The 57,671-nt window shown below is 35.1% G+C and carries 47 protein-coding genes, 1 tRNA gene, 2 rRNA genes and 1 other RNA gene (1 of these 51 running past the window's edge); 38 read left to right on the forward strand and 13 right to left on the reverse strand.

Features of this window, described 5'->3' with window-relative positions; genetic code table 11:
- The 6 genes from AD60_RS09370 to AD60_RS09395 all read left to right on the forward strand — a co-directional run.
- Positions 1-1,799 (forward strand): 23S ribosomal RNA (locus AD60_RS09370); the annotation flags it as partial.
- Between the two features lie 27 nt (positions 1,800-1,826).
- Positions 1,827-1,939, forward strand: a 5S ribosomal RNA gene (gene rrf / locus AD60_RS09375).
- Positions 1,940-2,084: 145 nt separating this feature from the next.
- Positions 2,085-3,764 carry a phospho-sugar mutase gene (locus AD60_RS09380; protein ID WP_103927608.1) on the forward strand — a complete coding sequence of 560 codons (1,680 nt, stop codon included), beginning with the start codon at positions 2,085-2,087 and terminating at the stop codon, positions 3,762-3,764.
- 27 nt (positions 3,765-3,791) lie between these two features.
- Positions 3,792-4,370 carry a hypothetical protein gene (locus AD60_RS09385; RefSeq protein ID WP_103927609.1) on the forward strand — a complete coding sequence of 193 codons (579 nt, stop codon included), beginning with the start codon at positions 3,792-3,794 and terminating at the stop codon, positions 4,368-4,370.
- Positions 4,371-4,381: 11 nt separating this feature from the next.
- Positions 4,382-5,119, forward strand: coding sequence for a tRNA pseudouridine(38-40) synthase TruA (gene truA / locus AD60_RS09390; protein WP_103927610.1), 738 nt, complete (start codon positions 4,382-4,384; stop codon positions 5,117-5,119).
- 77 nt (positions 5,120-5,196) lie between these two features.
- Positions 5,197-6,240: a hypothetical protein gene (locus tag AD60_RS09395; protein WP_146048840.1), complete on the forward strand. Its 1,044-nt coding sequence runs from the start codon at positions 5,197-5,199 to the stop codon at positions 6,238-6,240.
- A 7-nt stretch (positions 6,241-6,247) separates the two neighbouring features.
- Here the strand turns inward: AD60_RS09395 and AD60_RS09400 are convergent, their stop codons facing one another.
- The 9 genes from AD60_RS09400 to AD60_RS09435 all read right to left on the reverse strand — a co-directional run bounded on the left by AD60_RS09400 (position 6,248) and on the right by AD60_RS09435 (position 15,757).
- Positions 6,248-6,976 carry an ATP-binding cassette domain-containing protein gene (locus tag AD60_RS09400; RefSeq protein ID WP_103927612.1) on the reverse strand — a complete coding sequence of 243 codons (729 nt, stop codon included), beginning with the start codon at positions 6,974-6,976 and terminating at the stop codon, positions 6,248-6,250.
- 1 nt (position 6,977) lies between these two features.
- Positions 6,978-7,154, reverse strand: coding sequence for a hypothetical protein (locus tag AD60_RS10225; protein WP_158248424.1), 177 nt, complete (start codon positions 7,152-7,154; stop codon positions 6,978-6,980).
- Positions 7,155-7,334: 180 nt separating this feature from the next.
- On the reverse strand, positions 7,335-8,531 hold the full coding sequence (gene hydF / locus AD60_RS09405; protein WP_103927613.1) for a [FeFe] hydrogenase H-cluster maturation GTPase HydF: 1,197 nt from the start codon (positions 8,529-8,531) through the stop codon (positions 7,335-7,337).
- Positions 8,509-9,651 carry a [FeFe] hydrogenase H-cluster radical SAM maturase HydE gene (gene hydE / locus AD60_RS09410; protein WP_103927614.1) on the reverse strand — a complete coding sequence of 381 codons (1,143 nt, stop codon included), beginning with the start codon at positions 9,649-9,651 and terminating at the stop codon, positions 8,509-8,511. The genes hydF and hydE overlap by 23 nt, the downstream gene beginning before the upstream one ends.
- 18 nt (positions 9,652-9,669) lie before the next feature.
- Positions 9,670-11,085: a [FeFe] hydrogenase H-cluster radical SAM maturase HydG gene (gene hydG, locus AD60_RS09415; RefSeq protein ID WP_103927615.1), complete on the reverse strand. Its 1,416-nt coding sequence runs from the start codon at positions 11,083-11,085 to the stop codon at positions 9,670-9,672.
- Positions 11,086-11,602: 517 nt separating this feature from the next.
- Positions 11,603-11,963: a transfer-messenger RNA gene (gene ssrA, locus AD60_RS09420) on the reverse strand.
- 81 nt (positions 11,964-12,044) lie between these two features.
- Positions 12,045-12,665, reverse strand: coding sequence for a HEAT repeat domain-containing protein (locus AD60_RS09425; protein ID WP_103927616.1), 621 nt, complete (start codon positions 12,663-12,665; stop codon positions 12,045-12,047).
- Positions 12,666-12,681: 16 nt separating this feature from the next.
- The gene (locus AD60_RS09430; RefSeq protein WP_103927617.1) at positions 12,682-14,277 is read right to left on the reverse strand and encodes a DNA repair protein RecN; all 1,596 of its coding nucleotides are present in this window, start codon (positions 14,275-14,277) and stop codon (positions 12,682-12,684) included.
- A 61-nt stretch (positions 14,278-14,338) separates the two neighbouring features.
- On the reverse strand, positions 14,339-15,757 hold the full coding sequence (locus AD60_RS09435; protein ID WP_103927618.1) for a glycosyltransferase: 1,419 nt from the start codon (positions 15,755-15,757) through the stop codon (positions 14,339-14,341).
- Positions 15,758-15,979: 222 nt separating this feature from the next.
- On the opposite strand from AD60_RS09435, the gene AD60_RS09440 reads away from it, so the two are divergent.
- The 6 genes from AD60_RS09440 to AD60_RS09465 all read left to right on the forward strand — a co-directional run bounded on the left by AD60_RS09440 (position 15,980) and on the right by AD60_RS09465 (position 28,268).
- On the forward strand, positions 15,980-16,882 hold the full coding sequence (locus AD60_RS09440) for a phospholipase D-like domain-containing protein (protein WP_146048841.1): 903 nt from the start codon (positions 15,980-15,982) through the stop codon (positions 16,880-16,882).
- Between the two features lie 82 nt (positions 16,883-16,964).
- Complete coding sequence (locus AD60_RS09445; RefSeq protein ID WP_103927620.1) at positions 16,965-18,692, forward strand: NAD+ synthase; 1,728 nt, start codon at positions 16,965-16,967, stop codon at positions 18,690-18,692.
- Positions 18,693-18,861: 169 nt separating this feature from the next.
- A complete protein-coding gene (locus AD60_RS09450; protein WP_103927621.1) occupies positions 18,862-19,614 on the forward strand; it encodes a hypothetical protein in 753 nt (250 codons plus the stop codon).
- Positions 19,615-19,716: 102 nt separating this feature from the next.
- Positions 19,717-22,284, forward strand: coding sequence for an alpha-glucan family phosphorylase (glgP, locus tag AD60_RS09455; protein WP_103927622.1), 2,568 nt, complete (start codon positions 19,717-19,719; stop codon positions 22,282-22,284).
- A gap of 95 nt (positions 22,285-22,379) precedes the next feature.
- The gene (locus AD60_RS09460; RefSeq protein WP_103927623.1) at positions 22,380-24,902 is read left to right on the forward strand and encodes an adenosylcobalamin-dependent ribonucleoside-diphosphate reductase; all 2,523 of its coding nucleotides are present in this window, start codon (positions 22,380-22,382) and stop codon (positions 24,900-24,902) included.
- 1,323 nt (positions 24,903-26,225) lie between these two features.
- On the forward strand, positions 26,226-28,268 hold the full coding sequence (locus AD60_RS09465; RefSeq protein WP_103927624.1) for a heavy metal translocating P-type ATPase: 2,043 nt from the start codon (positions 26,226-26,228) through the stop codon (positions 28,266-28,268).
- Positions 28,269-28,791: 523 nt separating this feature from the next.
- On the opposite strand, the gene AD60_RS09470 is transcribed toward AD60_RS09465, so the two are convergent.
- Together AD60_RS09470 and crcB are read right to left on the reverse strand one after the other, a co-directional pair.
- Positions 28,792-29,031, reverse strand: a complete 240-nt coding sequence (locus AD60_RS09470; RefSeq protein ID WP_103927625.1) for a DUF190 domain-containing protein — start codon at positions 29,029-29,031, stop codon at positions 28,792-28,794.
- A gap of 169 nt (positions 29,032-29,200) precedes the next feature.
- Complete coding sequence (gene crcB / locus AD60_RS09475; RefSeq protein WP_103927626.1) at positions 29,201-29,578, reverse strand: fluoride efflux transporter CrcB; 378 nt, start codon at positions 29,576-29,578, stop codon at positions 29,201-29,203.
- A 103-nt stretch (positions 29,579-29,681) separates the two neighbouring features.
- On the opposite strand from crcB, the gene AD60_RS10770 reads away from it, so the two are divergent.
- The 11 genes from AD60_RS10770 (at position 29,682) to AD60_RS09530 (ending at position 41,137) form a co-directional block, all read left to right on the forward strand.
- On the forward strand, positions 29,682-29,942 hold the full coding sequence (locus AD60_RS10770) for a transposase (protein ID WP_103927627.1): 261 nt from the start codon (positions 29,682-29,684) through the stop codon (positions 29,940-29,942).
- A 1,054-nt stretch (positions 29,943-30,996) separates the two neighbouring features.
- Positions 30,997-31,512: a Rossmann-like domain-containing protein gene (locus AD60_RS09485; RefSeq protein ID WP_158248426.1), complete on the forward strand. Its 516-nt coding sequence runs from the start codon at positions 30,997-30,999 to the stop codon at positions 31,510-31,512.
- 36 nt (positions 31,513-31,548) lie between these two features.
- Positions 31,549-32,064, forward strand: coding sequence for a cob(I)yrinic acid a,c-diamide adenosyltransferase (locus AD60_RS09490; RefSeq protein WP_103927629.1), 516 nt, complete (start codon positions 31,549-31,551; stop codon positions 32,062-32,064).
- A 208-nt stretch (positions 32,065-32,272) separates the two neighbouring features.
- Positions 32,273-32,767 carry a hypothetical protein gene (locus AD60_RS09495; RefSeq protein WP_146048843.1) on the forward strand — a complete coding sequence of 165 codons (495 nt, stop codon included), beginning with the start codon at positions 32,273-32,275 and terminating at the stop codon, positions 32,765-32,767.
- 86 nt (positions 32,768-32,853) lie between these two features.
- The gene (locus tag AD60_RS09500; protein WP_103927631.1) at positions 32,854-33,603 is read left to right on the forward strand and encodes an ABC transporter ATP-binding protein; all 750 of its coding nucleotides are present in this window, start codon (positions 32,854-32,856) and stop codon (positions 33,601-33,603) included.
- Between the two features lie 21 nt (positions 33,604-33,624).
- Positions 33,625-35,220, forward strand: coding sequence for a hypothetical protein (locus AD60_RS09505; RefSeq protein WP_103927632.1), 1,596 nt, complete (start codon positions 33,625-33,627; stop codon positions 35,218-35,220).
- A gap of 374 nt (positions 35,221-35,594) precedes the next feature.
- The gene (locus AD60_RS09510) at positions 35,595-36,518 is read left to right on the forward strand and encodes an L-lactate dehydrogenase (RefSeq protein WP_103927633.1); all 924 of its coding nucleotides are present in this window, start codon (positions 35,595-35,597) and stop codon (positions 36,516-36,518) included.
- A gap of 13 nt (positions 36,519-36,531) precedes the next feature.
- Positions 36,532-37,209, forward strand: coding sequence for an RsiV family protein (locus tag AD60_RS09515; RefSeq protein WP_103927634.1), 678 nt, complete (start codon positions 36,532-36,534; stop codon positions 37,207-37,209).
- A gap of 247 nt (positions 37,210-37,456) precedes the next feature.
- Positions 37,457-38,032, forward strand: coding sequence for a nitroreductase family protein (locus AD60_RS09520; RefSeq protein WP_103927635.1), 576 nt, complete (start codon positions 37,457-37,459; stop codon positions 38,030-38,032).
- 220 nt (positions 38,033-38,252) lie between these two features.
- Complete coding sequence (locus AD60_RS09525) at positions 38,253-40,496, forward strand: bifunctional dihydroorotate dehydrogenase B NAD binding subunit/NADPH-dependent glutamate synthase (protein ID WP_103927636.1); 2,244 nt, start codon at positions 38,253-38,255, stop codon at positions 40,494-40,496.
- Entirely contained in the window at positions 40,496-41,137 is a 642-nt protein-coding gene (locus AD60_RS09530) for a protein-L-isoaspartate(D-aspartate) O-methyltransferase (protein WP_103927637.1), read from the forward strand. The genes AD60_RS09525 and AD60_RS09530 overlap by 1 nt, the downstream gene beginning before the upstream one ends.
- A 49-nt stretch (positions 41,138-41,186) precedes the next feature.
- On the opposite strand, the gene AD60_RS09535 is transcribed toward AD60_RS09530, so the two are convergent.
- Positions 41,187-42,287 (reverse strand): BMP family protein, encoded by a 1,101-nt coding sequence (locus tag AD60_RS09535; RefSeq protein WP_103927638.1) that lies wholly within the window; start codon positions 42,285-42,287, stop codon positions 41,187-41,189.
- Positions 42,288-42,409: 122 nt separating this feature from the next.
- On the opposite strand from AD60_RS09535, the gene AD60_RS09540 reads away from it, so the two are divergent.
- From AD60_RS09540 to gcvPB, 13 genes are all read left to right on the forward strand, one after another.
- Positions 42,410-43,765: an MBL fold metallo-hydrolase gene (locus AD60_RS09540; RefSeq protein WP_158248427.1), complete on the forward strand. Its 1,356-nt coding sequence runs from the start codon at positions 42,410-42,412 to the stop codon at positions 43,763-43,765.
- A gap of 122 nt (positions 43,766-43,887) precedes the next feature.
- Positions 43,888-43,963, forward strand: a tRNA-Ala gene (locus AD60_RS09545).
- A 308-nt stretch (positions 43,964-44,271) separates the two neighbouring features.
- Positions 44,272-45,723 carry an IMP dehydrogenase gene (guaB, locus tag AD60_RS09550; RefSeq protein ID WP_103927639.1) on the forward strand — a complete coding sequence of 484 codons (1,452 nt, stop codon included), beginning with the start codon at positions 44,272-44,274 and terminating at the stop codon, positions 45,721-45,723.
- Positions 45,724-45,996: 273 nt separating this feature from the next.
- Positions 45,997-47,040 carry a 23S rRNA (adenine(2503)-C(2))-methyltransferase RlmN gene (rlmN, locus tag AD60_RS09555; protein ID WP_103927640.1) on the forward strand — a complete coding sequence of 348 codons (1,044 nt, stop codon included), beginning with the start codon at positions 45,997-45,999 and terminating at the stop codon, positions 47,038-47,040.
- Between the two features lie 5 nt (positions 47,041-47,045).
- Positions 47,046-47,549 (forward strand): PASTA domain-containing protein, encoded by a 504-nt coding sequence (locus AD60_RS09560; RefSeq protein ID WP_146048844.1) that lies wholly within the window; start codon positions 47,046-47,048, stop codon positions 47,547-47,549.
- The gene (gene rsgA, locus AD60_RS09565; RefSeq protein WP_103927642.1) at positions 47,546-48,442 is read left to right on the forward strand and encodes a ribosome small subunit-dependent GTPase A; all 897 of its coding nucleotides are present in this window, start codon (positions 47,546-47,548) and stop codon (positions 48,440-48,442) included. Before AD60_RS09560 ends, rsgA begins: the two co-directional genes overlap by 4 nt.
- Before the next feature lie 11 nt (positions 48,443-48,453).
- Positions 48,454-49,113, forward strand: a complete 660-nt coding sequence (gene rpe / locus AD60_RS09570; protein ID WP_103927643.1) for a ribulose-phosphate 3-epimerase — start codon at positions 48,454-48,456, stop codon at positions 49,111-49,113.
- Positions 49,106-49,729: an RdgB/HAM1 family non-canonical purine NTP pyrophosphatase gene (gene rdgB, locus AD60_RS09575; protein ID WP_103927644.1), complete on the forward strand. Its 624-nt coding sequence runs from the start codon at positions 49,106-49,108 to the stop codon at positions 49,727-49,729. Before rpe ends, rdgB begins: the two co-directional genes overlap by 8 nt.
- Positions 49,730-49,842: 113 nt before the next feature.
- The gene (locus AD60_RS09580) at positions 49,843-50,115 is read left to right on the forward strand and encodes an HU family DNA-binding protein (protein WP_103927645.1); all 273 of its coding nucleotides are present in this window, start codon (positions 49,843-49,845) and stop codon (positions 50,113-50,115) included.
- Positions 50,116-50,184: 69 nt separating this feature from the next.
- Positions 50,185-50,856 carry a metallophosphoesterase family protein gene (locus AD60_RS09585; RefSeq protein WP_103927646.1) on the forward strand — a complete coding sequence of 224 codons (672 nt, stop codon included), beginning with the start codon at positions 50,185-50,187 and terminating at the stop codon, positions 50,854-50,856.
- Between the two features lie 136 nt (positions 50,857-50,992).
- Positions 50,993-52,318 carry a glycine cleavage system aminomethyltransferase GcvT gene (gene gcvT, locus AD60_RS09590; RefSeq protein ID WP_103927647.1) on the forward strand — a complete coding sequence of 442 codons (1,326 nt, stop codon included), beginning with the start codon at positions 50,993-50,995 and terminating at the stop codon, positions 52,316-52,318.
- 125 nt (positions 52,319-52,443) lie between these two features.
- Positions 52,444-53,790, forward strand: a complete 1,347-nt coding sequence (gcvPA, locus tag AD60_RS09595; RefSeq protein ID WP_103927648.1) for an aminomethyl-transferring glycine dehydrogenase subunit GcvPA — start codon at positions 52,444-52,446, stop codon at positions 53,788-53,790.
- The gene (gcvPB, locus tag AD60_RS09600) at positions 53,787-55,223 is read left to right on the forward strand and encodes an aminomethyl-transferring glycine dehydrogenase subunit GcvPB (RefSeq protein ID WP_103927649.1); all 1,437 of its coding nucleotides are present in this window, start codon (positions 53,787-53,789) and stop codon (positions 55,221-55,223) included. The genes gcvPA and gcvPB overlap by 4 nt, the downstream gene beginning before the upstream one ends.
- A 71-nt stretch (positions 55,224-55,294) precedes the next feature.
- Here gcvPB and AD60_RS09605 read toward each other — a convergent pair whose 3' ends face one another.
- Positions 55,295-55,768 carry a Fur family transcriptional regulator gene (locus AD60_RS09605; protein ID WP_103877479.1) on the reverse strand — a complete coding sequence of 158 codons (474 nt, stop codon included), beginning with the start codon at positions 55,766-55,768 and terminating at the stop codon, positions 55,295-55,297.
- A gap of 221 nt (positions 55,769-55,989) precedes the next feature.
- Between AD60_RS09605 and pfkA the strand changes: the two genes are divergently transcribed.
- Positions 55,990-56,949 (forward strand): 6-phosphofructokinase, encoded by a 960-nt coding sequence (gene pfkA, locus AD60_RS09610; RefSeq protein ID WP_370445639.1) that lies wholly within the window; start codon positions 55,990-55,992, stop codon positions 56,947-56,949.
- Between the two features lie 108 nt (positions 56,950-57,057).
- A protein-coding gene (gene pyk / locus AD60_RS09615) for a pyruvate kinase (protein ID WP_103877525.1) crosses the window boundary here: on the forward strand, positions 57,058-57,671 show its 5' portion. It continues 823 nt past the right edge of the window; the window shows 614 of its 1,437 coding nt (coding positions 1-614); the start codon lies at positions 57,058-57,060; its stop codon lies beyond the right edge, outside the window.

The following is a 57,671-nucleotide window of genomic DNA, read 5'->3' on the forward strand; positions in this document are numbered from 1 at the left end:
AAAGAGTGCGTAACAGCTCACCGGTAGAAGAGGACTGCGCCGAAAATGTAACGGAGCTAAAGCCGCGCACCGAAGCTACGGTATAGCCGAAAGGCTATAGGTAGGGGAGCGATGTGCGAGGGAGAAGCATAACTGAAAGGTTATGTGGACGAAGCACAAGAGAGAATGCAGGCATGAGTAACGAAATGGGAGTGAGAATCTCCCACCCCTAAAGTCTAAGGGTACCTGGGGAAGGGTCGTCCGCCCAGGGTAAGTCGGGACCTAAGGTAAACCCGAAAGGGGTAGCCGATGGAAAACGGGTAAAGAATCCCGTACCGGTAAAAGAGGAGCTACAAGGGGGGACACAGGAGGTAAAGCTACCGAGACAGGGTTGCAAATCTTCCAAGCGACGATGCCGAAGAAGCTGGTAGGAAAACCCGCCGGTGGAGGAGGAGTCGTGATGGGGAGGCCGCAAGGCCAACGGTAGATAATCACACTGTCGAGAAAAGCCTCGTGTAGCTAAGATCCTTTTACTGCCCGTTCTGGAAACCGACACAGGTAGACGAGCTGAGAAGGCAAAGGGGAGCGGAATAACCTTCGTTAAGGAACTAGGCAAAATGGCCCCGTAACTTCGGGAGAAGGGGTGGACTATTAGTGTGAGCAATCATGCTAATAGAGCCGCAGTGACAAGTCCCTAGCGACTGTTTACCAAAAACACAGGTCTCTGCGAACACGGAAGTGGAAGTATAGGGACTGACGCCTGCCCAGTGCCGGAAGGTTAAGGGGAGGGGTGCGAGCCTCGAACTGAAGCCCCGGTAAACGGCGGCCGTAACTATAACGGTCCTAAGGTAGCGAAATTCCTTGTCGGGTAAGTTCCGACCTGCATGAATGGCGTAACGACTAGGGAGCTGTCTTAACGGAGGATCCGGTGAAATTACAAGCTCGGTGAAGACGCCGAGGACCCGCAGCTAGACGGAAAGACCCCGTGGAGTTTTACTGTAACCTGACATTGTAACTTATCGTTGTATGTACAGGATAGGCGGGAGGCGGAGAAAGCTGCTCGCCAGGGCAGCTGGAGCCGACAGTGGGATACCGCTCTTACAACGATGGGTTACTAACGGGAGAAAGTGAAGAGCTTGACCTGGACAGTGTTAGGAGGGCAGTTTAACTGGGGCGGTTGCCTCCCAAAAGGTAACGGAGGTGTTCGAAGGTAGGCTCAAGTGGGTTGGGAATCCACTGAAGAGTGCAAAGGCAAAAGCCTGCTTAACTGAGAGACTGACGAGTCGAACAGGAGGGAAACCTGGACTTAGTGACCCGGCGGTTCTGAGAGGAAGGGCCGTCGATCAACGGATAAAAGTTACCCCGGGGATAACAGACTAATCACGCCCGAGAGTTCACATCGACGGCGTGGATTGGCACCTCGATGTCGGCTCATCGCAACCTGGGGCTGAAGCCGGTCCCAAGGGTTGGGCTGTTCGCCCATTAAAGCGGTACGTGAGCTGGGTTCAGAACGTCGTAAGACAGTTCGGTCCCTATCTGCTGCGGGGGTAGGAAGCTTGAAGGGGGTTGCTCCTAGTACGAGAGGACCGGAGTGAGTATGTCCCTGGTGAATCAGCTGTTATGCAAATAGCAGGAGCTGAGTAGCTACACATATAACCGATAACCGCTGAAAGCATCTAAGCGGGAAACGGGCCCAAACAATAGGCTTCCCACTCTTAGGAGGTAAGGGCAGTCTGAGAAGAAGACGTAGATAGGCCGCAGGTGTAAGTACTGAGAAGTATTGAGCCGAGCGGTACTAATAGCCCGAGGCTTTGGACGAAACTCTATGCACTTGTGAATGAGTAATAGGGGGTGAAGAGAACGATACGGGAAACACCCAGAACCATACCGAACCTGACGGTTAAGCCGTATCGTGCCGATGGTAGTACGCTAAGACGTGTGAGAGTAGGTATCGCCCCCTTCCTTTTTTTTTTGAAAATATTTCTCTGCCCAAGTCCCGCCTTAATAATTGCCGCGTGTATTTCACGCGGTATTTTTGTTTAATAAAAAGGGAAAAATATGATATAATTCTTAATGAAATTCTAAAAATGGAGGTAGAAGTTAAGATGACCGATGTTAAAGAAATTGCATATAAAAGATATCAAGAATGGCTTGAAAATGTAACAGAAGAATCTAAAGAGGAATTGTTCCATTTGAAGGACAATGAAGATGAAATAATTGATCGATTTTATAAAGATTTAGACTTTGGAACGGGTGGTTTAAGAGGTATAATGGGCGTTGGAACCAACAGAATGAATGTTTACACCGTGGCTCGAGCAACTCAAGGATTTGCGAATTATTTGAAAAGGTATAAAGATTTTCCCAGTGTTGTTATTGCTTACGATACAAGGAGGAACTCAGACTTATTCGCCAAGGTTGCAGCTCGAGTGTTAGCAGCAAATAATGTAAATGTATATATTTTTGATCAAGTTGCTCCCACGCCGTTACTTTCCTTTGCTGTAAGAAAATTAAGAACAGATGGAGGGATAATTGTAACTGCGAGTCATAATCCACCGGAATACAACGGTTACAAAGTTTACACATCCGATGGTACTCAGGCGGTTCCCCTGTATGCTAATAAAATTACTTCAGAAATTGAAAAGATTGATTATTTCAAAGATATTAAGATGGCAAGCTTTGAAGAAGCCCTTAATTCTGAACAAATAAATATGCTTGATGAATCTATTTTCAACGATTATTTAGATGAAATTGAAGGGTATATTAGGTCCTTAAATCCTAAAATGGATAAGAAGCCTGTAATAGTATATACACCATTATATGGAGCAGCTTTGAAGCTAGTTGAGGGCATTTTGAAAAGGTTAGGTTTCGAATATAGTTTAGTTGAAGAACAATCGAAAATTGATCCTTCTTTTTCAACACTAAAGGTTCCAAATCCAGAAGAGAAAGAAGCATTTGAACTGGCTTTGAAGAAAGCAAAAGAAATAGATGCTGATCTTGTTTTGGCAACAGATCCTGACGGTGATAGAATAGGCGTGTTTGAAAAGTACAAAGGCAATTATGTATCTTTCACTGGAAATCAAGTTGGAGTGATGTTGTCTCATTATTTATTGAGTAAATTCAGTGAATTTTCTTCCTTGAAACCTGACGATTATATTGTTAAGACAATAGTTACTACCGATATGGTTAAACCCATCGCTCAAGAGTTTAATGTAAAAATCGAAGAAACATTAACAGGATTCAAATATATAGGAGAAAAAATTGAAAATTATATGAACAGTGGAAGAAAATTTATATTTGGATTTGAGGAAAGTTATGGATATTTAGCGAATGATCATGTAAGGGATAAAGATGCTGTAATTGCTGCTGCATTAATTTCTGTTATGAGTTCAGAAATGCTCTCCGAGATGAAAACACTCACTGAATATTTGAAGGATCTGAAAGAAAGATATGGTTATTATGATGAAAAGCTTCTTTCATTCACTTTTGAAGGGTTTGAAGGGACTCAAAAAATCAAAAGAATAATGAACAAAATGAGGAAAACCCCTCCTATAAAAGTTGGTGATTTTACTTTGAAAGAGACTTTGGATTATCTTAACCAGATAGAAGGATTTCCAAAATCTGACGTCGTAGAATTGAGATACTCAAACATTAAAATAATAGCAAGACCTTCAGGAACAGAACCCAAAATAAAATTTTATATTTTGGTAAAATCTTCTTCAGAACAAAAATCCGTTAAATTAATAAAAGAGGCTGAACAGGCAATTTCAGAAATTGTAAATGTATGATAATATTTCAAATAAAGGTGAGTGAAAATGCGGTTTCATAACGTTTTGTTTTCAGATAAAGGTAATTTTGTAGAAATTAAAGATATCTCTTACTTGGATAGCAGTACTATAATAATTAACAGCATACTTCCACTCTCAATTTTAAGTAAAAGTACTGATCATTTCGTTGGTTATTTCTTGGTAGAAGAAGATAATAAAGATTTATCAGGTATAAGAAGACACTTAAATATAAGTGAGCGAAAAGGGAAATTCCTTAAGCTAAATTATTGTGATGAGATTTCGAATAAGGTCAGAGAGATTCATGGTGATTATGTTGATCTTGTTTCTAAATTTGTAGGGTTAAGGAGGGTAATTTCGTCTTTCAACGATTTGATTTTAGAAAACGATATAAATAATAATTTTAGTTATTGGCTCGAAAAGACAGTGGAACATGTTCCTTATGATATTAAAGATTTGATTGCTCAAAGGACTACAAAACTTGTTAATTTGTATTTGATAAAAGTCTTCGAAGGAATTTATAAAAAAAATGTAGATCTATTAAAAAAATATGAATCAGAAATAGTATTCAAAATTTTAGAAGCTCAAATACTGCAGAAGACGTATTAGGAGGAATTTTTGTGAAATGGGTCGCAGCAAAGGTGATGTATGATGGAACAAACTTTTATGGTTATCAAAGTCAACCAACATTTCGTACCGTTCAAGATGAATTCGAAAAAGCGTTGAAGGTTATTTTTAAAAAAGAAATTCAATCTTATGCGTGTGGAAGAACAGATACGGGGGTACATGCTACTGGTCAAATTATTTCATTTAAGGTAGAAAACGAAAATATGACTGAAAAAAATATTAAAGATGCTTTAAATGCTATTTTACCGGAAGATATATATGTGAAAGAAGTAAAAGAAGTAAAAGAAGGGTTTAACCCAAGGGCTGAGGCAAAAAAAAGAATATATCACTATTTTATTTATATAAATGAAGATCCCAATATATTTTTAAGAAACAGGGTTTGGTGGGTTCCACTCAAATTAAATCTTGAAAAGATGAGGCAAGCAGCAAAATATTTTGAAGGAGAACATGACTTTACAAGCTTTAAAACTGGTAACGATGAAAGGAATCCCATAAGAACAATTTATAGGGTGAGAATAATACAGTTACGAAAAGATCTAATTTTAATAAGAGTTGAAGGTAAGTCTTTTTTAAGAAGAATGGTCAGAAATATAGTTGGTGCATTGGTAAAGGTAGGTACAGATGTATGGGAAGTAGAAAAAATAGAAGAAATTTTAGAAGCAAAGAAAAGAGCTTCGGCTCCTGCATCGGCTCCCTCACAAGGGTTGTATTTTTACTCTGCTTTATTTTGATTAGTAATTTAACCTTAGCAAAAGTGGAAATAGGGTTAGTTTACAACGGTCCCTCAAAATATTTTGCTGAGGTTTTATTGAATCTTTACAAATATGCGGATATCTCCATTCCGCCAAGTGAAAACTCTCAAATTATGAAAATAGATTATATTAAAGATCTATTCTATATAAACTATAACAACAAAACCGTATCAACATCATTGGAAAAGTTGGATAGTGTGTTTCGTGAATCACTTAATGAATTTCCTAGGAGCGTCTTTGTAATTGCAGAAAGCTCTTATATTGTTACTGATAATGGAACCAAAACATCTGCATTTCTAAGTTGGGATAAAAATATGAATATAGTTCTAGATGTGAATGGTTTTATTTTTGAGCATCAATTTTCTCCACCCATTGGTGAAGTAATTACGAGAGTACCGTCAAAATGGATAGATCTACAGATTACAGGTTATAGCAAAGAAGCTACTTTAAACAATCTGAAAATAAAAACACCAATTACTATCGAGGTCCCACCTTCAAAACTCACATTAACGGAAGGATTGAAAAAAATAGAAATAGACTTAACTAATTATGAAGGTGAAAAGTATACATTAGATCTGAAAAAACAACAGATATATGAAAAAGTTGAAACTAAGATAGATAAAGTATTTGAAATTGAAAGCGGAGTTTTCTTTTACGGAGATCCATTTTCTGTTTGGTTGCCAAAAAAAGGAAAACCTGTCATTACGAAGTCCAGGTTTTATTGTGATTATGGTGATGTAGAAGAAAAAAGTAAGACATTCTATATCGACGGAGAGATTGTTTTTGCTTACGAAAAAGATAACACGGTTTATTTGCTTTCTAGTTCAGGTCAATTTGTCACTTTGGGTAAAAAAAATATAAATCGCGATTTTGAAAGATCTCCTTTATCAATTTTGGTTACAGATGAATATATTCAGTTAAAAACCTTCAAATTAGAAAGCTATAGGATTGAATTTGCTGGAGGGATATTTAAAGAAGGAAATGTATACAATATGTTTTTAGATTTACCTTCTTACGAACCTCAACAGAACTACGATTTTGGAAATTTCAACGTTGAAATTGCAAAAAATGAGGTTGTAATCTATTCTAATGAGAATTAAGGGATGACTAACTGGGAAAATCTAATATAAAATTCTCAATGCTTCCTTTGTATAGGATCTCACCTTCATTCAAAAAGACAATCTTTTCAGCGATATCAGAAAACAAAGAGAGATTTCTTGTGGAAATAATCAATGACCGATCCTCTTTTATATCGAAAAGAAAGTCTTTAATATCTTTATGCATGAAATCATCCAAATGGTCTAGAATAGAATCAAAAATAAACACCTGTGGATTCCTTGCTAAACTCAAAAAAATTATAAAAGCAATCTTATCTCCAATAGTCCAGTTACCAAAATCCTCATAACTTTTTAATGAAGAATGATTAGAAAAAATATTTGCAATATTAAGCTTTTCAAGAAGCATGAATTGTTCTTGGGATATGTCGGAAGGTTTTATTCCTAAAGCTAGGTTAAAAACTTCGCTTAAAGTTAAGAAATTTATATTATCGACAAAGGTAGGCTCTGAATAAGCGATCTCGGATCGCAAATATCTTTTTTCGATATTATTAACATCCTCGCCTAAAAATAAAACCTGTCCGGTGGTTTTAATACCTTTGAAGAGTTCTTTGTTCAGCGCGACAATAGACCTAGCTAACAAAGATTTCCCAGCATTTCTAGGTCCATAAATTAAAAGGATTTCATTTTTTGATATTTCTAAATTAATGTTATTCAATAGTTTTCGGTTGTTGATGTATACAGATAGATCATTAATTTCGACAATAGTATCTTTTTTCATTCTAACGTTTTGTACTTTTCTTATTATTAAAAAAATAGTCTTCTTTGGCTAAAGCTAACTTTCTAATACTTTCCTCGTCGTTAGCATTTTTTAGAGATCTAATAAAATCAATTTGAGAAGAATATTTGAATTTGAGATAGTCATTTTCATTGGAAGCACTTTGATTTTCCTTGTACACCGCAATTCGCCGCCTTTCTTCACTTAACCTTTAAATTGGTGGCTTACAAATAATATAATACTCTCTTCTTTATACAAAAAAGCTAAATTTCATTACAGTTCTTTTATAAAACCGTGAAAAATCAAATGTTTAAGGAAAAAAGAAAGGCCCCATAAAATCAGGAGCCTCAATAAAAATTGTTTATAATGAAAGAGGTTCTAAAGTTCTATTTAAGGATCCGTGGAGAAAAGATATTAGCACCCCATAATTAACGACAGGAACTCCTAACCTATTGATTGAATTTATTCTTCTTAGCATCATTCTTCTTGTAAGTGTACATCCCCCACAATGTACGACTAATTTTACGTTCTTTACATCTTCTATGTCAGGGAATTCTTTTCCAGCAATAAACTTAAAATTCAAGGATTTTTGAGTATATTTTTTGAGCCATTTGGGAATTTTGACTCTTCCAATATCTTCACTTAACGGGCGATGAGAACAACCTTCCATTATAAGAATTGTATCGCCGTTTTCCAAATTATTAATTACACCTACATCCTTAGTTAAGATACTGATATCTCCTTTATGACGTGCCTCTAATATTGAAAATGTAGTTAGATTTACATCTTCAGGCACTAATTCAGCAACCTTCCCAATGGCTTGTGAATCGGTAATAACTAAATCAGGTTTTTCTTTCAACTTACTAATTATTTCGCTTATTCCTTCAACAGAAGTCACAATTGGGAAAGCCTTTCTATCTATTGCTTCTCTTATAGTTGCTACCTGAGGCATTATCAATCGACCTTTTGGTGCTCCTGTGTCCACCGGGACGACAAGTAAGACAATATCGTTGCTTTTAATAAATTGTGGAAGCAACGGAATTTCTTCTTCCTTTGGTTTTAATTTAGTCAAAGCTTCTTTGACTCTTTCTATATTAACTTTTTCTAAGCAAGATACTTCAAAAACAGGTCTTCCAAAAGAATTAATATATAATTGTTTTAAATTAGATACGTCGTTAAGTTGATCTATTTTGTTCAATACGATTATGAATGGGATATTCATCTTTTCAAAGAGATCACAAATAGAGTGTTCAAACCCATTGGGTTCAGAATCAACTACTAAAATTCCTATATCAGCTTTGTAAAAAGCTCTTTTAGCCCTTTCAATTCTTTTTTCTCCCAGTTCACCTTCATCATCTATACCTGGGGTATCAATTAAAGTAACGGGTCCTATAGGTTGTAACTCCATACTTTTATAGACCGGATCTGTAGTTGTCCCGGCAACGTTTGAAACTAGCGCTATTTCTTGGTTCACAATGGCATTTATCAAAGAGGATTTTCCAACGTTTCTTCTTCCAGCGATAGCTATGTAAGTTCTATAACCTGATGTTGCTGGCATTCTTTCTATCCTCCATTCGTTTTTGGGTTATTTTGGAAGGTGAGAAGCCTAATTGTTTGATTTTTTCATATGTCTCATAAAACTCTACTTTTATCTTATTATCGTAGATGTTGTAATTTTTTCTATACACTTCTGGAGTAATGTTAACCATAATAACGTTACACCCCGCAAAAAAACCTTGGTATTGCAAATCGGGAGAAATCGTTCCTAATGCGGTAGTAGTAGGTATTTGTGCTCTTGGCACACAAAATCTTGTGGCACAGTAGGCGTTTAAAGTTAATTCACCACTCCCACTAGGACGATTTTTTAACGGTGTGTTTTCTGTGGGGATAAATGGCCCCACACCTATCATCCTAATATTTTCATCTCTCATGAAAAGAATATCATCAGCTATATCTTCTAATGTTTGTCCAGGTAACCCTATAATATTCCCCGAACCAGTCACGTAACCTAGACTTTTCATATACCTTAAGAGTTCTATTCTATTATCATAGTTTTTTTCAGGATGGATATTTTCAAAAATATTTTTGTTAATGGTTTCGTGTTTTAGAAGTACCCTTACTGCGCCTGCTTTTCTGAATTTTCTATATGATGAAAAACTTCTTTCACCAATTGATAAAGATACGGGTAAACTTGTGTTTTTTCTTATTTCTCTGATGATGTAGATTAAATCATCATCTGTGTATCTATCGTCTTCACCACTTTGAAGAATGATAGTATCTAAACCCAGTTGCGCTGCCTGAATCGCTACTTCAATTATTTCGTCTGCACCCATCCGATACCTTTGTACAGATGTATTTTTAGCTCGCAATCCACAATAGTAACAGTTTTTCTTACAATAATTTGAAAATTCGATAACTCCTTTTATGTTTATAAAGTCTCCTGTATACGTTTTTCTGATCAGATTTGCTACATTGAAAAGATCATCTCGATCTTTATCTTCTTTTTTTAAAGACAAGATTTGTATAATGTGTTCTTTTTCTATGGTTTCATTAGATATAAAATAATTGACAATATTTTTAACTTTTTCAGAAAAATTAGAATATTCATCCCATTGAGAGGTAGAATGTGGTGTTTTACTCTGTAATATTTTTAAAATTTCTTCGTTTTGTAATTTCATACAATACATTCCTTTGCATTAAAAGTATAGATCTCTTTTTCCAGTCTTAACAAGATCTATTCTTTCTAATAATTTCTCTTTTAGAGGTCCTTCGTTCATAACCTTTAACTCTTCTTCGATCCTCTTTTCGATAGTTATCTTAGTATTTTCTGGTGCATAATCCTGGGCATACTCTAAAAGAGTCAAAATAGCGTTGGGAGTACAAAATCTCTTCACAAATCCAGGTATTGCGAACTCCATGAAGTGCTCGCCAGTTCTTCCCATCCGATAGCATGCGGTACAAAATGAAGGAAGATAACCTTCAATTGCTAATTCTTTTATTACGACGTCTAAACTCCTTTGATCACCCAAGGTGAATTGACTTTTCTTATAAGCTTGTTGATCTTCTGTTGAATATGCACCAATTCCAATATTAGAACCAGCATCGATTTGTGAAACTCCTAACTTTAAAACCTCGTTTCTTATATGAGAAGGTTCTCTGGCTGTTAAAATTAATCCCGTGTAGGGTACAGCTAATCTTAAAATTGCCACTATCTTTTTGAATTCAATATTATTCACAAGGTATGGAGGTTGCTCAGATAAAGGGGTGTTTAGAGCTGGTTCTATTCGTGGAAATGAGATTGTATGAGGGCCAAATCCAAAGCGTTCTTCAAGATGTATTGTATGGTATAAAAGGCCCATGACCTCGAATTTATAATCGTAAAGTCCAAATAAAGCACCGATCCCAACATCGTCAATCCCAGCAGCTACAGCTCTGTCTAATCCGTATAGCCTCCATATATAACTAGATTTAGGCCCTTTTGGATGAACTTTCTTGTAAGTATCAAAATGATAAGTTTCTTGAAAAATTTGAAATGTTCCTATACCTACTTCTTTTATTTTTTTGTAATCATCAATTGTCTGAGGGGCAGCATTGATATTTACCCTTCTGATCTCACCGTTTCTGTTTTTAGTTTTGTATACCGTTTCAACGGTTTTGGCTATGAAATCTGCATCGTAATCAGGATGTTCGCCATATACTAATATCAATCTTTTGTGGCCTTTATCTTCAAGAGCTCTTACTTCTTTCTCTAATTGTTCAAAACTAAGGGTATTTCTAAAAATTTCACTATTACTTGATCTAAAACCACAGTACTCACAATTGTTTATACATTTGTTTCCAATATAAAGAGGAGCAAAAAAGACTATTCTATTCCCATATACATTTCTTTTTAATGTTCTTGCGCCTTCAAAAATTTCTTCTAACGTTTCATCATCTTCAACGTTTAAAAGTGTTGCTACTTCGTCTGGGTTCAATCTTTCTTTTGATAACGATTTTTGAATAATGTCTCTGATCTTCAATTTACTTGGGGATTTTGTTTCTTCCAAAAGGTTAAATATTTCATCTTCTTTTATGAATGGTTTTTGATTCTCTTTATCTCTTATCCAAAGCACTTAATTATCCACCTCCGTTTTTTAGATTTATACTATCTTTAGAAACTCTGAAATCTTCTTTAGACCTTACTTCTAGAATCAAAAAATTTTTAAAATACCTCCATCATTCTAAGTTACATACAATCTGCTTTAGCTCCCCTTCGCCCAAAACGTTAAGGGGTAAACCCCTTGAGATCCCCAAACGTTAAGGGGAATCCCTTTAAAAACCCCAAATCAAGGTCAAAATCACTAAAAAAACATCGTTTGCACAATGCGGCAAACCTTAAAAAGCTTTTTTGCACAAATCAGCAAAAGGGCTCTGTCCTGTAACCCATTTAAAAACAAAATTTTATTTTTGAAAATCTTTATATTTCTAAAGTGTCGACTTTAGGATATAAGGAATTTAAATATTCTAAAACTCGTTTTATCGCCATTGTGTCCATTATCCTGCATAGAAAAAAAGGGTAGCAGTACTGTGAATGCTTCCCTCCCCTGTTTATAGTATGTATGTGAAATATTTAACTTATCTCCAAAAAAATGGTGGAGACGGCGGGAATCGAACCCGCGTCCGAAAACAGGCGAAGTCGGCTTCTCCGAGCGCAGTCCGCAATCAGTTTTTCGGAAATTGTGACTTTGCGGACCGAGTCACAATTCGCTATTACCCATTGGTACTTCTAAAATCCGGGTAAGAGATTTTAGAAGTGGAACCTTTTTCTGACGCCTCATTCCTCAAGAGAGGTTCCAAGAAAACTTGAGGAGAGACGAGCCGCCATCTACGCAGCAGCTAATGCTAATTCTGGTTTTTCGGCATTTCAATGTTTTTTCGTTTTTTACGAGGTTTCAGACTCCTCGACTCGCTTCCCGACTTCAGCCCATTCCCGTCGAACCCAATCGTCCCCATACTTTATTCTTTGACCCCGTTCTGGGTGAATTCTTTTCACTGGGATACATATATATTATAACAAATTATTAGTTCAAAATCAAGACCTCTTAAGGTGCCATTCCAGCTTTTCAGATATTTCTGGGTCAAGTTCTTGTAGGTATGGAACCAAATCAAAGTTCTTAGACAAGATTTTTGTTATAGAATCCAAAATAAGTACTTTTAAAGAATTGTTGGTAGTTTTATAATATTTTTCTAAAAGTATATCTAAAGTTTTTTTGCTTGGTAACTCGGTAATAGCCATCACACTTATCTCTTCTATTTCGCCTTCGTCGCTATCGATATAAGTTTTCAATATGTCTAGATAAGATTCATCTTTTGTAATCTTTAATAAATTCTCTAAGATCAAAGGGAAAGCCCTCTCATCGGAAAATTTATTGAACATCATCTTAAGATTTTCCACTATTTCATGACAATTCAAGTCAGACAAAAGTTCAGCCAGATACAACAAAACTGTATCGTCTTGGAGGTTGAGATTGAACCTTCTTTTGAATTCATGTAATAGGTATGCTTTTCCTTCCGGTGCCATAACACTCAATGCATCTCTTGCTAATTCTCGAACTTCGTAATCTTCGTCATCTAGTAGCTCTATTAAATTAGGTATAGCTTGAAGCCCTTTTTCATCTACTATCTTTTTTATCAGATCTTCACGACTGTACATCTTTTACACATCCTTTTCAATAAACAATGTTTCCGTACATTTCTTTTATTTCTTCTAATCTTTCATTTTCAGATAATTTTACAATCGTTGAAGTAGTATCTTCGTTCAACGTTTTTACAATTTTAAAATGTTCAGTGGCAAAATTTGCAACTTGTGGCATATGAGTAATTACAATAATTTGTTTGTCTTTTGATAATTCGTTTAGTTTATTTCCTACTACATCAGCCATTCTTGGGCCAACTCCGGAATCGATCTCATCAAAAACCATTGTATCAATTGCATGATTTTTTCCCAGTACAACCTCTACTGCTAATATTATTCTAGATAATTCACCACCGGAAGCTATTTCAGCTAAAGGCATAAAATTACTTTTTGGATTTGTTTTTAATAAGAAAGTAATCTTATGTGCGGCATCTTTTCTTGGCTCTTTTAGCTTTTCTATATTCCAATCTATCTTACTATTCTCCATATTTAAATCCTTGAGATTATTTTCAATGTGTAATTTTAAATCGTTTAGAAAGGGATTAACCTTCTCTATTATTTTATCACTGAGACCCAATAATTCGTCTCTTAACTTATACAACCTTGGTTCCAACTCATGAAAATCGTTTTTGATTTCTTCTAACTCACTTTTTTGAATTTTGAACTTGTTAAGATTTTCTAAAACATCATCAAGGGATGGACCATATTTTCTTTTCAGCTCGATGATTTTGTTCAGTCTGGTGCTAACTCTTTCCAATTCTTCTGGATCGCTGTCAAGCTCGGAAAATTTATTTTCTAAAAGAGTGTATAACTCATCTATTTGCTCTTGGATAGATAAAGCAAAAGAATGTTCTTCCTTGAATCCAAAATCTTTTAACTTTGACAGATTGTAAATTATATAGCCAATTTCTTCATCGATACTTTGCTCATCTCTGTCTTTTAGTATGTTTAAAGACTCTATCAATCGTTCCCTAATTTCTTCTATATTATTTAGAGTTTTAAACCGAGCAGAAAGTTCATCATCTTCATCAGGTTGTAAGTTTGCTTCTTCTATTTCCTGGATCTGGTAGTTTAAAATATCTATATTTCTAAAGATTTCATTTTTATTGGTTGGAAGGTTTTCTAACTTTCTTTTCAAATTCAAGTATTCTTGGTACCCTTTATCGTAATCAGAAAAATACTCGGGGAATTTATCTCTCAAAATCTTAAAGATCAAAGAATTCTGATAATTCTCATCTCTCAAAGCTATGTTAGAGTCTTGAGAATGTATTTCTAACAGATACTTCGAAATGTCTTGAACGACGTTTTTAGACACTATTGTATCGTTGATTCTGAAAAGCGTCTTTTTTGGAGTGAAATTTACGGCTAAAATCAAATCATCGCCATCAAAAGGTACATATTCTTTCACCATATCTTTAATAAACTCATTAACAGTAAAGTAAACTGAAACAGAACCTTCAGAGGTCTTCAGGTTTTGAGGCACGTTTCCAATTAAAAAAAGATTTAAAGCATTTAAAAACATTGATTTCCCCGTTCCAGACTCACCGGTGATAACGCAGAAATTATCATTAAAATCTACGTTAGCGCTTTTAAAAAGGCCAAAATTTTTTATAGACAAAGAAAGCAGCATTCACCACACCAACCTTAAAATGGGCACTCTTTTCTTCCACCATCAAAATTATACCATAATTTTAAATCTTTCGATTTTTTAAATAATCAAGTATTATTTCTTTTGCATCTAAAGGAGGCACTTTTTCTAACGTTTTTTTGGGAAGTTTAACTCCTTCCTCAATAACTTCTAAATATCCTTTAGCAGTGCTTTTCCAAGTATAATTTTCTAGAACTCTTTTTTTAACCTTTTTTGAATAATAATCATAATTATTCAAACCTTTAATTAGACCGTCAACGATATCTTGCAGATCTTCAGGATCAATCAATACACCTGACCCATCTGAGAATATTTCACTTGGTCCGCCGTTCTTTGTTGCAACAACAGCAAGGCCACAAGCGCCCGCTTCTATAGGAGCTAATCCAAAAGGCTCATAAAAAGAAGGTAGAACAAAGACAGACTTCAATTTTGAAAAAAATTTGTAAGCGGTGGCTAAGGCTTTTTGAGATTTTAAATCAAAAAAATATACCTTATCTTTTGTATCTGCTTTTTCTATTTCTTCCAAAATTGGGGTTAGGATGGATCTTTCTTTTTCAGACAATTTCTGTATATCGGTGAAAGGATCAGGAATGCCTCTTAGAAATATTCCTAAGTTTGCCTTATCTTGAAGATTCTTAGAATTTGCGTATGCCTTCACAACAGAAATATGGTTTTTTTTGAGATCTAAACGGCTGGAGAGAATGATAAAAGGTTTTTGTTGTTTGTTTAATTTTTTTTCAATTTGAGCAACAGTTTCTTGATCGAGATCAGTCATATCATCGTTAAAGATCTCGGTGTTAACTCCAGGAGGAATCACTTTGTATTTACTGTCGTTTTCAACTTCAGAAACATCGGCATACAAAGGATGAGAATATTGCTCGTATCTTTCCATAGATGTAGAGACAATAATTTTAGACGCATATTTGATAGACAGTCTTTCAGCCATTATTCTTTGTGAAAAATGATACTCTTTGTCGAGATCATCAAAATTCTCATAGGAGACATTTAATTTGTCCATTTTTTGAGCACCTAAAGAATGCCCTGTGAAAGAAAAATTCAAACCCATTTTTGATTTTAAAAGAACTCCCGAAAAACCTCCATCGGCATAATGAGTTGTGAGGAAATCTATCTTTTGGTCTTTATAGTATGAAATAATATTATTAACGTATTCCTTTAAATAAGGCCACAATTGTTCTTTAATTAAAAATTTTTCACCGCCAAAAGGTATTCTCACTATAGTTGGGTTTTTATTTGTATCAAAATAATCTAAATTTATAGAAAACTCTGGCCAGTTAGGATCATTTATCTGTCTGGTAACTATATCCACAGAAACGTTCAAATTAGCCAGTTCTTTTGATACTTCCTTGACGTAGATCAACTGACCTCCAAAATCAGGATGCTCAGTCAAATGAGAATCGTTTTTATCGAAGTTTCCTTGTGGATTGAGAAATAACACCTTCATTAAAAATTCCTCCAATAGTCTGTTATTTGCAATAGAACAAATATATTTTACCATACTTTCAATAAATTTTCTTTTTCAAAGTTTTAGAAACATAATCTGAAAATATGCTATAATTCTAAAGATTTCATTCTTTATTCATTTTGGGTGGACTGCGGGGCGAAGGGGCCCTATAGAATTGCTAAAGGTAGTATCGGGGGGAACAAAGTAGGAGGTTTAACAACATTGAAATCAAAACTTACTTTAACAGCATTATTACTATTTTCCTTTACCTCGCTTTTTCCCTATGAACTCTTCTTCTCTGGTGGAGAGTTAGTACACTTTATAAACCAAAAACTAACAACAAGCACCTCTGTAAAAGTTGTATCTTTCAGTTTGGATGACACAATTTCCGAAAATTTATCAGCTATAAAACACCAAATATTTTTAGAAAAAGATGGCGGATATTCTGGAGATTTAAATTTAAAAATCAAATACGACAAAAACACCGATGGTTACCTACATCAAAAATATATAATTTTTGATAACACCTCAGTGTTATTTGGAACAGGGAATTTCACAACAAGCGGGTTATTAACTGATTTAAACATCTTTATCTACACCGAAGATGAAAAGATTGTAAAAGTTTTCCTTGACGAATACGAAAACTTTCAAAGAGGTAAGTTTGGATATTCAAAAAAAGTAATTGACGAGCGCCTAAATAGGACAGAATTTGGGAAGGTAAAAATAGTAACAGGTCCATCTAAAGAGATACTTAACTCAGTTTTAAAAGAGATTGAGAGATCCAAAATTTCTATAAAAGTTTTTTCGTATTCTTTAACCGATCCTAACTTTGTCCATGTCTTGGAGCGGGCTTCTTCGAATAACGTAAAGGTTGAAATACTATCTGACGATTGGAATAAAATCTACGCTTCACCATTAAAGTATATGCAGGGCATAAATATAAAGTATCGGGATGACATTCATGCAAAAAGCATAACAATAGATGATGAAACGGTTATTATAGGAAGCTACAATCTGACGTACAGAGCAAGAGAGAAGAACGACGAAATGGTTGTAATAATTAAAAATAAAGGGTTAGCTGACATCATAAATAGAAAATTTGATTTATTATGGCAAGAATGGTAAAATATATTGGTGTGTCTTTTCTACAATACCTAAAAAAGGAGGCCTGTGCTTTTATAAAATAAACTGAAAGCACAAATCATATATGAAAATAAGAATATCTCTGGCCCAAATGAATTCGACCGTTGGCGATTATCGAGGAAATGTTGAAAAGATAAAAGATTTCATTTCTAAGGCAGACGAAGAAGGCGCAGATCTAATACTCTTTCCAGAATTAACTCTAAATGGTTATCCTCCCGAAGACTTAATCTTAAAAACCCAATTTCTAAGGGATTCCTTGAGAAGTATTGAGAAAATACAAGATTTTAGCAAATCAAAGGATATAGTAATAATTTTAGGCGCTGTTGATTGGGATGTTGAATCTTACAACACCGCTTTTGTTATTTACAAAGGGGAAATCTACGGTAATTATAAAAAAATGTTCTTACCAAACTACTCTGTTTTTGATGAAAAAAGGTATTTTACTGCCGGTAGAGTACCTCTGTTAGTGGAAATTGAACGGATCAAAATAGGAGTAACAATCTGTGAAGATCTCTGGGTTCCCAATGGACCGGCTGTTTCCTTGGCACAAAACGGTGCCAATTTGATTTTAAATCTTTCTTCGTCCCCTTTTTATAAGGGGAGAAATAAGGTAAGATTCGAAATGCTCAAAACTCGAGCATCGGAGTTATCAAGTTGGATCGCTTATTGTAATAATGTAGGTGGGCAAGATGAGTTGGTTTTTGATGGTGGAAGTGTTGTAATTAACCCATACGGGGAAATAGAATTAAGCGCTCCTTCTTTTAAAGAAGGGTTGTATTTTATAGACATAGACCCCCTAGAACCCACGAGAGCCAATTTAAGGGAAGGAAAAAGGAAACATTACAATCAAACTGCATATTATGAAAGTGTAAATACCATAAAAATAGGGAAAAAAATTAGAGAAAAATCTCCTATAAAAGCAGTCAAATTTGACTCATTTGATCTATACGAGCAATTGTACCTCGCTGTAAAAACAGGGATAAAAGACTACGTTTGGAAAAATGGTTTCCAAAAAGTTGTATTAGGACTAAGTGGAGGAATAGATTCCTCGCTCACAGCCGCTATTGCAGCAGACGCTATTGGTCCTGAAAATGTTTTGGGGTTAATAATGCCTTCTCAATACTCTTCTAAAGGCAGTATCGACGATTCGATAGAACTATCCAAAAATTTAGGAATAAATTACGAAATAATACCAATAAATGACATATACGAAAAATATATTGAAAATTTGAAAGAAAGCTTCAAAAGTACTGAAGAAGACAAAACTGAAGAAAACATTCAAGCAAGGATAAGGGGAAACTTAGTAATGGCATTTTCGAACAAATTTGGATATCTAGCCTTAGCTTGCGGCAACAAAAGCGAAGCGGCTACAGGATACGCCACGTTGTATGGAGATATGGCTGGAGGATTCTCTCCCATTAAAGACTTATACAAAACAGACCTATACAACGTTGCCAGAAAATACAACGAACTGCACGGAAAAGAAATTATTATAAAATCTATATTAGAAAAAGCTCCTTCAGCAGAACTTCGGCCAAATCAAAAAGATGAAGATACCTTACCCCCATATTCTTTACTAGATGAAATTTTATTCAAATATATAGACAGAGAAATGTCTTATGATGAATTACTACAAGAAGGATACGATGAAGGGCTATTGAAAAATGTTATAAACATGGTCAACAAGAACGAGTACAAAAGAAGGCAATCTCCTCCTGGTATAAAACTAACTGAAAGAAGTTTTGGAAAAGACAGAAGGATGCCAATAACCAATAAATATATACCCTGGTAGTGTAGGGGCCGTAGGTCCCTTCTATAAAAGGGCGGGCAGCGGGGTCCAAGAGATTCTCAGTCTTTTCCTTATGGGCGGTCCGCGGGGCAAACCCTTCCCAATTTCCTTAGAAGGGTGGGGAGCGGGGGAAAGGACGCTAAATAAGATCATTAAAACAGGAGAAAAAATCATGGAAGAAGAAGAAAAAGAAAAAGAAAAAGAAAAAAATCAATCCAACGACAGTCTGAAAAACCTAATAATTATAATTGGTACTATGGCGGTCATATATTTTGCAACTTTCATACTATGGAAATTATACGTAGAAAACTTAGAAAGCCATTATTACTATCCATATGTAAAAATCAAAGAAGCCGGGTATGAACGGATTAAAAAAATGCCCTTTACTCCTAAAGGTTACAATATAACTCTAGAAAATAGCAATATTACAAACACTTACACAGTAAAAACAAAGTTTGGTTCATTCAATATTCAAACATTTGATGATAGGTTTTTCTTTTTTGAAAACTCTGATATGATAATAATCTCTTATCCTTCATACGATTTCAGAGGGGTCGAATATTCTGTAATCCTTAAAAATGGAAGTATTTTTAAATTTGTCATAATACCTAACAAGGAAATTGTTGAAGATATTTTTACCTTTGTTGAAAATCTTTTAACAATAAAAATCTTAGAGGTTCCAGAATTAGCAAATTATGATTATATCAAAGAAAGTGAGGACAATTACACCATTGAAAGTAAAGGTCAAGAATTGCATTTGTCAAAAAATTTGATAAGCACAGTAGGTGAATCTCAAGAATATATTTATTTTATGTCGAAAAAGTATGGGCTGATCAATAAGATATACTATTTAGAAAAATCAACCAATAATTTTGGAGAACTAATAATGATATCTGAATCTCAAGAATTATGGATCAATAATTAAAATATTTAGAAATATAAAAAGTTTACGTATAAGCTTTAAATTTTGAAGGGGCATTACCTAATTTTAAAGATTCTATCAAAAGCCGTATTGGGAGGGTAAAAAATGGATTTTATAAGTAAAGTTACCGTTGTTCCAAAAATCCCGGAAAAGATATATGGGATAAAAGAACTCTCTGAAAACATGTGGTGGACTTGGAATTATAAAGCTCAACAATTATTTGAATACATAGACAAAGAACTTTGGCATTCCACTCAGAGAAATCCGATAACTTTTTTGAAGCGCGTGGAACAAAAAAAGTTAAACAACGCCGCTGAAGATTCAAAATTCAATGAACTCTATCAAGAAGTCATGAAAGAATTCTCTGATTATATGAATGAAAGCAGCAACACATGGTTTAGAAAAACCCACAGTACTTTTAAGGAAGGAAAAATTGCATACTTTTGTATGGAATACGGCCTTCACGAGTCTTTCCCTATGTATTCAGGTGGTTTAGGGGTATTGGCTGGAGATCATCTAAAAAGTGCAAGTGATCTAGGTATCCCCCTTATTGCAATAGGCTTACTATACCAAAAGGGTTATTTTATCCAGAAACTTAATTCAGAAGGTTGGCAAGAAAGCATATATTTAGATTACGATTTTTCGGATTTTCCTATACTTCCCGCCAAAGATAACAGCGGAGATGAAATATACGTTGATGTAGACCTATTAGGGAAAAAGCTCTTCGCCAAAGTTTGGCATGTAAAGGTAGGAAGAGTGAGTTTATATCTTCTTGATACAAACCTAATGCAAAATGAACCTGAAGATAGAGAAATAACCTCCACTTTGTATGGAGGAGACATAGAAATGCGGATGAAACAAGAAATACTAATAGGAATTGGTGGAGTTAAAGCAGTAAGGAAATTAGGATACAACCCATCTGTTTGGCACATGAATGAAGGTCACGCCGCATTCTTGGGGCTTGAAAGAATACGTGAATTAGTTCAAGAACACGGTTTGACTTTTCAAGAAGCTATTGAAGCGGTTCGAGCTGGAAATGTTTTTACCACTCACACTCCCGTACCTGCTGGAAACGATGTATTTTCTATTTCCTTAATTGATAAATATTTTGGAGATTTCTGGCCTAAACTCGGAGCTTCAAGGCAGGACTTTCTAAATTTAGGTTTAGAAAAGAAACAAAACTCAGAAGAATTATTTTCAATGACTATTTTAGCCCTAAAACTCTCTGGAAGATCAAACGGGGTATCAAGGCTACATGGAGAAGTGTCGAGGAAGTTGTGGAACCATGTTTGGCCAGGGATTGAATGGTTGGAAGTACCTATAAATTACGTTACCAACGGTGTTCACATAGACACATGGTTAAACCCCAAATTGCAGGAATTTTTAAAAGAATACTTAGGCGCTGACTGGATGTCGAAAATAGATGATCCTGAACTTTGGGGAAAAATTGATAACATCTCTGACCATGAATTGTGGGAAATCCATCAACAACTGAAGAAAGAGTTAATAGAATACATTAGGAAGAGTATAAAAGCACAAAGATCGAGACATGGTGAAACAGTTGAGCAACTCGAAGAAGTAAATCAAATAGGAGATGAAAAAGCCTTAACTATTGGTTTTGCAAGAAGGTTTGCTACTTACAAAAGAGCAGATTTGATATTCAGTGATGAAGAAAGGTTAAAAAAGATTTTGAACGATCCAGATAAACCAGTACAATTAATATTCGCAGGTAAAGCTCACCCAGCAGATAAACCAGGTCAAGAACTCATAAAAAAGATATACGAATACTCAAGAAAACCAGAATTTCAAAATAAGATAATAATTTTAGAAAACTACGATATGGAGATGGCAAGATACTTAGTCTCAGGGGTAGATATTTGGTTAAACAACCCCAGGCGCCCGAGGGAGGCATCTGGAACATCAGGTGAAAAAGCTGGAATGAACGGTGCTATAAACTTCTCTGTATTAGATGGCTGGTGGGTTGAAGGATACAACGGCAAAAACGGATGGGCTATAGGGGATAACAGAGACTACGATGACTTAAAATTACAAGACAAAATAGACAGTGTCTCAATATACAACCAATTGGAAAAACAAATAATACCCATGTACTATGAAAAAGAAGAAGCTAACATTTCAAAAGAATGGGTATCAAGGATGAAAGAATCTATTAAAAGTGTCACATCCTACTTCAACACCTCAAGGATGCTCAAAGAGTACACCCAAAAACTATATATGCCTGCTCTTGAGCAGTACATACGTTTTTCAAGTAATAACTACAAGTTGGCAAAAGAATTTGCCGGTTGGGTTAAATTATTAAAAGAAAACTGGGATTCTATAAAAATACACGTTAAACTTGACCAGGATCTAACCGGAGTAAAAAATGCAGAAGAAGAAATAGGAGTAAAGGCAGAAATATACTTACCAGGTATCGGTCCAGACTCAATCTTACCAGAAGTAGTATTCGCTAGGCTAAAAGATGGTAAAATTGTAAATATAAGACGGTACGACATGAAACTCATCAAAGAAGTGCAAAAAGACACTTATCAATACTCAGTAAAATTCAAAATAGAAGACAGAGGGGAATATGGAATAAATATAAGAGTAACACCTAACAATCCCCTTATGCCCCATAAAAACTACTTGATGGGCCTTGTAAAATATCCTCAATAAGATTATGTAAATTTTTTATCTACCCCCTTGATTTCAATATATTGTAAATGTTATGATATAAATATACAATATATAGACTCAAGGGGGTAATTTTAATGCAAGTTGTAAATAAGTGGATAGAAAAAGAACCATCTCAGAATGCAGTAACTATATTAAGAGACAGGTATTTCTTAAAAGATGGAGAAGGTAATTATTTAGAAAGCACATGGGGCGAAGTTGCAAAAAGAATTGCAAGACATGTTGCTGCAGCTGAGGTAAACTATACCAACGATATAGAAGAAATAAAAAATGCAGAAGAACATTTCTATCAACTAATAAAATCTCGAATTTTCTTACCAAACAGCCCAACCTTATTCAACGCGGGCAAAACAATGGACAGACAGTTATTCAAAAAAGATATAGAAGAAACAACGTTAGAAGACTACAAAACTATTTTCGATTCAAGGACAAAGCACAACATGTTATCCGCATGTTTTGTAATCCCAATGGATGACTCCATGAACGCTATATTTGATGCAGTAAAAAATGCTGCTTTAATAATGAAATATGGTGGAGGAGTAGGATACGACTTCTCTGTTTTACGTCCAAAAGGCTCTTCTATTGCAGGTACAGGAGGAAAATCCTCTGGACCCATTAGCTTCATGCATGTCTTCAACACAGCAGCTTCCACGATAGAACAAGGTGGGGCAAGGCGGGCAGCTCAAATGGCTGTATTAAGGTATGATCATCCGGATGTCTTTGACTTTATCAATTCCAAAAAAGACAACAAAGGAAGCAATGTTTTGAATTATTTCAACATTTCAATAAACATTGACAATCCAAAAAAATTCAAAAAAATGTTAGAAGAAGATGGGGATTTAACGTTGGAACATCCCGCATCATCCATAAAAAAGACAATAAAAGCAAACGATCTAATGAACAAAATGGTCGAAAACGCATGGAAAACAGGAGATCCTGGAATGCTCTTTCTGGGTAGGCACAATCAATACTACGCAATGAGTGAGCACACCCCAGTCACCGCCACAAACCCATGTGGGGAAGAACCACTACCACCTTTTGGAAGTTGTAATCTCGGTTCTATAGACGTTGCAAAATTGGTTGAAGACATGGATTTGGGAAACCCAAACTCGGAAGATGCCTCAGAATTCCAAGAAATAGTATATTGGGCTATTAGATTTTTAGATGACGTCATAGAATCAAACATCTATCCACTAAAAGAAATTGAAGAAATATCGAAAAAGCAAAGATTTATCGGATTAGGAATAATGGGACTAGCCGATGCATTATACAAAAAAGAGCTACCTTACAACTCAGAACAAGCCAGAAAGTTCATGGCAAAATTAACCGCTGAATTAGCGTATTTCTCTCATGTTGCAAGTACTGAATTAGCCAAAGAAAGAGGCAATTTCCCAGACTTTCAAAGGTCCAAATATCCCAACGGTTTTATACCATTTCCCATGTTGGATGACGAAATAGACGAAGACATAAAAGTATGGAATGAAAAAATACGCCAACACTTTCAAGGCGAAGCCACAAAATACAAAAGAAATGTACAAACAAACACCATTGCCCCAACAGGTTCAATATCTAACTTGGCAGACACATCAAGTGGGATTGAGCCAAATTTCTTACTATCCTATGTAAGATACATGACCAACAAAGAAGGAGACAGAGTGCCTCTATCTTACATAAATCCAATATTAATGGAAAAAATAGGTACCAACATGACAGAAGAGTTAAAAGCCGAAATCATTGAAAAAGGCAGTATTCAAAATATAGAAAATATACCAAACGAAATCAAAAAAATATTTGTAACCTCTATGGATATACCACCAAAAGATCATTTATTAGCCCAACACGTAATTCAAAGTTATCTTGATGCATCATGTTCTAAAACTATAAATATGCCTAAATCTTCAACTATAGAAGACGTTAAAGCCATATATCTACAAGCATTAGAATTAAACTTAAAAGGATTAACTATTTATAGAGATGGTAGCCTTGAAACTCAAGTTCTAACCTCCGCTTCCAAAGAAGAAAAACAAACATCTGAAGCACAAGGCAAAAACGTTACCTTCTTTGTACTAGACGAAAAGCATAAACTAAGGGCAAGACCAAGAAAAGAAACTTTACGAAGCGTCACACGTAAGTTCAAGCACGACACTGGAACCGTCTACGTCACTGTTTCTTTCGATGATAGTGGAGAGGCGGTAGAAATCTTTCTATCAGATGGCACAGAAACTGCGGAGGTTATAGGTAGGTTATCTTCAATAGCCCTAAGAGCAGGTGTCTCAACGGACGAAATAGTTGAGCAATTGAAAAAAGTTAAAGGATCGTATTGTAAAAAACTAGCGCAAGAGATAAGCAAAGCCCTCAACGATTTCAACCAGTTATGGGGAACTCAAATAGAAGATTATGAAGTGATAAGAACGGGCACACCTAAAACCAGAGAAGAAGTAGAAAAATTTGTATACGCCAACGATTTAAAATACGAAAAAGGATATTATATTGACTCAGAAGGCAACGTATACTGCCCAAGCTGTTTATCTAAAAATACCCTGGTAAATGAATCGGGCTGTGTCACCTGCACCACCTGCGGATGGTCAAAATGTTCTTAAAAAAATATATATAACAAACATGCAAACCCGGTGGAAATGCTCACCGGGTTTTCGTTTAGTATTTTACATTTTTGAATTGAATCTTAACAAATTCTCAAAGTTTTACTTGACAATCGTAATTTTTTATGATATAGCATTTGTAAGTATCTTATGCTTTTTTATCCAACCTATAAGGAATGGAAACAAACAAAACTTCGTTGCACAACTGCCATTTCTTCTTGTGTTTTATCCTACCTATAAGGAATGGAGGTAGGGGAGAGGAATGGAAACTCAACTTTTCCCCGCAGCTCAGGGGGCAGACTTTCACTTTTTAACCTACCTATGAGGAATGGAGGGTGTGGGGGAGGAATGAAAACGAGTAGTTTATGTTGTATTCTACTCTCTTTAATAAATATCAAAAAATGTCCGTACCAATAAGAACCGTTGATATTTGTAGTAATAAGAATCTTCCTTGTCTTTCCTTAATGCTTCAGAAAAATCCTTATTTAGGTTTAGGGCACCTAGAATTCACCGTTTTCATTTGGAAATATTTGTTACCCAAATAAGAGTTATTTTAAGAGCTTCTTTCGACTTTTCCAAGCTTAGAATTCTCTAACCGAGTGTAGAGTCTTTTGAATAATTTAATTTTTATACAGGATCTTCTTAAAAAAACAAGGGCCCCTCTTAGGAATGATAGAATAAAATTCCAAAAAAATTCGCCTAGGGAATTTTTTTTGAAAATTCCGTCTGTTGCGTGGATGCAGAGGTATTATTGGCTCATGTTGATTTTGCCAGTTTGGGGCTATGATTTACTGCAATATTTTTTGCTATGAATATGAATAATCCAAATGTTTTTGGTGAGTATCAGCGAGAACCCACGACGCTAAAATTGTTAAAGAATATTGTTGGGGCTGTAGACATTTAGTAAATTTTTAAGTATCTGTGATACAATTGCTTTTAGTATTTATTTTCTGCTGTTATTATTGGGGTAGCGGTATGAAAACTTAAGGATTGATTTGTATGCGGTGCCGAAAGTAAAGAAAAGGCTTATATCGCCTGATTATTCTAGTTGTTGGTCGCTTATTCTATGTTGCCTTAAACTGAAACTGGTAGCAGACATAAAAGCAGAATTAGATAATTTTAACCGCACAAGACAACAGGAGCGCCTTAAGGCCATTCCGAATAATCCGGAGTTTGTTGACCTATATGCCAGATAGCTGTCAATCCATAAGAAGTCAAATGGAAGGTTAGAAAGAATGGATTGACACATTATTTCTGTAGTAAACTCTGTAAGGATAAATTCATTAAAACAGGCTACTAGTCTGAAAAGGAGGTTAATAATCTATGAAACACAGAAACCGTCAAACGAAACATAATATGAATGCCGAACACACAAAGCATACCGATGGTGGTGGGCATGCCTCACATCACGCACACATGGTGGCTGATTTCAGGAAGAGGTTCTGGGTATCATTAATCCTGACTATCCCCGTTCTTCTACTTTCTCCACTTATCCAATCTTTTTTCGGCTATTCCATAGATTTTGCGGGTTCGATGTTTTTTCTTTTTGGCCTTTCTTCATTTGTCTATTTCTACGGTGGCTGGCCGTTTTTAGAGGGACTGTTTCAGGAGTTAAAAAAGAAACAACCCGGTATGATGACGCTCATTGCGCTGGCCATATCTGTCGCCTATTTTTACAGTAGTGCGGTTGTCTTTGGAGTTGAAGGAAAAGTATTCTTTTGGGAATTAGTTACCCTTATCGATATTATGCTCCTTGGACACTGGATAGAGATGAAATCTATTATGGGAGCGTCACAGGCTTTGGAGGAACTGGCGAAACTTATGCCGTCAGAAGCCCATCGTCTAAAAGAAAGTGGAGATATAGAAGAGGTCAAGATTGAAGATTTGCAATCACAGGATAAAGTGCTAATCAAACCAGGTGAAAAAATTCCGGTTGATGGGATAGTTCTCGAAGGCGAATCGGATGTTGATGAATCGGCTATAACCGGTGAATCAAAGCCGGTAAGCAAAAAAAAGGATGATAAGGTTATCGGTGGCGCGGTCAACGGAGAAGGTTCCCTTACTGTCCAAGTAACCAAGACCGGCAAAGATTCTTATCTTTCCCAAGTGATAGAGTTAGTAAGGATTGCCAGTGAAAGTAAATCTAGGGCGCAAGGATTAGCGGATAAGGCGGCTTTCTGGTTGACAATAATTGCTATTACGGCAGGTGCAGCAACCCTTATAACCTGGCTTGTATTAGGTAAAGAATTTGTATTTGCTTTGGAACGTATGGTTACTGTCATGGTTATTACTTGCCCGCACGCCTTAGGTCTGGCTATACCGCTTGTTATCTCTGTAATTACATCTATTTCGGCTAAGAACGGCCTTCTGATTAGGAATAGAACTTCTTTTGAAGGTGCTCGTAATATTGATGTTGTCGTTTTTGATAAAACAGGTACATTAACCAAAGGGGAATTCGGGGTATCGGACATTGTTACGTTTGGCGGCTGGAAGGAAGACGAGCTTTTACGTGATGTCGCTGCCATTGAAACAAATTCCGAACACACGATTGCCAAAGGAATCGTGAAAAAAGCAAAAGAAAAGAAGCTGGATTTACCTAAGGTAGAAAATTTCTCAAGTCTGCCAGGGAAAGGCGCTAAAGCGCGTATTCAGGGCAAACAAATTTTTGTTGGAAATAAAGGGATTTTTGAAATTGCCGAAGTATCTTCAACGGACGATGCGCAAAAACAGGCTAACGAGTTTGCTTCTCAGGGAAAGACACTGGTCTTTGTTGCTTCAGAAAACAAGATTCAGGGGATCATCGCTCTCTCAGATATCATCAGAGATGAATCAAAAGAAGCGATTAAGAGACTCAAAAAGCAAGATATAAGTGTTTCGATGATTACTGGCGATAATCAGGCAACCGCTAAATTTGTAGCCGATCAATTGGGTTTGGACAGTTTTTTTGCCGAAGTTTTGCCCGATAAGAAATCCGAGAAAATAAAAAAACTTCAAAGCGAAGGTAGAAAAGTTGCGATGGTGGGTGATGGTGTCAATGATGCGCCTGCTCTGGCTCAGGCTGAAGTGGGAATAGCCATAGGGGCAGGTACGGATGTAGCTGTTGAAACAGCCGATGTGGTATTGATCGAGAATGATCCCAGAAATGTATTGGATATCATCCGGCTCTCGGCAATTAATCATCGCAAAACTGTCCAAAATCTTGCTTGGGCTACAGGCTATAACGTTTTTGCCATACCTCTAGCGGCCGGGGTCTTGTATAGTTATGGAATTATTCTCGCTCCAGCTATGGGGGCTATTCTCATGTCCCTTAGTACAGTAATTGTCGCGATTAATTCTAGACTGATAAAATTTCAAAAGGAATACTAACATGAAAGCACATGTTGATCAAGATGGGTGGAGGAATGAGAGACAAATTGTCCGAGTATTACATTTGAAGAACTAAAAAAATATTGAAGTGGTTATAGAAAGCTTATTCCCAACTAATGTAAAATATTTGAGATGTAATTGTGCTCTAAAAAATATCACTCCCTTGTTGTAATTTTTATCAATAAGGAGTGATATATTTTTCCTGAGTTTGACAGTTACAAAAACGTAAGAATTCTAAAACAGCCATGAATAATTGAAAAAAGCTCTTTTTGCTTTCTCTGTTTTTCAAAAGTGTCACTACATCAAAACATTTTTTACAAAAAAATAGGTGTTTTATCCTCTCAAACCCGCTTTCTTCCGTTCGGTTTACTGAAAAATCGTCTCTCAACTTTCAAAGTCCGGAAAAAAAAATATATATATATACAACAAATATTCAAACCCGGTGGAAATGCTCACCGGGTTTTTATATCGTAAATACGACTTAGCTATAATAATTTTAATGACCTAGATTTATTATCAGAAACTATTCTTTATCTACTTTTTTACTGCTAGAATAACTAATTACCTTGACATCTTCTACAGTAATTAATCCATCTTTAACTAATTCCTGGACCTCAGGTAATATTTTTTCAATCTTTTCAGCCTCATCTACCACTTCTATTATCAAAGGAAGATCTGAGGATAATTGTAAAATATGTGCACTTTCTATTCTACTATTTAAGCCGAAACCTTCTATGCCTCTAATGACAGTAGTACCAGCCATCCCAGCCTTTTTAAACTTCTTAACTAAAACGTAGTAAAGTGGCTAATGATTCCATTTATCTGTTTCACCAATATATATTTTAAAATCTTGCCTTCTCCTGAATATTGCATGATTTTCTCCTTTCTATGGACTACCTAGCAATTTAAATAAATTTATTGAGAAAACGGAATTAGCTAATAGCCTTTGCTAGAATAATGCCTCCCATAACAGAAACAAGACCTAAAAGCAAATTCGAAAGGATATTCATTCCAGCAAAGAACCAATCACGTTCTTCAATAAGAACAACTGTCTCATAACTAAAGGTAGAAAAAGTAGTCAGAGCACCGATAAATCCTGTGGTGATTGCCAATCTAAGGTAAGGATGAGTTAAACCTTTCTCTAGGGAAAAGGTCATTATAAATCCAAGAAGAAAAGACCCAAGAACATTAACTATTAAAGTACCATAAGGCAAAACACCCTCAAGTTTCAAGCTTACCCACCTCGAAGGCAAAAATCGATTAATCGCTCTAAAAAATCTTCCTAACCCTACAAAGAAAATTTCTACCATATTTGGCTCCTTTCTTTTTCCAAAGATCTTTTAACATTATTATAGGTTCTCTTCCAAAAAGTGTGGGTAGAAAAAATGAAATATGAACAAGTGATTAAATAATCTGGTATCATGTGCAGAAACCTTTCTACCGTTTAAAGAAAGATACACTGAAAAAAATAGTGATCCAAAAGACATAGAGTCCATATGCATGGATATGTCGGTACCTTTCGAAGCTGGAGCAAGGAAGCATTTCCCAAAAGCAAAGATAATATTTGACAAATTCCATGTGCTTAATGTATTAAGTGTCCAACTTGATAAAGTGAGAGCCGGTTTTCTGTTTTTCTTTATTGCCCTTGGTAAACTTAATTTAACTCCAGCTTAATTACCCACTATTTTCGTGATAGAACCTTACTTCTTAATAGATTATCAAGTTAATTTTTTAATAAGATTTGTTTATATTATTATATCATAAATTAAAAAAACAAAAAAACAGCGCATTAGATAATATTATATGTCCGTGAAAAAGATTGGTTAGATCATAATTTGAACCTTTGAGGGGTAAACCCCTCAAACTCCCCAAAACCGAAGATGGTCTTTAATTCTTAAAATTCTGAATCACACAATCCTGTGATTAGGGGTAAACCCCTCAAACTCCTCGAAAACTAAAATCTCTTTTTTTAAAAGATCTTTGTTTGCACAAAGCTGCAAACAAATGATATCATATCCTTGACTTTTTTAAGTTAAGAAGACAGATTTTCTTAATCTACCGAGTAGTTTGTTGAAGTCATACATTGTCATCTTGATAACGATGAGAGTATACTTAAAGTATTTTTTGAAAGGTAAAAGGGAACAACGATGTTAGCCTTTCAAGAAGTAGGTCTTACAAGAAGAACGCTAACTCTCATGTGGAACAAGTAATGGGGATAATCGTTTTTCCTTTATGCTAAATAAAAGCTTATTTTGATAAAGCAAATATAGTTCACAAACACTTTGAAATATTGGGTATATTGAGGTTAGAAAAGTCTTATTTTCAGAAGATTAACGAATTTTAGATTTTTTGATGATATAATGGGGTTGAAAACAAATTATCAAAATCATGGGAAATAGGAAGAAGATTTGGAACGTTTTTAATATTTCAATAGTTAAATAACTCACTGAGAAGGAGATCAGGATGATAATTGAAAGAGTTATAGAAGAAGCACAGCCTTATTTAGAAGGAATAAAAATAAAAGATGCGGTTATAGGAATTTAACTTATTGGTTTGGAACTTAGTAACAATTATATGGGTGTAAGTTATGTTCTAAGTGAGAATTTAAAAATCAGGTTGCTCTATTTTCCCGTATGCTCAAGATATTATTGGTAAAGATAGTTTAGAGATTGCCGAATGGGCTCTCACGGGTCAAGATGATTTGCAAAGGTCTATTGGAGTTGCTGTGTTGACAGCTGCTTCACGCTCCCTTCCTTTGGTTGATGTAGATACTTCTATTCACCCCTTTTCTATTGAAATTACTCCAGAGGATAATGTTTGCTCGATAGGTTATATTCCTCAAGTTATTAATATGTTCAATGGAATGGTCAAAAATGTATTTATTTTTGACCGGGGAGTTTCGCAAAAAGGTGGCATTTTTGGGAAAGTCCTCCCTGAGGAGGAACAAAAGGACATACTTCCAAAATGTGAAATTGTTTTTTTGAGTGGGACTACTATTATAAACCACAGCCTAGAGTATCTTTTGAGTTTATGCAAAAATACCCGAGAAATAGTTTTAATTGGGGCATCAACTCCGATGTTTCCCAACGCGTTTGTTGGAACAGGGGTAAGTATTTTAGCAGGTTCTTGGTGGGATGAAAGGGAAAAAGACAAAATCTTTCGAAATATTTCACTCGCAGGGGGTATAAGCCAGATATCCAAATTTGCAATTAAAAAGAATGTAAGAGTACAAAAAAGCTTGTAAGAAAAGAAACTTTTAACACAGAATGAGGTGGCTGAAATGGAACAATCTTTCTTTCATGTTTATACTGGCAACGGTAAAGGCAAAACAACAGCAGCTTTAGGGCTTTCTGTTAGAGCGGCGCTTTCAGGTAAAAAAGTCTTTTTTGCACAGTTTATAAAAGGCATGGAGTACAGTGAGTTGAAAGTGAGCCAATATTTTAAGAACATTGAAATTCAACAGTTTGGTAGAGACTGTTTTATATACAAAAAACCAACAGAAGAAGACATAGAGGCAGCCAGTAAGGGTATGGATGTTTGTGAGAAGGTTTTAAAAGGTTATGAATACGATTTGGTTGTGTTGGATGAATTAAATATTGATTTATACTACAAATTGATTCGGCTGGGTAGAGTTGTAAAAGCGATCAGAGAAAGGACTCCATCGATAGAGGTTGTAATAACTGGAAGATATGCCCCAGAAGAAATTATAGAAATAGCGGATTTGGTTACCGAGATGAAAGAGATTAAACATTATTACAACCAAGGTGTTCAAGCAAGAAAGGGTATAGAGTTTTAAATAACAGTGAAAATTTAAATAAGCCAAGTTTCTTCGAAGGTTAATTATTTTTGGTATTCAAAATATAATTTCCTGTTTTACTTTATTAATATGCATAATAAAAAATAATGGTATAATATTGTGAACAAAATTATTTTTAGTCTCAATAAAAAAGGAGGAGATTTTTATTTCTGATTATCCAAATTTTCACACAGTGGCTATCGAGTATATGAATGATTCAAATTTAGTACATGAGGACCATCTTCACCCTGAAGTTATTTTGTGGGTGAATTTTAGTGAAGAATCTAAGAAAGAATTTTTGGAGAAGATAAAAGAACTTGATGAAGAATTGGCTCAGGATATCAATGATCACCTGTCACAATTCAAAGTTGAAGAAGAAGTGGTTCCAGTTAACCTACCACTAGATGTGGATACCGAAGAAGAATTCGACGATTTTTTGTACTTCTTAGGTGAATTGACAGATATCGTTGATTTAAAAGCGTATTCAGTGATTACTGAAGTTTCCCTAGCCGATGAAGAGAGTGAGAAAGAAGGTTCTGAAGATCTATATGATTTCCCTGCGATATTCAGCGAGGAGAAGGAAGGTAGCTGCTATTTAACGGTGTTTGATTGGGATTTAAAAGAAATGGAAGAGTATTCTGGTAAGTTTGAGAAAAACGAAGAAGATATTGAAGGTTTGAGATTTCCTTTCTTTCAAAGCTAACACTCTGAAAAAACCCTCTAGATCCAAAAAGAGGGTTTTTATACTTGTTAAAGTTAGAATGAGGTGAGATATAGGGGGGCTTAACATTGATAAAAGCGATAAATTTAACAAAAAAATTTAAAGATTTCACCGCGGTTGATGGAATCAACTTAAACATAAAAACAGGGGAAATTTATGGTTTTCTTGGCCCCAACGGTGCAGGGAAAACTACAACGATAAGGATGCTCACAGGAACATTAAAACCAACCTCTGGTCAAATTTTCATCATGGATAAAGATTACAATAATTACGAATTGGAGATAAAAAGAGAGATTGGGGTTGTGCCTGATGAACCAAAAATGTATGAGAATCTCAAAGGCAGTGAATACATAGAATTTGTAATGAACGTATACAAATTAAATTCAGATGAAATTCATTCCCGATTTAACGAGATATGTGACGCCTTTGGGATAGATTACCTCAACGATTACATAGGTGATTATTCTCATGGTATGAAACAAAAATTAATGGTTGCCTCGGTTTTAATGAGAAAACCAAAGGTGATTTTTTTAGACGAGCCAACCGTAGGTTTGGATGCCAGAGCAGCGAGGATACTCAAAGAACTTTTACAAAAATACAAGAATGAAGGCTCTTCGATATTTTTTACCACACATATTCTTGAAATAGCAGAAAAGATGTGTGACAGAATTGGAATAATCGATCATGGTAGAATCCTTGCTGAAGGTAATTTAGAAGAATTGAGATCTCTATCTAAACTAGGAAATAAGAGCTTAGAAGACATTTTCTTGGAATTAACAGGGGGTAGTGAAGTAAAAGAAATAATTGACGAACTTTAGAGGGGAGGTTCTGAGACAATAATGAATGAATTGAAATTGTTGTTAAAATTCTCCTATAAAAACAAATCTCGACCGACAAAAAACAGAAAAGGGATAGAAAGAGGTTCAGGTATGCTCTCAAGTGTAATGAGCTATCTGATTGTCCCAATAATTTTTTTAGCTGTTATTATTCCAACGTTGCTTGCAGCAACAGGTTCTTTTAATTTAAATATTCCGTTGAATCAAATGGGTTTGGACTCTAATTATACTTTGCTAGAACTAATGTTCGCGCCTTCCTTTTTACTTGTAAGTGCGATTTTTGTTTTACAATTTTCCCCATTAATTGTAACTACACTTTTCGATAACGATATGATGGACAACCTTTTAACCATGCCTATTAAAAGATCAACCCTCTTTTTTTCTTCTACCATAGATAGTTTAATTATGTCTGGGATAGGAAGTGGTGCTTTCTTATCAATTGTTATTTCGTATATGATTTTAAAAGGTTCAAATGTTATTCTATCTATATTTAGTATTATAGGGTTTTTTCTTTTTTTGATCTCTATATCGATTGTAATAGGATTAATGATGTCTTTCTTTGTTGGTAAAACATCTGCAAAAAGAATTGCTCAATTAACATATTTCATAGGCATTATCTTTATGGTCCTAATACCGCAATTTCTCCCACGTATGATGACTAACGATCCACAAAACCTTGTGGAAGGCATGGGGAACTCTCTTAAAGTATTTATGAGTCCTTTTTGGCCACATGCTCAATTCATCAACGCTATAAACGGCAGTATCTTTTCTCTTATATTCATCTACGCTGTTTCAATATTGTTCTTTTACTTGGTATACAGATACTCGAACAATCTCGATTTCTCAACCTCTAGGAAAAAATCAAAGGTTAAAAAAATTGAAAAGTTTAAAACCAAACGTCTGCCTCTTTTTGAAAAAGATAGAAAACTCCTTTTTAGAAACTCACAATTGATTTTTATGATGATTTATCCACTCGTGTTTCCATTCATATTCTTTTTCACAGGTATTCAAGATTTAACTTACATAGCGTTGTTCTTTATGTTTATTGCATCAAATTATTCGGCTATGATTTCTGCATATATGTTGACTGAAGAATTAAAAATCTGGCCAGTTCCAAAGTTGTTTCCTTTCAAAACAAGAACTATGGTTAACTCAAAAATAATGATTACTACAGGTCTTTATACAGTTGAGTTTATCGCTCTTACAATAGTTTTCTCACTTCTGCTAAAATTTAGTTTCTTTGATTTGGTACTAATAATTCCTACTGTCATATTATTGTACTATTCATCGCTATTAGGAGCAAGAATCTTTCTCAGTGATCCCAAAAGAGATGTATCCCAGATGAACAAGGTGTTCAAAGGGAAAGAAGTACTGATTATAGAATTGATAACAATGGGGTATGCTATGGCTATTTTTGGCTTACTATTTTTTTATGACTTAATGCTTGTCCAAGGTCCATTGTGGATCTTCAAAAATATAGGTATGCAACTTACGTCTTTAATAATATTAGGAACAGTGGCAGTGCTATTGTTTGTAATATTATGGTCTATCGGGAAAGAACAAAGAAAGATAAACCAGTACATAGAAGCAATGGAATAAAATCCAAATTTTGAATCTGAAAAAAATAGTAATAAATTTTTTAATAATTTAATGAGCCCCTATGTAAATTACAAGAGGGTTTTTCTTATATAATGGAATGTGTGCTATTATATATTTAAGAAAGATCTTCACTTTAGGGTGGACTGCGCTGGGAAAATTATTAATATTTAAAAAATTTGAAAGTATTAATTAGGGGTGAGAATTATGATTGATTATCCAGAGTTTCACTGTTCAATGACTTTTTTGATGAGAGCTGAAGATATATTGATAGATCACGATCATGTTCCAGAAATTAGGTTTCCTATATTTAAATAGTTGCTAAATCGATTTTTCTATAGGGTTAGTAAAACATCAAAAATGGGAGGGATATAATTTTGAAAATAAGTATAATAGGAACGGGAAGAGTTGGTTCAAGTACCGCTTTTGCTTTAATAAATTCAGCAGTTGCTGACGAGATAGTTCTTTACGACCTCAACAAAGAAATGGCAGAAGGTGAAGCAATGGATTTACTACATGCTACAACCTTTCACAAAAGAATGATTATAAGGGCTGGCGAATATAGTGATATAGAAGGAAGCGATATAGTAATAATTACAGCAGGAGCTGCTCAAAAGCCTGGTGAAACGAGATTAGATTTGACCATAAAAAATGCTAAAATAATAAAAGGCATTTCAGAAAATATAAAGAAATATGCTCCAAATACGTTGGTAATAAATATTACGAACCCTGTTGATGTTATGAGCTATGTTGTGTGGAAAGTAACAGGCTTTGAATCTAAAAGGGTAATTGGAACTGGCACAATATTGGACACCGGAAGATTAAGGGCTTTAATAGGAAAAAATTGTGGTATATCTCCAATGAGTGTACATGCCTATATAATAGGGGAACATGGTGACTCGGAGTTGGCAGCGTGGAGTTCCGCGATGATTGGAGGCGTTCCGATTAAAGGTTTTTGCCGCAATTGTCCGTACAAGAACAGTTGTAATATCGATCTAAATAAGATTTTTGAAGATGTAAAAAATTCTGCCTACAATATAATAAACAAAAAAGGTGCAACTAATTATGGGATAGCTTCGGCAACAACTGCGTTAGTAGAATCGATAATAAAGAATGAAGGTAGGGTGTATACACCTTCCGTGCTGCTGGACGATATCTACATAGGATATCCTGCGGTAATAAACAAAGGTGGAGTAGAACGAACTATCGATATAACTTTGAATGAGGAAGAAACAGAAAAGTTTGAAAGATCAAAAAGCATAATTAAAGAGTATCTTGAATCAATCAAAAACTTACTTTAAGGGGAGAACAACTATGAAAAAGGTTGTAGGTATATTTTTAATGTTTACAATGATTTCTATGACACTCTATTCAATCGAATATGTAACCCTATCATCAGAATTAACAGAAAACTTAGGTGGAAGGGTAAGTATTCCATTTTTTTACGGTACAAAGGATGCACCTAGTGCTTTTCTTTTAAATAGTTATTTAGCTAAAGATGTTGAAAATTTCTTAAGTCAATATCTCGATCAACTTTATGGTCTTAGAAATAGTATAGACGAATCTGAGGAACCATACGTTCAAGTAGTTATAGAATCGGAAATAGGATTTGTTTCAAATAGTTTTGTGAGTTTTTACGCTGACTATTTGTCTTATGTCTATCATCAGGCTCATCCAATGACTACAAGAAAAACGTACAATTATGATCTAACTCTCAGTAAATTTCTCAATTTATACGATTTCTTGGGTTTATATAGTGATCACAGAGGTCAATCTTTTAAAATAATCAAAGAACATATAATTGAAGAAATAAATGCAAATCCTCAAATTTATTTTAATGAAAGTATAGATACAATAGGGTATGATCGAGATTATTATATTACAAATGAAGATTTTGTTGTAGTCTATCAACTTTACGAAATTGCACCATATTCATCCGGTATAAGAGAGTTCAAAATACCTCTTGAAGAATTGGGAATAGAAATTCAGTAGAAATGTCAGCTAACTGTGGGTGGGGAGCAGGGCAAAGGGATTAAAACACCTTTTTCCTTGTGAGTGGGCTTGTGTGGGATAAAGGGATTAAAACACCTTTTTCCTTATGGGTGGGCTTGTGTGGGATAAAGGGATTAAAACATCTTTTTCCTTATGGGTGGGCAGCGGGGTGAAAGGGCGCTAAAGTAAGGTTTAGAACTTCTAAAAAAACATTAACAAAAATAATTAATGGAGGGAAAACAACAACATGGATTTAATAGAAATAATCAAGCAAAGAAGAAGCATCAGAAAGTTCAAGCAAGAGACCATCGATGATGAAATATTGAAAGATTTAGTAGATTGTGCAAGGTTAGCACCTTGCGCTTCGAATAAACAACCTTTAGAGTTTATAATTGTAAAAGATAAAGAAATCTGCAACAAAGTCTTTGAAAATTTAAGTTGGGCTGCCTACATATCCCCAAAAGGAACCCCTAAAGAAGGAGAAAAACCAACCGCATATATTATTATTTTAGTCAACAAGCAGAGAGCCACGAAGTGGATTGGTCACGATGTAGGAGCAGCGTTTGAAAATATTTTATTAGCTGCGTGGTCAAAAGGAATAGGCGGATGCCCCATTGTTTCTATAAATAGGGAAAATTTAGGAGAAATTTTAAAAGTACCACAAGACTATGAAATCAACACTGTAGTTGCCTTAGGTTATAAAGGGCATGAATCTTTTGCAGAGGATAACGATGATACCGTAAAATATCACATGGATGAAAAAGGTAATTTTCATGTTCCAAAAAGGCCCCTTGAAAAGGTTATTCATTTTGATAAATTTTGATTATAATTATTGTATGCGAACCTAGGAGGATAATAAATGGCTCAAAATAATCTTGATACCAAAGCTTTAGAGAATTGGCTTTGGGAAGCTGCTTGCAAAATAAATGGTCTGAAGTTGCTAAAAAATCTACAAATATTGGGGAATATTTAACTGACTTTGTACGAACGGTCGCGAGAATACCTTAAAAGAAATATTGAAAAAAACTAAAGGGGTGGAAGTTTTGTTCGAAATTTCCGAGAAAAAGAAGTTAGCTCAAGATGTGTACAGTGTTTGGGTTGAAGCACCAAAGATAGCAGCACATGCTCAACCTGGTCAGTTTGTTATAGTTATAGCTGACGAAGATGGAGAAAGGATTCCTTTAACTATAGTGGATAAAACTCAGGATAAAATAAGACTCATATTTCAAGTGGTTGGTAAAAGTACGAGGAAAATGGCGACTTTTGAAAATGGTGATGTATTTGCCCACGTCGTTGGCCCTTTGGGTAATCCTTCAGAAATAGATTATTATGGGACGGTATTGTTGATTGGTGGAGGTATAGGTGTTGCTCCAATTTTACCTATTTTAAAGGCTTTGAAAGAAAAAGGCAACAGGGTCATATCAATTATGGGAGCAAGGACCGCTGATCTTTTAATTTTAGAAGATGAGTTTACACAGCTTTCTGATAAGTTGATAGTAACAACAGATGACGGATCAAAAGGCATAAAAGGTTTGGTTACTGATGGTATGAAAAAAGTAGTTTCAGATGGAGAAAAAATAGATAAGGCTTGGGCTATTGGACCAGTTATTATGATGAAGTTTGCCACAAAGACAGCTCAAGAACTTGGGTTTCCAATAATAGTGTCTTTGAACCCAATTATGGTAGATGGAACAGGAATGTGTGGGGGGTGTCGGGTAACAGTTGGAGATAGCGTTAAATTTGCCTGTGTGGATGGTCCTGAGTTTGATGGTGAGCTCATTGAATGGGATGAATTGTTAAAGAGACTGGGGCAGTACAAAGTCGAGGAAAAGGAGTCTTTAGAAGAAAAAAAGAAAAAACGTCCAAAAAAGATTTTGAGGAATAAAGTTCCTGTGAAAAAACAACCTCCCGAAGAGAGAAAGCACAATTTTCAAGAGGTTGCATATGGTTATTGTTTGGAAGAGGCTATGATGGAAGCCGATAGATGCTTACAATGTCCTGATAGTGCATATAATTGTATAAAAGGATGTCCCGTTGGTATAGATATACGAGGTTTTATAAGAGAGTTGAGAGAAGGTAATCTTGCCAAGTCCGCAGAAATACTGAAGAGTTACAATAATTTGCCTGCTATTTGTGGAAGGGTTTGTCCGCAAGAGAACCAGTGTGAAGGTGCATGTACCTTAGGTAAATCAGGTACCTTTGAACCAGTTGCCATAGGTAGATTAGAAAGGTTTGTGGCGGATTGGGGAAGAGTTCAAAGAAAAAATGAAAAGAATGATATCCAAGTGTCAAAAAACAATATCAAAGGAAAGGTTGCTGTTGTGGGGGCAGGGCCTGCTGGGCTAACGGTGGCAGCAGATCTGGCAAAGATGGGATATTACGTTAAAATTTTTGAAGCTTTGCACAAACCCGGAGGGGTGTTGACCTACGGTATCCCTGAGTTCAGACTTCCAAAAGAGATAGTTTTTGAAGAAGTAGAATATGTGAAATCGTTGGGAGTAGAAATTGAGACAGATGTTGTTGTGGGAAAGACAATTACAATAGACGAAATGAAAGAAGAGTTCGATGCTATATTTATAGGTACAGGTGCGGGAACCCCCAAATTCTTGAATATTCCTGGAGAAAATTTGAATGGGGTTTATTCTTCAAGTGAGTTTTTAACAAGGGTTAATTTGATGAAAGCATATGAATTCCCTTTGGTTGATACACCCGTTAAGATAGGAAAACACGTGGTAGTTGTTGGCGGGGGTAACGTTGCGATGGATGCTTCAAGATCGGCGTTAAGGCTTGGTGCTGAAGCCGTCACAGTAGTGTATAGAAGAACGGAGCAAGAGATGCCTGCAAGAAAGGAAGAATATGAGAACGCAGTTGAAGAAGGAATTAATTTTATGTGGCTGACTAATCCAATAGAGTGTAAAGGAAACGAAAAAGGAGAATTGACAAGCGTAATTTGTCAAAAGATGAAGCTTGGAGAGCCCGATTCTTCTGGCAGAAGGAGACCTATACCAATTGAAAACAGTGATATTGAAATACCTGCAGATCTTTTTATAGTAGCTATAGGTCAAGAGTCGAACAAGGTTTTACTCAACGCATTTCCTGAATTGAAGCTGAATAAATGGGGGTATATAGAGGCAGATCCCGTTACCGGCGTTACTTCTGTAGAAGGAGTCTGGGCAGGTGGAGACATAGTTACAGGGGCTGCAACCGTTATCGAGGCAATGGGAGCAGGTAAAAGAGCTGCTAAGGCAATAGATGAATATATTTCGTCGAAGGTAGGAAAATTTTGATGGATTTTGAGAAAGAAAATAGAATGATGGTTGAGTATCAACTTAAAAGGAGAGGTATCACCGATAAAAAGGTTCTGAATGCCTTTTTGAAGGTTAAAAGACATTTGTTTGTTCCAAAAAATCATGAAAGGTATGCATATGATGATTGCCCTTTGCCTATTGGCGAAGGACAAACTATTTCTCAGCCTTATATAATTGGCTTGATGCTTCAACTATTAGAGTTAAAAGAAAACGATGTAGTTTTAGAAATTGGTACTGGTTCTGGTTACCAAACGGCTTTACTGGCAGAGATTGTACGTCTTGCTTATACTATAGAACGAAACGAAACGTTAACCCAAAGAGCCAGAAGTAAATTTGAGGAATTAGGATATACAAATATTGTTTTAGAGGTTGGAGATGGAACAAAAGGATGGACAAAAGAAAAGATTGAGTTTGACGGAATTATAGTTTCAGCGGCAGCTCCAAAAGTTCCTGACCCTTTGCTTTCGCAACTTAAAGTGGGAGGAAGAATGGTAATTCCAATCGGTTCTAAATCTTTTCAGCGTTTACATAAAATAACCAAGTTAGAAGATGGAAATACAAAGGTTGAATACTCTGATGGTTGTATGTTTGTGCCTTTAATAGGTGAATATGGTTGGTGAGAGTGTTTATTAAAATATAAAATATCCCGCAGGAAGCGGGATATTTTGATTAATATGGGAAGGTAATCTCAGGAACCTCAAACGAACCTATTTTTGAAGGATCTGAAGGTATTTTCAATTTGTCTTCTTTTATCAATTTTTTTAGATATTCGATTTCGACAAAATATCTAATGGGCACCATGCTTCTTGTGTACTTCATAGGAGTTATACTTACACCGTCTTCTTTCATACCTAATCTAAAGACACCAGATTCGAAGGTTCTTATGGACATGGCGGCTTGAATGCCTTCGAAAGCAGCTGTATCGACCCTTTTCATTGCACTTGTCAATACGTAGCCCGGAGCCATGTAATCTTGATCTACATCCACACCTATTGCAAAAAAGTTTTTATCTAATTCATAGTATTTATCGATGATTTGTACTAAGGGGGCATTTGGAGGGAGATTATATAGATTACTTCCTTTTTCTTTAGCAGCATCAATTACTCCGTTACCTGTTGGACCTGCAGCATGAAAGACAATATCAGCGCCATTTTCCATTTGTGTTAGAGCCAGATTCTTTCCTAAAGCAGGGTCGTTAAAGGTGTTAGCATAGCCCGATATAACTTGAATATTTTCATTATGTAATTCATTGTATACTTTAACTCCTGCTTTGAATCCTGCTTCGAATTTGGTAACGGCAGGGACTGGAACTCCTCCTATAAATCCAACTTTTCCAGTTTTGCTCATCATAGCGGCTAAGTAACCAGCTGGGAAACTGGATTCATGCTCGTTGAAAACATAGCAAACAACGTTTGAGGGGACTACTTGTCCAGGAGATGGTTCGATATCTATTCCTACAAAATAAACCTCAGGAAATTGAGGAGCTACATTGAATAAAACATCCGTCATCATGAAACCAACAGCGATTACCACGTCTGAATCCCTTGCAGCATTGGAAAGATTTGGTAAATAATCTGTCTGTTCAGATGATTGGATTACGGCGATTTCTACACCTAATTCATTCCTGGCTCTTAAAACTCCTTGCCATGTTCCGTCGTTGAATGATTTGTCTCCTAGTCCTCCTACGTCGGTAACCATGGTTACTTTGAAAGCGAAAGTCGTTGAAAATAAAAACAACACAGTAAAGAAAACACTTAGATACTTTTTCATAAAAATCGCCTCCTATGTGGTTTATAATATTATAGCATATTTATGGTTTAAAGTTTTAAGAGAGGTAATTTTATGATTTGATGATAAAATATAATAAACAACAAAGTAGTGAGGAGATGCTTATGAAGAAGGTTCTATTGATATTTTGTATATTACTTCTTCCTTTTTCCCTTTCTCTATCTTTTAATTTTCCAAGCTTTATCTGGAATTACGTTAGCAGTCATCAAACAGATGAACAAATTTATTGGAAAGTCAACTATACCCAAAAATTAATAAAGCTTATTGAAGATTATTTGCCATTTTTAGAAAAATCAGGCATATCTCTTCCTATAACTTCAAATGTTGAAGTTCATTTTATTGATGTTGGCCAAGGTGATTCAGTTTATATAAAATTACCAAATAATGTTGATATTTTAATTGACGGTGGTAATAATTGGTATGGTGACGATGTAGTTACTTACCTCAAATCCCAAGATGTTGATGATATAGAGTATTTGATAGCTACTCATCCTGATGCAGACCATATAGGTGGGTTAGATGATGTTTTAAAAGCTTTTGAAGTTGAAAATGTGTATGCCCCGGATGTTTCCCACACCACGAAAACCTATAATGATTTTGTTTTAGAAGTGAGAAACGAGGGAACCTACATTAAAACAACTAAGGCTGGAATGACTTTAATTAATTCCGCATTAGCGGCTGTGATAGGTTGTCCTTCATTCAGTATTGTATATTTTCTTGGACCGGTGAAAAATTATGGAACAGATCTTAATTCTTGGAGTGCTGTTATGAAGTTAGATTTTGGAAATTCTTCTTATCTTTTTACTGGAGATGCCGATAGAATTTCTGAAAAAGATATGATAGATAACGGTATGTTTTTAAAAGCAGATGTTCTTAAGGTCGGCCATCATGGATCCTATTCATCAACTTCTAAAGAGTTTTTAAAGGAAGTTAGTCCAAAATATGCGGTTATCTCTGTTGGTAAAAATAATAATTACGGTCACCCAGCACAGGAAATATTAGAAGGATTAGAAATGTATAAGGTAGATCTTTTTCGTACAGATTTGCAGGGACATATTATAGCTATTAGTGATGGGAATAAAATAAATTTTAACGTTGAACCAATTAACACGGTTAATCTTATGGAAGATGCTCAAGAATCAGCACCACAAAAAACTTCTATATTGATTACGAACTTAGATGTTTCTGATGAAAAGGTTACTATCTGCAACAATACTGATGAAGACGTAGATTTAACAGGATGGGTTTTGGTTAGCGAAGTTGGAAACCAAAAGTTTAATTTTCCAGATGGTTATGTACTTAGAGTTGGAGAATGTGTGAATATCTTGTCAGGCCGTAATGCAATAGATGAACCTCCAGTCAATTTAAAATGGACAGGCGTTTATATCTGGAATAACGATAGCGATATTGCAGTCCTATACGATGCTGAGGGAACATTAATAAGTAGGCTTGAATTCTAATGTTTTATAGGCTAAAATAATAAAAATAATTGTAAATTGTGATTTTGTGTTAAAAAAAATGCTTGAAAAAAGAGATCAGTTGTGTTATAATTCTTATGCTTAAATGAAGTTTCTATATTTACGGGGTCGTGGCGCAGCTGGGAGCGCGCTACCATGGCACGGTAGAGGTCGTGGGTTCAAGTCCCATCGACTCCACCAATATGAGGGAAGTATTCCCTCATTTTTTATATACCAAAACTTTTCATCTTATGGGCGGAGCGGTGCGAAATAGCTAAAGCCCTTTTTCCTTATGGGTGGGCAGCGGGGCGAAGGGGCGCTAAATCAGAATTTGAAAGTTTTTTACGACAGTAATAATATTTTGATTTTAAAGGGGTTACAGGGTGAAGCCCTCCCGCTGCTAGGTTTTAGGGACCGCAGGTCCTTTCCTTAGAAGGGTGGGTTGCGGGGTGAAGGGCGCTAAAACAGATTTTTAAAGATAATATTCACCAGGGTAAGGAGGCAGAGAAATGGAAGAGTATCTCACTTTTGATGATGTGTTGTTACTACCACAGTATAGTGAAGTTGTACCGAGTAGGGTTGATACAACATCTCGTTTAGTAAAAAATATCCATTTAAAAATCCCCTTTCTTTCTGCAGCTATGGATACTGTGAGTGAATCTCAAATGGCAAAAGCCATGGCAAGAGAAGGTGCCGTTGGGGTTGTTCATAAGAATATGTCGATTGAACAGCAAGCCTACGAGGTTTCAAAGGTAAAAAAGACAGAGAACGGGATTATATACGATCCCATTACAATTACTCCCGATACAACCGTTAAAGAAGCTGAAAAGATCATGAGAGAGTACAGAATTGGCGGATTGCCAGTTGTGGATAATGATAAAGTTCTTTTAGGAATATTGACCAATAGAGATATTAGGTTTGAACAAAATATGGGAAAAAAAGCCAAAGAATTGATGACTCCCTACAAAAATTTAGTTGTTGCTGGTTCACATATATCTTTGGAAGAGGCGAAAGAGATACTTCATCAGAATAAGATAGAGAAATTGCCTATTGTAGATGATAAAAGACATATAAAGGGTTTGATAACAATAAAAGATATTACTTCCGTAATTGAAAACCCAAATGCAACAAGAGATGATAAAGGAAGATTAGTCGTTGGGGCTGCTGTTGGTGTTTCAGATGGTTTACAAAGAACGCAAGAATTAGTTGATGCAGGGGTTGATTTTGTTGTTTTAGATTCCGCACATGGACATACAAAAAATATTATTGAAATTTTAAAAAAGATAAAAGAGAGATTTCCAGGACTCCCTGTAATTGCTGGAAATATAGCTACTGCTGAAGCTGCCAAGATGTTAATAGAAAGTGGAGCCGATGCAGTAAAAGTTGGAATTGGACCAGGTTCTATATGTACTACGAGAGTTATTTCTGGGGTTGGGGTACCACAATTAACTGCAATTATGAAGGTTTCAGAAGAAGCGAATAAATACAATATCCCTGTTATAGCTGACGGCGGAATAAGATATTCTGGTGATATCGTTAAGGCTTTAGCAGCGGGGGCTTCCACTGTGATGATGGGAAGTATTTTTGCAGGTACTGAAGAAGCACCTGGCGAAACGGTAATCTATCAAGGCAGGAAGTTTAAAACATACAGGGGGATGGGTTCGATAGCAGCAATGGAAAAAGGGAGCAAAGATAGATATTTTCAAGAAGAGACACCAAATGAGAAGCTTGTGCCAGAAGGTGTTGAAGCTATGGTAGCATACAAAGGTGAGGTAAAAGATGTTATAATACAATTAGTTGGAGGAGTCAAAGCTGGAATGGGATATGTTGGTGCAAGAGATATCAAGGAATTACAGCAAAAGGCTAAATTTATAAAAATTACAACAGCAAGTATAACAGAAAGTCATCCACATGATGTAAAGATTACACGTGAAGCTCCAAATTATTTCTTTTCATCTTAGTTATTGATATTTATTGTGGGGAAAAGCTAATATTTTCCTTCCTTAAATGGGCGGAGCGGGAATGAAAGATAAAAGCTCCTTTTCCTTACGAACGGGGTGTTGGGCGAAGGGATAAGAATTTTTTAATCCTCATGGGTGGGTAGCGGGGCAAAGGTTCGCTAAAAGTAAGATTTAGAAGATATTCTTATAATAAACGCTTTAAAACTAAGCTGCTGGTTTTAAAAGAGTCACAGGGCAGATTAATAGTATATATTTTAATGGAGAGGAAGTTATATGCAAACAAAAAACATTTTAGATTTTCAATATTCGGATTTACAAAGTTATTTGCTTAATGAATTAGGACTTGAAAAGTTCAGAACTGATCAAATTTGTGATTGGATTTACAAGAAAAGAGTTTTTGATTTTGAGTTAATGACTAATTTGTCTAAAGACGATAGAAAAAAGCTCAGCGATAACTTTAAGATATCAATGCCTAATATTATTAAAAAACAGGTTTCAAAGATAGATGGAACGACTAAGTATCTTTTTGAGTTAGAGGATAAGAACACCGTTGAAGCGGTAATTATATACTATCCTTCAAGAACGATAGCTTGTATTTCAACACAAGTTGGTTGCCCACTGAAATGTTCTTTTTGCTCTACTGGACAAAGCGGTTACGTTAGAAATTTAACAACTGGTGAGATCGTTGGTCAACTGTTAGCTATGGAAAAAGATAAAGAGATGGATGTAAAAAACGTTGTATACATGGGAATGGGTGAACCATTATTAAATATTAACAACGTGGTTCAAAGTATAGAGATCTTAAACCATCCAAAGATGAAAAAATTAGGGGCAAGACATATAACCATTTCAACCGCGGGAATTCCTCATAAAATTGAAGAATTAGGAGATTTGAACAAAGAGTTTCGTCTTTCTGTTTCACTTCACGCACCAACGAATCTTCAAAGAGACCAAATAATGCCAATAAATCATAAATATCCAGTAGAGCAGGTCATTCAGTCATGCCGAATTTATCAGAAAAAAACAAAAAAGAGAGTTACTTTTGAGTATATTTTGATAAAAGGATTTAATGATTCAAAAGAAGACGCCTTGAAATTAGTTGAACTATTTGGTGATTTGAAAGTGATGGTTAATTTAATTCCTGTCAATACGAATCCCGCAGGGTTTGAAAAACCATCGAAAAGATTTATACAAGCTTTTTTGGATACTCTCGTAAAGAATGGAATTGATGCTGTTGTGCGAGCTGAGAAAGGCAGTGATATATCAGCTGCATGTGGTCAATTAAGAACTAGAGAGTTAAAAGAAGTTAATAGGTGAAAATAATGATTAAAGTAAGAAAGCTAATAAAAAATTTGATATTTTTTATTTTAGGGATAGTTGCCTCTGGAATATCTGCCTTTTTTTTTATGACAGTTTTTGCCAATAGTTCGAATACGGTTGAGATTCCATATTTGATCGGAGAAGATAAAAAGGTAGCAATTTCTTCTTTAGAGGAATTAAATCTAATTCCAAACGTCGTAGGTAATGGAGAAAAAGTTTTGTATACCGATCCTGAACCTGGTACCAAGGTAAAAGAGGGGCATCACGTGATAGTCCAACTCAGAGAGATGAATACTCTGAAGATTCCTGATCTGATCGGAATACCTTCCGGAGTAGCAAAACAGTTTCTAAGTGAGTACAACATAGCTTTTGAAATAAGAAATCAATTAACTTATAAACCTGAGGAAAATGATGTGGTACTGAACATGTCTCCAACACCAGGAAATAATTATAGTGGAGAAAGGGTGATTCTCTATGTTGGTGAATATGAAGGGAGTAATCAATGAGTTGGAGAAAGGGTATAGTTGTTAGATTTCATTCAGATAAGGTAACCGTTCAAGATTTGGAAAGTAATCAAAAAGTTAACTGCTTCCTCCCCGGTAGATTTAAATTACAGAAGATTCGCCCCATTGTTGGTGATTATGTTGAATATTCTAAAGAACAAAGTTATGGAAGAATCGAAAACATTTTAGAGAGAAAAAATGAATTGTACAGGCCCCGGGTAGCAAATTTAGATCAACTTGTTTTAGTTATCTCAATTAAAGAGCCTCAAGTAGATTTAATAGTAGTCGATAAAATTATAGTTCTCGCTGAAAAAGAAAAGTTGGATATAGTTATAGTGTTAAACAAAACGGATTTACTTTTAAGTGATGAAGAAAAAAAAGAAATGGAAAGATTTATAGAAATATATGGTAAAATTTATCCTGTGATTCCTACATCGAAAATAATGAAAAATAATTTAGATATATTAAAATCATATTTAAAAAACAAAGTATCGACCTTTGCAGGTCCTTCTGGAGTAGGAAAGTCTAGTTTATTGAACGTTTTAGACCCAAAATTGAAACTTCGAGAAGGAGAAATTTCCAAAAAACTAGGTAGAGGTAAACACACTACAACCTATGCTGAACTGCTTTATTTTGATTTTGGAGGGTATATAGTCGATACACCGGGTTTTTCAAGTTTGGAGTTGAGGGGAATAAAAAAAGACGAACTAAGGTATTATTTCAAAGAATTTTTAGAATTCAACGGTTTTTGCCAGTTTTCTAACTGCTCCCATACGGTTGAACCTGGGTGTGAAATTAAAGAGGCTGTAGAAAGAGAACAAATTTCATTTAGTAGATATACCAATTATTGTCAAATATACAAAGAAATAGAAGACAGTTCACTAAAATTACAATAGAGGTGTTTAGTTTGATCAAAATTTATCCTTCCATATTAGCAGCAGATTTTTTGAATTTAGCTCAAGAGATAGAAAAAGTTTCTAAAGACGCTGATGGGATACATCTTGATATTATGGATGGAGTGTTTGTTCCAAACATTACTTTTGGTTTTCCGATCATAGAATCGATTAGAAAAAAAATTAAAGATATATATTTAGATGCTCATTTGATGATTGTTGAACCTGATAAATATTTAGAAAAATTTTCTCAGTATGTGAATAGCATAACGGTACATTATGAAACGGTGGTACATCTACATAGGACCATATTAAAGATCAAAGAGTTGGGATGTGACGCAGGTGTTACTTTAAATCCGCATACTCCGGTGTCACTTTTAGAAGAAATTCTTCCGTATGTGGATAAGGTGTTGATTATGTCTGTTAATCCAGGGTTTACTGGTCAACATTTTATAGAAAGTACTTACGAAAAAGTAAGAAAATTGAGAAAAATTTCAGATGAAAAAGGTTTGAATGTTGAAATAATGGTAGACGGCGGAGTGAATAAACAGAACATTGGATTACTTCATCAAAGTGGTGTTAACACTTTTATTATTGGTGCCAGTGTGTTTTATTCTGAAAATCCTTCACAAGAGATAATTGAACTAAAAAAGGCGGCTGAAGATTTTGATTGAGGTGTATTTGGCTACATCAAACAGAAACAAGGTTAGGGAAATCAATGAAATTCTTGAAAATATCAATATAAATGGAAGTATTACTGTAAAATATATATTTGATGAAATCAAAGAAGATAATTTTGAAGTAGAAGAATATGGTGAAACTTATGTAGAAAATTCTGTTATTAAAGCTTGGGCTTATTCAAAATTAATAAAAAAACCAGTTTTTTCAGATGATTCAGGTTTGTCTATAATCTCACTTGGAGGATTTCCGGGCGTAAACTCTGCAAGGTTCATGGAAAATTATTCCTATGAGCAGAAAATGAAGAAATTGCTATCAATGTTGGAAAATAAAAAAGACAGGACCGCTTATTTTGCTTGCGCAGCGACGTATTTTAATCCAGAAAAAAATATTTTGGTGAGTTGTCAAGAGGAAGTTTATGGTAAAATAGCATTTGAGATAAGAGGGAAGAATGGCTTTGGTTACGACCCCATTTTTATTCCTGAGGGATACGATAATACTTTTGGAGAATTAGGTAAAGACGTAAAAAATAGGATAAGTCACAGGGCAAAAGCTATAAAAAGCTTGCTTCTTATGTTAGAAAGTGCTAAAATATTAGAGAAATACGAATGATTTTTCATAATATTGATTTATTATAGATATTTTTTAGGTTTTATGGTATAATTGCGTTGAAGTTCTATAGAATGAGGATTTAAACATCTTTATCTGTGAAAGGGGGAATGTTTGTGAATAAGAAAGATTTAGTTGATGCTTTCTCAAAGAAAGCTAACGTAACAAAGAAAGACGCTGAAAGTTTTGTTGATACTTTTGTTGATGTAGTGTCTGAGGCTTTAAGTAAGGGAGAAGAGGTTAAACTAGTTGGTTTTGGAACTTTTAAAGTTCAGAAAAGAGCAGCAAGAAAAGGGGTCAATCCACAAACTGGAAAGGCCATAAAAATTCCAGAAAAGATGGTTCCAAAATTTGTTCCTGGTAAAGAATTGAAAGATATGGTGAAGTAAATTCCAAAAAACGGGCAGGTTTCCTGCCCGTTTTTTTGATAGAGATATGATTATATTGGAGGGTTACCATTGATTTGGGCAATTTCGGATATCCATGGTATGTACGATACTTTAATTTCACTTTTGAAACAAACACAGATAAAAGATTCTGACACAGTAATTTTTCTTGGTGATTATGTGGATAGAGGGCCCTATTCAAAAAAAGTATTGGATCTTTTGATAGCTTTAAGCAAACAGAAAAATCGGATCTTTCTAAAAGGGAACCATGACGATATGATGGTAGACTATTACCAAAAAACTCATGAGTATGGTGATGGTGTATGGTTTTACAATGGAGCATTATCGACAATTAGAAGTTTCGATAATAATATCGGTGAGGAATATATAACCTTTTTAAAAGACTTACCTCTATATTATGAAATGGAAGTAGGAAACGAGAAATATTTGTTCGTTCATGCGGGAGTAAATCCAAACAAACCATTTTCCAAACAAGATAAATGGGATTTGCTATGGATAAGGGATGAATTTTTAGATGTGTCAGAAAGGTATTATAATTATACCGTCATTCATGGTCACACTCCAACATTGCATTTGACAGGTGAAGATAAAATCTTTGTGAAAAGAGATGAGAGTAAGAAAATAATAAGTATTGATATTGACACTGGATGTGTGTACGGTGGAAAATTAACAGCCTTTGGAATCACTGAGGATAATAGGTACGTAGTTTTACAGTCTGTTTGAAAAATTGATTTAAACTTCTTTATCCGCCTTTAATTGTCTTTAATCCTTTCTAATTGAAAATATTTCTGTTTTCTAACTTTTTCAAAGAATGATATAATTAAAGTTGAATAATATCTTTTGGTTGAGGAGTGGGTCGATGATGAAAAAAATAAAAGATTATTGTAATTATTCTCAGAGCCAGATGTTGAAACAAATTTTGGAGAATAATGGTATACAAGTATTTTTAAAATCTCCCATTGGAATAGGAGGAGAGTACTTCGGTGAGGGGGTAATTTATGATTTGTACGTCGAAGATAAAGATTTTGATACAGCTAAAGAGATAATTAGAGAGTTTGAGAAAGGAGGAATTACTTTGTCAGAGCTTAAAAAGACTCCGCTTTATCAAAGACATTATGAACTTGGAGCTAAGATTGGAGAATTTGCCGGATGGGAGCTTCCATTATGGTATTCTTCTATAATTGAAGAGCACAACGCCGTTAGAAATTGTGTTGGAGTGTTCGATGTATCTCATATGGGGGAGTTGTTTGTGGTAGGGGAAGATGCTCAGAAATTTGTTAATTACTTGATTACAAATAATGTTGAAAAAATAACCAACGGCAAAATAGTTTACTCACCCATTTGTAATAAAAATGGCGGCATTTTGGATGATCTTCTTGCTTATAAGTTTAACGAAGAAAAGATCATGTTGGTAGTCAATGCATCTAATACTCAAAAAGATTTTGAATGGGTAAAAAGTCAATCGTCTTCTTTTAATGTTGAGGTTATTAACAAGAGTGACGAGTATTGCCAAATAGCTTTTCAGGGTCCAAAATCTCAGGATCAACTGCAAAAATATCTTAAAGATATTGATCTGGATAGTATAGAATATTATTCTTTTGAAGTTATTCGACTAGAAGGTGAGGAAGTAATATTATCAAGGACAGGATACACCGGTGAAGATGGTTTTGAGTTGTACCTACCTCCAAAGATCGCTGTAAAAGTTTGGGACCAACTTATACAACTCGCTAGTGAGGTTGATGGCAAGCCATGTGGTTTAGCAAGCAGGGATACTTTAAGGTTCGAGCCTAAAATGCTTTTGTATGGTAACGATATGGATGAAAATACAACTCCCTTGGAAGCAGGATTAAAATGGACTGTAGATTTTGATAAAGAATTTATCGGTAAGGAAGTTTTGCTGAAACAAAAGGAAGAAGGAATCAAAAGAAAATTAGTGGGTATGGAAATACATGATAAAATGCCTGTAAGACATGGCTATGAAATTTACAAGGGCAACGAAAAGATAGGGCTTGTAACAAGTGGTGTAAAGTCTCCAACTCTGGGGAAGAATTTAGCCTTAGGTTATGTGAGTAAAGAATTTTCAAAATTAGGAACCATTGTGAGTATAAAGGCAAGGAACAAGTTATTAGAAGCTGAGATTGTGAAAACTCCGTTTTATAAAGGGAGTGTAAAAAGCCTAAAATAAAAACAAACAGTTGGGCTAGACTGTGGGTCAACTGTGAGGTGCGGAGCGGTGTGAAGGGGCACTATATCAACTTTTAGCTTTCCTAAAGATAGAGATATTATAATAAAAAGAGGTGAGATGTTATAATGAACGATTTTCCTTATTTACCACACACCCAAAAAGACATTGAAGAAATGCTTTCTTTTTTGGGAATAAAAGATATCGACGAACTTTATCAAGATGTTCCAGCACTATTCAAAGGTGAGTTGAATATTCCATCCGGTTTGAGTGAAATAGAAGTTAAAGAGAAGTTAACCGATTTGTCTCGGTTAAATAAAAATATAGAAGAATACGGGATTTTTAGAGGTGCTGGCGTTTACAATCATTATATTCCGTCTGTTATATACCCTTTAGCTTCAAACAGAAATTTTTTAACCGCTTATACGCCTTACCAAGCTGAGGTCTCTCAAGGTACCCTTCAAATACTCTATGAATATCAAACTCAGATCTGCAATCTTACCGGGATGGAAGTTTCTAATTCTTCTATGTATGATGGTGCTTCTGCTTTAGCAGAGGCTATTTTAATGGCAAAAAGAATTAATGGCAAAAATCATGTTTTGATGTCTAAATTGGTTCATCCCGAGTATCAGGAAGTATCAAAAACCTATACTGAAGTACAGGGAATTAATATAGAACAAATTAATTATGTATCTGAAACAGGTCAATTAGATCTAGACGATTTAACTTCTAAGATTACCCAAGAAACATCTTGTGTTGTGGTTTCATATCCAAATTTTTTTGGTGTAATAGAAGATTTAAAAACGATAAGAGAGAAGGTTCCTAATGAGGTTGTTTTCATTGTTGTTACCTATCCAATCTCTTTAGGATTGTTAGAAGCCCCTGGAAAATTTGGAGCCGATATAGTAGTAGGAGAAGGTCAATCTTTAGGAAACACACCTTCTTTTGGAGGACCAGGTTTAGGTATCTTCGCTTCTAAGAAAAAGTATATACGAAAAATGCCTGGCAGAATTATTGGAGAAACCGTTGATCAAGATGGTAAAAGAGGTTTTTGCATGGTTTTACAAACAAGAGAACAGCATATACGAAGGGAGAAATCTACTTCTAATATATGTTCAAATCACGCATTTAATGCCTTTCTGGCTTCTTTGTACATGAACGTGATGGGAAAGCAAGGAATAAAAGAAGTTTCCCTGCAGAATTATCATAAAGCCCATTATCTAGCAAAAAAATTGTTAGAGACTGAAAAATTCAAACCTGTATTTGACGGGCCATTTTTTAACGAGTTTGTATTAGAAAGCAAAATTGATCCTGAACTTCTCAACGAAAAACTGTTGGAACAACATTATTTTGGACCTTTGATACTGAAGAATTTTTATAAAGAAATGGAGAATAACGTACTATTTTGTGCAACAGAACTGACTAAAAAAAGAGATATTGACTTTTTATGTTCTTTCTTGGAGGGATTATCATGAAATTGATATTTGAAAAATCAGTTAGTGGAAGAAAGTCATATTCACTTCCAAAATTGGATGTTGAAGAGTCTCAAATAGATATTCTACAACATTTGATTAGAAAAGAGGATCCGGATCTGCCAGAACTTTACGAAGTTGATATTGTTAGACATTATAATCAATTAACCAGTTTAAACCATTCGGTTGATAGAGGTTTTTATCCTTTGGGGTCTTGTACAATGAAATACAATCCTTTTTTGAATGAAGAGGTTGCTTCTTTGAGTGGATTCAAATTTGTTCATCCCTATCAAGAGGAAAGTACTATACAAGGTGTCTTGGAATTGATGTATGAATTACAAGAATTTCTCAAAGAAATAACAGGGATGGATAATGTTACCCTGCAGCCTGCCGCTGGAGCACATGGAGAACTTACGGGAATGCTCATTATCAGAAAATATTTGCAAGAAAACAATTTAGGCCATAAAAATGAGGTTATTATCCCGGATTCTGCCCACGGCACTAATCCAGCATCTGCGGTAATGGCAGGGTTTGAAGTAGTTAAAGTTAATTCAAATAACGAAGGAAGAGTCGATTTAGATCATTTGAAGTCTTTAGTAAATGAAAATACCGCTGCAATTATGCTTACAAATCCAAATACTTTGGGATTGTTTGAAAAAGATATTCCGAAGATATCCGATTTGATGCACAAAAACAACGCCTTGTTGTACTACGATGGAGCAAATTTAAATGCGATAATGGGTAAAGTGAGACCTGGAGATAATGGATTCGATGTTGTTCATTTAAACCTTCACAAGACATTTTCCTCTCCTCATGGAATGGGAGGACCAGGAAGTGGACCAATAGCGGTTAAGTCTTTTTTAAAAGAGTATTTACCTAAACCTGTCGTGGGTATGAAAGAAAGTGGTGAATATTATTTTGATTATGATATCCCTAAAAGCATTGGTAAAGTACGAAGCTTTTACGGTAATTTTTTGGTATTAGTAAAAGCATACACTTACATCTTATCAATGGGAAAAGAAGGCTTGAAGAAAGTTAGCGAACTTGCCACTTTAAATGCGAATTATTTGAAGGAAAAATTATCTAAATTTTTAGACGTTGCTTACCCAGATGTCTGTAAACATGAATTTGTAATCAAGGGGAGTTCATTGAAAGATTATGGGGTGAGTACATTGGATTTTGCAAAAAGGCTCTTAGATTATGATATTCATCCTCCAACGGTCTATTTTCCTTTAATTGTGGATGAAGCTATGATGATTGAACCCACTGAAACTGAAAGCAAAGAAACATTGAATGAAGTTGCTACTATATACGAGAAAATAGTAGAAGAAGCAAAGGAAGAACCACAAAATTTAAAAAATGCGCCTATGACTTTATCTATCAAAAGATTGGACGAAGTAAAAGCAAATAAGGATCTCAAAGTGAAATTTGATTAATTTTTGGTAAGTTTGACGTTATATCTAAAAGTTTTTATTATATTAGAAAACAGTGAGGTAGATACACCGATTTATTCCTCACTGTTTTCTTCTTTTAAACACTTTCCACAGATTCCATAAAAATTGATTTCAAAGGAGTTGATTTTATTGTTTTTTAATTCTTCTTCAGTAAAAGTTTTAAAGTTAAATAATTTACGTTCATCTAAGAAATTTAGCTTATTTAACTCGATATCTTGAACTTCCCCACAATTTTCGCAGATAAAGTGTGCATGAGGGGTAATATTAGAGTCGTAATGGATTTTATTATCAATTAAGATTTCTTTTACTAATTCAGCGTTTTCAAATAATTTTAAAATATTATACACGGACGTGAAAGAAATCCGATTTTCATTATTTCTTACCAACTTTTGATGTAATTCATCAATTGATGGATGTTCGTCACAGTTAAAAAGCTCAAAAGCAACTTTAAATCTATTTGGGGTAACTTTGATCTTTTTATTTTTTAGTATTTTGATTATACTATTTTTATCATACTTAATTTCCATCTTTACCACCTTAATTTGAATGACTTAATTAATTATAACACAAAATTTTGAAGAGTTATTTGAATTATAGTGAAATTAACAATAGTGTCAAAAAACAAGTGATATAATAAAAAGGTAGTTTAAACGGTGGGATGCAGAACAAAGTGATGCTAAAGCAAGTTTAAGAATTTCTACAGGAAGTATAAATAATGAAAGTTTTTAGGAGGGATATAGTGAGTGATATAAAAAGAATTGGGTTAATAACCAGTGGTGGAGATGCTCCTGGAATGAACGCCGTTATAAGGGCAGTTACTAGAAGTGCAGTTGTGGAAAATATTGAAGTCTATGGATTTTTGAGAGGATTTGCCGGTATATTGGATAAAGATTATAAAAAATTCACATATTCAGATGTTGGTGGCATAATGGAAAGAGGGGGAACCATTTTAAGAACCTCAAGGGTACCAGAATTTAAAGTTCCCGAAGTCCGAAAAAAAGCTGCTGACATATTGAAAGATTTAGGGATTGATGTTTTGGTTATAATCGGTGGAAACGGAAGCCTTACCGGCGGGAAATTGCTAGCGGAAGAACAAGGAATACCAGTGATAGGCGTACCAGCTTCTATAGATAACGATATAGCCTATACAGATATGAGTATAGGTGTTGATACCTGTCTTAACACAGTCGTTGAAGCCATGCAGAAGTTAAAAGACACCGCTTCTTCACATGAAAGGGCATTTATTGTTGAAGTTATGGGAAGAACATCTGGATACGTTGCTTTGATGTCTGGTCTCGCAATAGGTGCTGAAGCTATAATAATACCAGAAGTTCCGACTGATTACGATGTTTTAGCTGAAAAAATGTGGGATGAAAGAAAAAGAGGTAAGATCAATTCAATAATCGTTGTTGCTGAAGGATCTGCCAGTGCTTATACAGTAGCTAGACATTTAGAGAATAGGATTGGTTTTGAAACGCGTATAACAATTTTAGGCCATATTCAAAGAGGAGGTTCTCCAACTGCATTCGATAGGATTTTGGCCTCAAGAATGGGAAATGAAGTAGTAAAAGCAATTAAAGATGAGGATTTTGACGTTATGATAGGATTGAGTAAAAACGGTTTGATTAGAACGCCTCTTGAAAAAGTTCTTTCTGAGAGTAACAAATTGGATATGGAGATTGTGAAGTTGGCGGGGATTTTATCATAGAGCGTTCAAAGGGTAAACCCCTTGAAAATCCCCAAGGCATGGAATATAAAAAAAGATGTAATTTGGGAAGAAACACCCAAAAGTTCCGTATTTTTTAGGAGGATGGTTATGAACGAAAAAGCGGAAAATAAAAAGACGAGAATCGTTTGCACAATTGGTCCTGCTACCCAAGATGAAGTAATGATAAAAAAATTGATAAACGCAGGAATGAATGTAGCAAGATTGAATACTTCTCATGATACTATTGCTGATCATGAGAAAAGGGTAAATCTGATTAAAAAAATACGAAAAGATATGAATATACCTTTTGCCATTTTACTTGATTTAGAAGGTCCAAAGATTCGAACAGGTCGATTTGATACGGATCAAGTAGCTCTGGAAGAAGGCCAAAAATTTATCTTGACAACCGAAGAGATTGTTGGAAATAAAGAAAAGGTAAGTATAAATTATAAAGATTTGCCTAAAGAAGTTAAAAAAGGAGATTTTATCCTTCTTGATGATGGAAAAATTCGGCTGGAAGTTGTCAGCAGTAATGAAAAGGAAATTGTAACAAAAGTTATAACTGGTGGTAGTATTACTCATAGAAGAGGGATAAACGTTCCTGGTATAGATATTAGCCTACCACCATTAACAGAAAAGGATATTGAGTATCTGAACAAGGCTGTGGAATGGAACGTAGATTATATCGCTCAGTCTTTCGTTAGAAAAGCTGAAGATATCAC

Origin of the sequence: Petrotoga sp. SL27, from assembly GCF_002924605.1 — a bacterium.
Classification (GTDB): Bacteria; Thermotogota; Thermotogae; order Petrotogales; family Petrotogaceae; genus Petrotoga; species Petrotoga sibirica.

Excerpts from the sequence above, each read along its gene's own strand:
- AD60_RS09515 (WP_103927634.1), top strand. The coding sequence starts at position 36,532 with ATGAAAAAGGTTGTAGGTATATTTTTAATGTTTACAATGATTTCTATG.
- AD60_RS09385 (WP_103927609.1), top strand. The coding sequence starts at position 3,792 with ATGCGGTTTCATAACGTTTTGTTTTCAGATAAAGGTAATTTTGTAGAA.
- AD60_RS09490 (WP_103927629.1), top strand. The coding sequence starts at position 31,549 with ATGGAACAATCTTTCTTTCATGTTTATACTGGCAACGGTAAAGGCAAA.
- AD60_RS09605 (WP_103877479.1), bottom strand. The coding sequence starts at position 55,768 with ATGGAAATTAAGTATGATAAAAATAGTATAATCAAAATACTAAAAAAT.
- AD60_RS09560 (WP_146048844.1), top strand. The coding sequence starts at position 47,046 with ATGATTAAAGTAAGAAAGCTAATAAAAAATTTGATATTTTTTATTTTA.
- AD60_RS09425 (WP_103927616.1), bottom strand. The coding sequence starts at position 12,665 with ATGTACAGTCGTGAAGATCTGATAAAAAAGATAGTAGATGAAAAAGGG.
- AD60_RS09400 (WP_103927612.1), bottom strand. The coding sequence starts at position 6,976 with ATGAAAAAAGATACTATTGTCGAAATTAATGATCTATCTGTATACATC.
- AD60_RS09430 (WP_103927617.1), bottom strand. The coding sequence starts at position 14,277 with ATGCTGCTTTCTTTGTCTATAAAAAATTTTGGCCTTTTTAAAAGCGCT.
- AD60_RS09530 (WP_103927637.1), top strand. The coding sequence starts at position 40,496 with ATGGATTTTGAGAAAGAAAATAGAATGATGGTTGAGTATCAACTTAAA.
- AD60_RS09505 (WP_103927632.1), top strand. The coding sequence starts at position 33,625 with ATGAATGAATTGAAATTGTTGTTAAAATTCTCCTATAAAAACAAATCT.
- AD60_RS09465 (WP_103927624.1), top strand. The coding sequence starts at position 26,226 with ATGAAACACAGAAACCGTCAAACGAAACATAATATGAATGCCGAACAC.
- gcvT (WP_103927647.1), top strand. The coding sequence starts at position 50,993 with ATGATGAAAAAAATAAAAGATTATTGTAATTATTCTCAGAGCCAGATG.
- AD60_RS09535 (WP_103927638.1), bottom strand. The coding sequence starts at position 42,287 with ATGAAAAAGTATCTAAGTGTTTTCTTTACTGTGTTGTTTTTATTTTCA.
- AD60_RS09450 (WP_103927621.1), top strand. The coding sequence starts at position 18,862 with ATGGAAGAAGAAGAAAAAGAAAAAGAAAAAGAAAAAAATCAATCCAAC.
- AD60_RS09460 (WP_103927623.1), top strand. The coding sequence starts at position 22,380 with ATGCAAGTTGTAAATAAGTGGATAGAAAAAGAACCATCTCAGAATGCA.
- rsgA (WP_103927642.1), top strand. The coding sequence starts at position 47,546 with ATGAGTTGGAGAAAGGGTATAGTTGTTAGATTTCATTCAGATAAGGTA.
- glgP (WP_103927622.1), top strand. The coding sequence starts at position 19,717 with ATGGATTTTATAAGTAAAGTTACCGTTGTTCCAAAAATCCCGGAAAAG.
- hydF (WP_103927613.1), bottom strand. The coding sequence starts at position 8,531 with ATGCCAGCAACATCAGGTTATAGAACTTACATAGCTATCGCTGGAAGA.
- hydE (WP_103927614.1), bottom strand. The coding sequence starts at position 9,651 with ATGAAATTACAAAACGAAGAAATTTTAAAAATATTACAGAGTAAAACA.
- AD60_RS09435 (WP_103927618.1), bottom strand. The coding sequence starts at position 15,757 with ATGAAGGTGTTATTTCTCAATCCACAAGGAAACTTCGATAAAAACGAT.
- AD60_RS09470 (WP_103927625.1), bottom strand. The coding sequence starts at position 29,031 with ATGGCTGGTACTACTGTCATTAGAGGCATAGAAGGTTTCGGCTTAAAT.
- rlmN (WP_103927640.1), top strand. The coding sequence starts at position 45,997 with ATGCAAACAAAAAACATTTTAGATTTTCAATATTCGGATTTACAAAGT.
- gcvPA (WP_103927648.1), top strand. The coding sequence starts at position 52,444 with ATGAACGATTTTCCTTATTTACCACACACCCAAAAAGACATTGAAGAA.
- AD60_RS09495 (WP_146048843.1), top strand. The coding sequence starts at position 32,273 with ATGAATGATTCAAATTTAGTACATGAGGACCATCTTCACCCTGAAGTT.
- crcB (WP_103927626.1), bottom strand. The coding sequence starts at position 29,578 with ATGGTAGAAATTTTCTTTGTAGGGTTAGGAAGATTTTTTAGAGCGATT.
- guaB (WP_103927639.1), top strand. The coding sequence starts at position 44,272 with ATGGAAGAGTATCTCACTTTTGATGATGTGTTGTTACTACCACAGTAT.
- AD60_RS09520 (WP_103927635.1), top strand. The coding sequence starts at position 37,457 with ATGGATTTAATAGAAATAATCAAGCAAAGAAGAAGCATCAGAAAGTTC.
- gcvPB (WP_103927649.1), top strand. The coding sequence starts at position 53,787 with ATGAAATTGATATTTGAAAAATCAGTTAGTGGAAGAAAGTCATATTCA.
- AD60_RS09380 (WP_103927608.1), top strand. The coding sequence starts at position 2,085 with ATGACCGATGTTAAAGAAATTGCATATAAAAGATATCAAGAATGGCTT.
- AD60_RS09540 (WP_158248427.1), top strand. The coding sequence starts at position 42,410 with ATGAAGAAGGTTCTATTGATATTTTGTATATTACTTCTTCCTTTTTCC.
- AD60_RS09445 (WP_103927620.1), top strand. The coding sequence starts at position 16,965 with ATGAAAATAAGAATATCTCTGGCCCAAATGAATTCGACCGTTGGCGAT.